The 57145-nt window shown below is 67.0% G+C and carries 51 protein-coding genes and 1 tRNA gene (2 of these 52 only partly in view); 21 read left to right on the top strand and 31 right to left on the bottom strand.

The annotated features are described in order from the left end of the window. On the bottom strand, positions 1–923 hold the 5' portion of the coding sequence (locus EYZ64_RS10175) for a PucR family transcriptional regulator (RefSeq protein WP_135453327.1). The gene continues 571 nt to the left of window position 1, outside the view; the window shows 923 of its 1494 coding nt (coding positions 1–923); it begins with the start codon at positions 921–923; the stop codon falls past the left edge of the window. Between the two features lie 237 nt (positions 924–1160). On the opposite strand from EYZ64_RS10175, the gene EYZ64_RS10170 reads away from it, so the two are divergent. Further along, complete coding sequence (locus tag EYZ64_RS10170; protein ID WP_019348586.1) at positions 1161–1310, top strand: hypothetical protein; 150 nt, start codon at positions 1161–1163, stop codon at positions 1308–1310. Between the two features lie 71 nt (positions 1311–1381). Here the strand turns inward: EYZ64_RS10170 and EYZ64_RS10165 are convergent, their stop codons facing one another. From EYZ64_RS10165 to EYZ64_RS10155, 3 genes are all read right to left on the bottom strand, one after another. Further along, entirely contained in the window at positions 1382–2128 is a 747-nt protein-coding gene (locus EYZ64_RS10165; RefSeq protein ID WP_135453326.1) for an SDR family oxidoreductase, read from the bottom strand. 58 nt (positions 2129–2186) lie between these two features. After that, positions 2187–2480 carry a hypothetical protein gene (locus tag EYZ64_RS10160; RefSeq protein WP_135453325.1) on the bottom strand — a complete coding sequence of 98 codons (294 nt, stop codon included), beginning with the start codon at positions 2478–2480 and terminating at the stop codon, positions 2187–2189. Between the two features lie 215 nt (positions 2481–2695). Next, positions 2696–4141 (bottom strand): DHA2 family efflux MFS transporter permease subunit, encoded by a 1446-nt coding sequence (locus tag EYZ64_RS10155; protein ID WP_135453324.1) that lies wholly within the window; start codon positions 4139–4141, stop codon positions 2696–2698. A gap of 274 nt (positions 4142–4415) precedes the next feature. On the opposite strand from EYZ64_RS10155, the gene EYZ64_RS10150 reads away from it, so the two are divergent. After that, positions 4416–5033 carry a TetR/AcrR family transcriptional regulator gene (locus EYZ64_RS10150; protein ID WP_135453323.1) on the top strand — a complete coding sequence of 206 codons (618 nt, stop codon included), beginning with the start codon at positions 4416–4418 and terminating at the stop codon, positions 5031–5033. A gap of 320 nt (positions 5034–5353) precedes the next feature. After that, complete coding sequence (locus EYZ64_RS10145; protein WP_135453322.1) at positions 5354–6574, top strand: cytochrome P450; 1221 nt, start codon at positions 5354–5356, stop codon at positions 6572–6574. Between the two features lie 15 nt (positions 6575–6589). On the opposite strand, the gene EYZ64_RS10140 is transcribed toward EYZ64_RS10145, so the two are convergent. From EYZ64_RS10140 to EYZ64_RS10130, 3 genes are all read right to left on the bottom strand, one after another. After that, a complete protein-coding gene (locus tag EYZ64_RS10140; RefSeq protein WP_135453321.1) occupies positions 6590–6979 on the bottom strand; it encodes an SMP-30/gluconolactonase/LRE family protein in 390 nt (129 codons plus the stop codon). Positions 6980–7140: 161 nt separating this feature from the next. Further along, a complete protein-coding gene (locus EYZ64_RS10135) occupies positions 7141–7956 on the bottom strand; it encodes an enoyl-CoA hydratase/isomerase family protein (RefSeq protein WP_135453320.1) in 816 nt (271 codons plus the stop codon). Beyond that, positions 7953–8975, bottom strand: a complete 1023-nt coding sequence (locus EYZ64_RS10130) for a TIGR03617 family F420-dependent LLM class oxidoreductase (protein ID WP_135453319.1) — start codon at positions 8973–8975, stop codon at positions 7953–7955. Before EYZ64_RS10130 ends, EYZ64_RS10135 begins: the two co-directional genes overlap by 4 nt. A gap of 187 nt (positions 8976–9162) precedes the next feature. Between EYZ64_RS10130 and EYZ64_RS10125 the strand changes: the two genes are divergently transcribed. Beyond that, a complete protein-coding gene (locus tag EYZ64_RS10125) occupies positions 9163–9780 on the top strand; it encodes a TetR/AcrR family transcriptional regulator (protein ID WP_135453318.1) in 618 nt (205 codons plus the stop codon). Between the two features lie 155 nt (positions 9781–9935). After that, positions 9936–12062 carry an acyl-CoA dehydrogenase family protein gene (locus EYZ64_RS10120; RefSeq protein WP_135453317.1) on the top strand — a complete coding sequence of 709 codons (2127 nt, stop codon included), beginning with the start codon at positions 9936–9938 and terminating at the stop codon, positions 12060–12062. A gap of 664 nt (positions 12063–12726) precedes the next feature. On the opposite strand, the gene EYZ64_RS10105 is transcribed toward EYZ64_RS10120, so the two are convergent. The 6 genes from EYZ64_RS10105 to EYZ64_RS10080 all read right to left on the bottom strand — a co-directional run bounded on the left by EYZ64_RS10105 (position 12727) and on the right by EYZ64_RS10080 (position 22590). After that, positions 12727–12800 (bottom strand) — tRNA-Met (locus tag EYZ64_RS10105). Between the two features lie 96 nt (positions 12801–12896). Next, entirely contained in the window at positions 12897–14291 is a 1395-nt protein-coding gene (locus EYZ64_RS10100) for an FAD-binding oxidoreductase (protein WP_135453316.1), read from the bottom strand. Positions 14292–14394: 103 nt separating this feature from the next. After that, positions 14395–17808, bottom strand: coding sequence for an ATP-binding protein (locus EYZ64_RS10095; protein WP_286174726.1), 3414 nt, complete (start codon positions 17806–17808; stop codon positions 14395–14397). Positions 17809–17853: 45 nt separating this feature from the next. Beyond that, the gene (locus tag EYZ64_RS10090; RefSeq protein WP_286174725.1) at positions 17854–18366 is read right to left on the bottom strand and encodes a hypothetical protein; all 513 of its coding nucleotides are present in this window, start codon (positions 18364–18366) and stop codon (positions 17854–17856) included. A gap of 93 nt (positions 18367–18459) precedes the next feature. Continuing rightward, on the bottom strand, positions 18460–21465 hold the full coding sequence (locus EYZ64_RS10085; protein WP_135453314.1) for a UPF0182 family protein: 3006 nt from the start codon (positions 21463–21465) through the stop codon (positions 18460–18462). Positions 21466–21561: 96 nt separating this feature from the next. Then, complete coding sequence (locus tag EYZ64_RS10080; RefSeq protein WP_167857774.1) at positions 21562–22590, bottom strand: YlbL family protein; 1029 nt, start codon at positions 22588–22590, stop codon at positions 21562–21564. 91 nt (positions 22591–22681) lie between these two features. Here EYZ64_RS10080 and EYZ64_RS10075 point away from each other — a divergent pair, with 91 nt between their 5' ends. The 3 genes from EYZ64_RS10075 to EYZ64_RS10065 all read left to right on the top strand — a co-directional run bounded on the left by EYZ64_RS10075 (position 22682) and on the right by EYZ64_RS10065 (position 26375). Further along, complete coding sequence (locus tag EYZ64_RS10075) at positions 22682–24088, top strand: zinc-dependent metalloprotease (RefSeq protein WP_135453313.1); 1407 nt, start codon at positions 22682–22684, stop codon at positions 24086–24088. 61 nt (positions 24089–24149) lie between these two features. Continuing rightward, positions 24150–24998, top strand: coding sequence for a cyclodehydratase (locus tag EYZ64_RS10070; RefSeq protein ID WP_135453312.1), 849 nt, complete (start codon positions 24150–24152; stop codon positions 24996–24998). A 42-nt stretch (positions 24999–25040) separates the two neighbouring features. Next, the gene (locus EYZ64_RS10065; RefSeq protein ID WP_167857773.1) at positions 25041–26375 is read left to right on the top strand and encodes a macrolide-binding ATPase MABP-1; all 1335 of its coding nucleotides are present in this window, start codon (positions 25041–25043) and stop codon (positions 26373–26375) included. 79 nt (positions 26376–26454) lie between these two features. Here the strand turns inward: EYZ64_RS10065 and EYZ64_RS10060 are convergent, their stop codons facing one another. From EYZ64_RS10060 to EYZ64_RS10045, 3 genes are all read right to left on the bottom strand, one after another. Further along, complete coding sequence (locus EYZ64_RS10060) at positions 26455–26766, bottom strand: WhiB family transcriptional regulator (RefSeq protein ID WP_135453310.1); 312 nt, start codon at positions 26764–26766, stop codon at positions 26455–26457. 483 nt (positions 26767–27249) lie between these two features. Next, complete coding sequence (locus tag EYZ64_RS10050) at positions 27250–29364, bottom strand: ATP-dependent DNA helicase UvrD2 (protein WP_167857772.1); 2115 nt, start codon at positions 29362–29364, stop codon at positions 27250–27252. Between the two features lie 54 nt (positions 29365–29418). After that, complete coding sequence (locus EYZ64_RS10045; protein WP_135453307.1) at positions 29419–30174, bottom strand: SDR family oxidoreductase; 756 nt, start codon at positions 30172–30174, stop codon at positions 29419–29421. A gap of 72 nt (positions 30175–30246) precedes the next feature. On the opposite strand from EYZ64_RS10045, the gene EYZ64_RS10040 reads away from it, so the two are divergent. Further along, the gene (locus EYZ64_RS10040) at positions 30247–30714 is read left to right on the top strand and encodes an RrF2 family transcriptional regulator (RefSeq protein WP_135453306.1); all 468 of its coding nucleotides are present in this window, start codon (positions 30247–30249) and stop codon (positions 30712–30714) included. A 30-nt stretch (positions 30715–30744) separates the two neighbouring features. Here the strand turns inward: EYZ64_RS10040 and EYZ64_RS10035 are convergent, their stop codons facing one another. From EYZ64_RS10035 to EYZ64_RS10025, 3 genes are read right to left on the bottom strand one after another with little or no spacing between them, the layout of a single operon-like run. After that, positions 30745–31185, bottom strand: a complete 441-nt coding sequence (locus tag EYZ64_RS10035; protein WP_135453305.1) for a hypothetical protein — start codon at positions 31183–31185, stop codon at positions 30745–30747. A gap of 10 nt (positions 31186–31195) precedes the next feature. Beyond that, positions 31196–32080, bottom strand: a complete 885-nt coding sequence (locus EYZ64_RS10030) for a dihydrodipicolinate synthase family protein (RefSeq protein WP_135453304.1) — start codon at positions 32078–32080, stop codon at positions 31196–31198. A 47-nt stretch (positions 32081–32127) separates the two neighbouring features. Beyond that, complete coding sequence (locus tag EYZ64_RS10025; protein ID WP_135453303.1) at positions 32128–32913, bottom strand: aldolase; 786 nt, start codon at positions 32911–32913, stop codon at positions 32128–32130. 172 nt (positions 32914–33085) lie between these two features. Between EYZ64_RS10025 and EYZ64_RS10020 the strand changes: the two genes are divergently transcribed. Then, the gene (locus EYZ64_RS10020) at positions 33086–34024 is read left to right on the top strand and encodes a carbon-nitrogen hydrolase family protein (RefSeq protein ID WP_135459926.1); all 939 of its coding nucleotides are present in this window, start codon (positions 33086–33088) and stop codon (positions 34022–34024) included. A gap of 100 nt (positions 34025–34124) precedes the next feature. Then, positions 34125–34424, top strand: a complete 300-nt coding sequence (locus EYZ64_RS10015; RefSeq protein ID WP_135453302.1) for a hypothetical protein — start codon at positions 34125–34127, stop codon at positions 34422–34424. A gap of 26 nt (positions 34425–34450) precedes the next feature. Here EYZ64_RS10015 and EYZ64_RS10010 read toward each other — a convergent pair whose 3' ends face one another. From EYZ64_RS10010 to EYZ64_RS10000, 3 genes are all read right to left on the bottom strand, one after another. Then, positions 34451–34978, bottom strand: coding sequence for a helix-turn-helix domain-containing protein (locus EYZ64_RS10010; protein WP_135453301.1), 528 nt, complete (start codon positions 34976–34978; stop codon positions 34451–34453). A 96-nt stretch (positions 34979–35074) separates the two neighbouring features. Continuing rightward, a complete protein-coding gene (locus EYZ64_RS10005) occupies positions 35075–36061 on the bottom strand; it encodes an acyl-CoA dehydrogenase family protein (RefSeq protein ID WP_135459925.1) in 987 nt (328 codons plus the stop codon). 29 nt (positions 36062–36090) lie between these two features. Then, positions 36091–37233, bottom strand: a complete 1143-nt coding sequence (locus EYZ64_RS10000) for an acyl-CoA dehydrogenase family protein (RefSeq protein WP_135453300.1) — start codon at positions 37231–37233, stop codon at positions 36091–36093. A gap of 94 nt (positions 37234–37327) precedes the next feature. On the opposite strand from EYZ64_RS10000, the gene EYZ64_RS09995 reads away from it, so the two are divergent. Beyond that, complete coding sequence (locus EYZ64_RS09995; protein ID WP_135453299.1) at positions 37328–37573, top strand: mycoredoxin; 246 nt, start codon at positions 37328–37330, stop codon at positions 37571–37573. Between the two features lie 30 nt (positions 37574–37603). On the opposite strand, the gene nudC is transcribed toward EYZ64_RS09995, so the two are convergent. Together nudC and EYZ64_RS09985 are read right to left on the bottom strand one after the other, a co-directional pair. Continuing rightward, a complete protein-coding gene (gene nudC, locus EYZ64_RS09990) occupies positions 37604–38551 on the bottom strand; it encodes an NAD(+) diphosphatase (RefSeq protein WP_135453298.1) in 948 nt (315 codons plus the stop codon). After that, positions 38548–39642, bottom strand: a complete 1095-nt coding sequence (locus EYZ64_RS09985) for a potassium channel family protein (RefSeq protein ID WP_135453297.1) — start codon at positions 39640–39642, stop codon at positions 38548–38550. The genes nudC and EYZ64_RS09985 overlap by 4 nt, the downstream gene beginning before the upstream one ends. A gap of 75 nt (positions 39643–39717) precedes the next feature. Between EYZ64_RS09985 and EYZ64_RS09980 the strand changes: the two genes are divergently transcribed. The 3 genes from EYZ64_RS09980 to EYZ64_RS09970 all read left to right on the top strand — a co-directional run bounded on the left by EYZ64_RS09980 (position 39718) and on the right by EYZ64_RS09970 (position 41495). After that, positions 39718–40107: a DoxX family protein gene (locus EYZ64_RS09980; protein ID WP_135453296.1), complete on the top strand. Its 390-nt coding sequence runs from the start codon at positions 39718–39720 to the stop codon at positions 40105–40107. 147 nt (positions 40108–40254) lie between these two features. Next, positions 40255–40968 carry a VIT1/CCC1 transporter family protein gene (locus EYZ64_RS09975; RefSeq protein WP_135453295.1) on the top strand — a complete coding sequence of 238 codons (714 nt, stop codon included), beginning with the start codon at positions 40255–40257 and terminating at the stop codon, positions 40966–40968. 35 nt (positions 40969–41003) lie between these two features. After that, a complete protein-coding gene (locus tag EYZ64_RS09970) occupies positions 41004–41495 on the top strand; it encodes a DUF2231 domain-containing protein (RefSeq protein ID WP_135453294.1) in 492 nt (163 codons plus the stop codon). Here the strand turns inward: EYZ64_RS09970 and EYZ64_RS09965 are convergent. Next, the gene (locus EYZ64_RS09965) at positions 41492–44818 is read right to left on the bottom strand and encodes an ATP-dependent helicase (protein WP_135453293.1); all 3327 of its coding nucleotides are present in this window, start codon (positions 44816–44818) and stop codon (positions 41492–41494) included. The genes EYZ64_RS09970 and EYZ64_RS09965 overlap by 4 nt on opposite strands. Then, positions 44815–47961, bottom strand: a complete 3147-nt coding sequence (locus EYZ64_RS09960) for an ATP-dependent helicase (protein ID WP_135453292.1) — start codon at positions 47959–47961, stop codon at positions 44815–44817. The genes EYZ64_RS09965 and EYZ64_RS09960 overlap by 4 nt, the downstream gene beginning before the upstream one ends. Before the next feature lie 122 nt (positions 47962–48083). On the opposite strand from EYZ64_RS09960, the gene EYZ64_RS09955 reads away from it, so the two are divergent. Both EYZ64_RS09955 and EYZ64_RS09950 read left to right on the top strand, forming a co-directional pair. Next, on the top strand, positions 48084–48857 hold the full coding sequence (locus EYZ64_RS09955) for an alpha/beta hydrolase (RefSeq protein WP_135453291.1): 774 nt from the start codon (positions 48084–48086) through the stop codon (positions 48855–48857). Between the two features lies 1 nt (position 48858). Continuing rightward, positions 48859–49155, top strand: coding sequence for an MGMT family protein (locus EYZ64_RS09950; protein WP_135453290.1), 297 nt, complete (start codon positions 48859–48861; stop codon positions 49153–49155). 15 nt (positions 49156–49170) lie between these two features. Here EYZ64_RS09950 and EYZ64_RS09945 read toward each other — a convergent pair whose 3' ends face one another. The 3 genes from EYZ64_RS09945 to EYZ64_RS09935 form a co-directional block, all read right to left on the bottom strand. Continuing rightward, positions 49171–50025 carry a TIGR02569 family protein gene (locus tag EYZ64_RS09945; RefSeq protein ID WP_135453289.1) on the bottom strand — a complete coding sequence of 285 codons (855 nt, stop codon included), beginning with the start codon at positions 50023–50025 and terminating at the stop codon, positions 49171–49173. Between the two features lie 36 nt (positions 50026–50061). Further along, positions 50062–51240, bottom strand: coding sequence for an adenylyltransferase/sulfurtransferase MoeZ (gene moeZ, locus EYZ64_RS09940; RefSeq protein WP_135459924.1), 1179 nt, complete (start codon positions 51238–51240; stop codon positions 50062–50064). A gap of 185 nt (positions 51241–51425) precedes the next feature. Continuing rightward, complete coding sequence (locus tag EYZ64_RS09935) at positions 51426–52463, bottom strand: DUF3152 domain-containing protein (protein WP_135453288.1); 1038 nt, start codon at positions 52461–52463, stop codon at positions 51426–51428. 200 nt (positions 52464–52663) lie between these two features. On the opposite strand from EYZ64_RS09935, the gene fasR reads away from it, so the two are divergent. Then, positions 52664–53320 (top strand): HTH-type transcriptional activator FasR, encoded by a 657-nt coding sequence (gene fasR, locus EYZ64_RS09930; RefSeq protein ID WP_135453287.1) that lies wholly within the window; start codon positions 52664–52666, stop codon positions 53318–53320. 2 nt (positions 53321–53322) lie between these two features. On the opposite strand, the gene EYZ64_RS09925 is transcribed toward fasR, so the two are convergent. Further along, positions 53323–53562, bottom strand: a complete 240-nt coding sequence (locus EYZ64_RS09925) for a DUF3107 domain-containing protein (RefSeq protein WP_135453286.1) — start codon at positions 53560–53562, stop codon at positions 53323–53325. Between the two features lie 230 nt (positions 53563–53792). Here EYZ64_RS09925 and EYZ64_RS09920 point away from each other — a divergent pair, with 230 nt between their 5' ends. Beyond that, on the top strand, positions 53793–54545 hold the full coding sequence (locus tag EYZ64_RS09920; protein WP_135453285.1) for a hypothetical protein: 753 nt from the start codon (positions 53793–53795) through the stop codon (positions 54543–54545). Positions 54546–54584: 39 nt separating this feature from the next. Here EYZ64_RS09920 and EYZ64_RS09910 read toward each other — a convergent pair whose 3' ends face one another. Next, on the bottom strand, positions 54585–55283 hold the full coding sequence (locus EYZ64_RS09910; protein WP_135453284.1) for a ferritin-like fold-containing protein: 699 nt from the start codon (positions 55281–55283) through the stop codon (positions 54585–54587). Positions 55284–55577: 294 nt separating this feature from the next. On the opposite strand from EYZ64_RS09910, the gene EYZ64_RS09905 reads away from it, so the two are divergent. Continuing rightward, positions 55578–57080 carry a DEAD/DEAH box helicase gene (locus EYZ64_RS09905; protein WP_135453283.1) on the top strand — a complete coding sequence of 501 codons (1503 nt, stop codon included), beginning with the start codon at positions 55578–55580 and terminating at the stop codon, positions 57078–57080. Between the two features lie 27 nt (positions 57081–57107). Beyond that, positions 57108–57145: the 5' end (the start) of an Rv3212 family protein gene (locus tag EYZ64_RS09900; protein ID WP_135453282.1), read on the top strand. It continues 1201 nt past the right edge of the window; 38 of the gene's 1239 nt are visible here — the first part of the coding sequence; its start codon is at positions 57108–57110; the stop codon falls past the right edge of the window.

Here is a 57145-nt window from a genome sequence, read left to right as displayed (position 1 = left end):
CCCGCCCCGGTGAACGACGCCACGACGACCTCGCCATCGGGATCAAAACCGAAGTAGCGCAACACCGCATCGTCGACAGCACCTGATCCGGTGAGCATCTCGCGGGTTACCGCGATCCGCAGCAGTTGCTCGGCGTCGACCACCCGGGCCGGCTTCTCGATCGCAATCGAGATGAGCGACAACGCATGTGCGACCAGGAGACGGTCGGCATTGGACATCGGTCCGGGCGTGCGCACCGCGAGCCGTCCGCGCACCGGCTGGGCGGCCCGCAGGTTCTGAATCGTGACATAGGCGTCCCCGTCGACGGTGACGTACGCACCGTGCCGGCGAGTTGTGTCGACCTGCTCGCTCAGTACGGCGATCAGGCGCGCCTGCGCGCTGCCCGCGGCAGCCAACACCGTGCCGTCGGGGTCGACCACCACAACCGTGGCCGACAGACACTCCGCCAGCGCGCCGACCACCCCTGGGATCCCGCCCCGCAGCGTGGCCCGGGCCAACACCTCCTGAGCGTCGACCACGCCCTGCACCGAGCGCAGTTCGTCAGCCTTGAGCGCATCGATCACCACCCGTGCGATCGCGATGAACGGCGTCGACGCCGGCACCTCGAGCACCGGAATCCCGAATTCGTCGCCGGCAGCGCGCACGGCAGGTGGCACATCGGCAATCGTGGTGCCGGTGTCGACGGCCAGCGCTGCCGTCCCGGCTGCGGCCAGGCGCGCAACGTAGGCGGATTGCGCAGCGGCGTCGGCACCGATGTTGATGCCCGTCGTCATCACCAGCTCGCCGCCGGCCAGGTACGGGGTCGGATCCGTCAGCTCGATCGCATGCGCCCAGGAGATCTCACGGTCGGCGCCCCGCGCTCCTGCCACCACGACAAGGCCGAGGCTGTCGACCTCAGCCAGGTCCCGCACAGTGAGCGCCACAGAAGCAGTCTTACTCCTTTTCGGCGGTCACCGGCGTCACCTCGATACGCAATTGTGACGACGAGCACTTGTCAGCAGTGAAAATGGTTGAGCTGTAGCGAAACTCACACTCTAAGAATTGGTTTTAATCATCGCTGACCGGGAGCATGGAAGTGTCCTTATCTTCGGGCGATCCCCGATGTGGATGTCGAATAAACGAGTACCCGTGATCCGGGGCACTTTTGAGGAGTGAGAAGTATGTCGTTCGCACAATTCCGTGCAAACCAGAAGCGGGCCAACATGCGGCGCCGCCTCTACGCGCGGATCAACGAACTGCCCAACTCATCGGTTCGCGAGGAGTTGATCGCAGTGGTCCAGCGGTACGAGCTTCAGGATGCACAGCACTGAAACAACGATTCCGTTTTACAGAGCCGGAGGCCCGAAGGCCCCGGCTCTGTTGCTTTCGAAGGGTGGAACCGTCAGCCGCGGCCGAAGTACGGCATGGCCCGGGCCATCACGGTCAACGACGGAACCGACACCTCCAGCGGCAGATCGACGAGATGCGCGACGGCGCGGGCCACGTGCTCGACGTCAAAAGTCGGCTCAGCCGCGAGACTTCCGTCGGCCTGCAAGGTCTGGTGACTGAATCCGGCCGTCATGTCCGTTGCGGCATTGCCGATGTCGATCTGCGTCACACAGATATCGAGATCGCGTAGGTCCAACAACATTGATGCGGTCAACCCACTCATCGCGTGTTTGGTGACGGTGTAGGCCAGGCTGTTGGGGCGAGGCCGGTGCGCGGAGATCGATCCGTTGTTGATGATCCGCCCGCCCCTGGGTAACTGGGCGGCCATGACGCGTGCGGCTTCCCTGGCGCAGAACACGGCGCCGTCGACGTTGGTGCGCCACGTGGAGTGCCACTGCGCATCGTCGATGTCGGCGATCGAAGCCGACGGACCGAACACCCCGGCGTTGTTGAACAGCACATCGACGCGTCCGAGGGCGGAGACCACATCGGCGAACAGCGCCTGCACCGAGGCGGAATCCGTGACGTCTGTCGGGACAACGCGGGCATTGGGGTTCCCGTCGGCAACGACCGCCAGCGGTTCAGGCCGGCGACCCGCGAGCACCACCTGATGGCCGGCGTCCAACAGAACCCGGGCCGTCGCGCGGCCGATGCCGCTGCCCGCGCCCGTGATGATCACGACTTTCCGCACGGGTTCGATTGTGCCCGACCTCGCCTCAGCGCATCCAGGATCGCCGGTTGCGCTGAGGCGAGGGAGTTCAGCGGAGCAGGTAAAGACCTACCGTGCCACCGTCATTCACCGCGTAGACGGCCTCACCGGGGCCGGCGCCGGCCGCATTGGCGGCGGCCACCGCCGACGGTGCATCCGCGTGATTGCCTGTCCAGTTCCAAGACCGGCCACCGGTGCCCGTGTGGTTGTCGAAGATATAGAGGCCGACCGTCCCGCCGTCATTGACCTCGAAGATCGCCTCGCCTGGACCTGCTCCCGATGCGGTGGCCGCGGCCGCCGCCGACGGGGCGTCCCCGTGATTGCCAGTCCATCTCCAGCTCATGTTGAACTCCTGTGCCGAGTGCCGATGCGATGCGCCCCCTGGTCGATGGGCATTTCCACTGTCGGCCGCGGTCGCGGACCACGCACGCGTAGTGCACTACTCGTCTACCGGCGGGCTTGGCAGAAATGCCGCAGTCACGGCAGGTGAGGCCCCCTACAAGAACCCCCGGATTGGGACTGACGTGACCAAAGTGGCCAAAGTTTTTTAGGCGACGCTCAATGCGTCGGCGTACCACCCGCGGGACTCGGGCGCGCCGCGGTGAAGAACGCCGTGGCCACGGCAATCACGCTGATCACTGCCGCGGCCACGAATGCCGCGTGCACGCCGGGCAGATCCGGGGCCCCGCCCGAGTGGGACGCCTTCGTCATGACCGTGACGAACAGGGCCGTACCAGCCGCGCCCCCGACCTGTTGCAGTGTCGTGAGAATGGCGCTGCCATGTGAGTAGAGCCGGTCGGGCAGAACGCTGAGCGCGTCAGTCATCAACGGGGTGAACATCATCGACAACCCGACCATCATGATCGTCTGCAGGACAACCAGTTCCCAGACCGGCGACGCCGCCGACAGCGTGGTGAATCCCCACAGCGCCACGCACAGCATCAACGCCCCAGGCACAACCAGCACCCTGGCGCCGTGACGGTCGTAGGCCCGGCCGACCAGTGGACCCGCCACGCCCATCAGAAGTCCGCCCGGCAGGCTCGTCAATCCGGCGACCAACGCGCTCTGCCCCAGTACGTTCTGCACATACAGCGGCACCATGATGATGGCGCCGAACAGCCCCATGAAGCCGAGAACCACCAGGCTCAGCGACACCGAGAACCGCCGATAGGTGAACGGCCGCAGGTCGAGGAACGCGCGGTCGCGTCGCTGCAGATGTATCTGCCGCGCGCCGAAGAGCACCATCGCCACCGCACCGATCGCCATCGGCACCCACGCCGGTATCGCCTGCCGTCCGTGTGCGGACTCGCCCATCAGCGAGAGCCCGAACACCAGGCCCGCGAACGCGATCGCCGACAGCGGTACCGAGACGGGATCGATCGGCGTCGGGTCCTGCTGTTCATCGTCGACCCGCAGCCAGGCGAGGCCGGCGCTGAGCGCCACCAGTGCGATGGGCAGCACGATCCAGAACATCCACCGCCAGTCGAGCGAGCCGAGGATGAACCCCGACAGCGTGGGACCGATCGCCGGCGCGACGGCGATGACGATCGAGATGGTGCCCATCATCTGCCCGCGCCGATCGGCCGGGATCAACGTCATGACCGTCGTCATCAGCAAGGGCATCATCACGGCGGTACCGCACGCCTGCACGATCCGTCCGGCCAGAAGGACCGCGAACCCCGGCGCCAACGCGGCCACCAACGTGCCGGTGCAGAACAACGTCATCGATGCCAGGTAGATGCTCCGCACCGGGAAGCGCTGCAACAGTGAACCGGACATCGGGATGACCACGGCCATCGTCAGCAGGAACCCACTGGTCAGCCATTGCGCCGTGCTGGCGGAAATGTCCAGATCGACGATCAGGGCCGGCAGTGCGACGCTCATGATCGTCTCGTTGAGGATCATCACGAACGCCGAGCTGACCAACAGCCCGATGATGACGTTGGCGCTCGACTGGACACGCGGTTGTGCCGCGATCTCCCCCGTGCTCGGGCCCGTCGTCATTACCACTCCCCTGTCTCCCCGAGCTTCGTCTGCGCAGCCACCCAGGGTAGGTGGGACACCCGGGGTCAGGGAAACGAGTTTTTGCCGAGCCCATCGACCGTGGTGGCCGACCCCCATCACATCGTTGCCGCACTTCTTGGCAATGAGCGACCTACGAGCCGGCGGAACAGCGCGCCAGAGCAAACGACCACATAGTTTTCCCAAACGCCGGCGATCGACCTGAGCCGCCGTGCGTCGTTGCCGGACGACATGACGCCGCGGGTACGATGCTGCGATGGCCCGGCCTCTGATACCCGTTGACGCCATATACTCTCGCGCGCTGGAACTGCTCGATGCCGAGGGGCCCAAGGCACTGCAGGCCAGGCGTCTCGCTGCCGATTTGAAGATCTCCACGCGCACGCTTTATCAGCAGGTCGGCAATCAGGAACAGCTCACTCGAGCCCTGGTGGCCCGCCACTTCTCTGCGCTGAAGCTGGAGTTCCACGAACGCAAGACGTGGGAGAGCACCGCGCTGCACTGGTGCCTGTCGTTGCACGACACGTTGGCTGCGCATCCCCACCTCACCGAACTCATGGCAATCGGCGACCGTAACGCCATCGAGGGCTACGTGAATGAGCTGTTGAAAGCTGCCTTACGAGAAGGTATTCCACGGCGCTTGGCGATCGAATGCTGCCGCGGTTTGGTGAACGTCACGATCAACCACACCGTCGTGGAGGTGCGCGCGCGCCGCAAACCCGAACACTCGGCGGGAAATGAGGCGGAAATCGCCAACATCGCCAAGAACTTTCCCATGGTCATCCGGTGGATTATCGCCGGCGTGCGCCAGCAGGCTGAGAACGCGCCGTCGCGCGCGAGGACATCGACGCGCGCGAAGGCCGCTGCGCCACGTTGACGCTTTGGGGCACCGACGCGGAGCCACCGCCCCCGACAAATCTGATCCTGACCCCTGAATCAAAAGACAGTGTTACCTTAAGCCGAATGGCCGAGCCAGCCATCCGGCCGGTCTCGGCGACGCCGCGCGTCGATGGGTTTGTGCCGCGTCAACGACCAGACATCTCAGTTCGGCCGAGGAAGAGCGAGGATGACGACCAAGGGTTCCATTCTTTCTGAGCGGCAAGAACATCGGCGGGATCATCGCCACACCGACGCTGATCGCTGAATTACTCGTAGCTCAGCGGCCAACCCATCGACGGATACGGATTCACGACGGAAATGACGCTCCACCTCCCAACCGAAATCAGCACCAGGCCCGACATCGACTTCCTCGACGGGACGTTCTATGCCAACCGGCCAGATGCTCGCGAGGCATACCGCTGGATGCGGGCCAATGAACCGGTATTCCGTGACCGTAACGGTCTGGTCGGGATCGCCGGTCATGCCGCCGTGATCGAGGCCGAACGCCGACCGGAGGTGTTCTCCAATGCGGGCGGTATGCGACCGGATCAGGACCCGAATCCGAACATGGTCAACATGGACGATCCTGGCCATCTCCTGCGCCGCAAGCTGATCAATTCCGGGTTCACCAGAAAGAGAGTCCAGGACAGAGCCGGCGCGATCGACGATCTGTGCGATGCGCTGATCGATGCGGTCTGCGAGCGCGGCGAATGCGATTTCGTCCGCGACCTGGCGGCTCCCCTTCCGATGGCCGTCATCGGAGACATGCTGGGGGTACTACCCGAGGATCGCAGTCAGCTCCTCAAGTGGTCCGACGACATGGTCTCTGGGCTGAGCTCCACCGTCACCGATGACCTTATCCAGACGTTGATGGAGTCGTTCACCGCCTACTGGTCCTTCATTCACGAGATGATGGCCGATCGCCGCGCCCACCCTCAGGACGACGTGGTGAGTGTGTTGGTGCACGCCGAGATCGACGGACAGCGGTTCACCGACGAGGAATTGGCACACGAGATACTCCTCATCCTGATCGGCGGCGACGAGACCACCCGCCACACGCTCTCCGGTGGCACGGAGCAGCTTCTGCGCAACCGCGAGCAATGGGACGAACTCGCCAAGAATCCGACGCTGTACAACGGCGCCGTCGAGGAGATGCTGCGCTGGACATCGCCGGTGAAGAACATGAACAGGACGGTCACCTCAGACGTCGACTTCCACGGGGTCGAACTGAGTGCCGGCCAGAAGTGCCTGCTCCTGTTCGAATCGGCGAATTTCGACGAAGCCGTCTTCGCGGAGCCAGACGTCTTCGACATTCGGCGCACCCCAAACAACCACGTCGCCTTCGGCTTTGGCACTCACTTCTGTCTCGGCAATCAGTTAGCCCGCCTCGAGCTGAGCGCGATGACACGCAGACTCACCGAGCGGCTGCCTGATCTGCGCCTCTCCGATGAAGGCGAGCTGCCGCTACGACCCGCGAATTTCGTCAGTGGCTTCGAGGAGATGCCTGTGGTGTTCACGCCCACTCGGCCGCTCGGTTGAGTGGGCCAGCCGAAATCAGATAGGCACACTCGTCGGATGGTGCGGATCGTCGTCGTCGAATCGCACGTGCAGCAGCGATTGACCGTGGGCGGCAGTGACGTAGAGCTCGTCGAGGCCCGGACCACCGATGCATACATCGGTCGGCAGCGACCCAGGGGGCAGATCGATGCTGGCGCATCGGTTGCCGGCGGCGTCGATGGCGTCATTGTCGAATGTGTGCACCGGCTGCGCCCGTGCCCACGAAGGCGCGGCATAGCTCAGCAACTGGGACGTCAACGTCGAGGTGACGAGCAGCGATCGTTCGTCACCAGTGAAGGCAAGCCCATTGATGAACACAGGATCGTCCTCGACGATCCGCTCAGGTGCGGAACCGTCGACCGCACACGCCCAGACCCACCCAGGCACTCCGAATTCTCCTGCGGCGAAGTCGGGTTCGGTGCGGGTGTCAGTGACCCACCGAGGTGGGGGCGATCCGACCGTCAGGCAACCAGGCCGGGCCCTCGGTGAATCCGAGTTCGGTCGCCAGCACGTCGATGTGCATGGATGTCCCTTTCCCGGGCCACCGGTCAGAGTTCGGGCAGCGGTTGCCAGTCCCGGGATACCGACCGGGTCCACTGCGGAGGACGGCGCTGCAGGAAGGCCTCCACGCCCTCGCGTGCATCGGCGTTGCCCATCACCCGGTGATGCAGTGTCGTTTCCAGGTCAGCGACTTGGCGCGGCGTGTAGCCCTTGGCCATCGTGTCCCAGAGCAGTCGCTTGCTCAGCGCTGCCGACATCGGCGCCACGTTCTCGGCGATGTCGCGGGCCACCGTCATCGCTTCACTGAACACGCTGTCCGCGGGAACCGTCCGACTGGCGATACCCATCGACATCGCCTCCGCGCCATCGAAGGTACGGCCCGTCAGGAGGATGTCGGCAGCCACCGCGCCACCTACCAGGTGGGGCAGCGTCCAATGCGCCATGCAGTCGGGGATGACGCCCCGCCGGACTTGCGCGACAGCATATTTGGCGTTCGCGGCCATGATCCTGATGTCGGCCTGCAGCGCGATGGTCAAGCCGATTCCGATGGCGTGGCCGTTGACCCCCGCGATCACCGGTGTGCGCAGCTCGAATGCGGCGGGATCGGTCGGTGAGGCGCTGAAGTTGCCCTCGGTAGATGGAGCATCGAACGGCTTTGTCTCGGTGGAGAAGTCGGCGCCGGCGCAGAAGGCGTCGCCCGCCCCGGTGAGCACGATCGCGCGGACGTCGTCGTCATCGTCGAACTCCCGGTAGGCGCGGTTGAGCAGCGCACCCATTTCCGTGGTGTAGGCGTTACGCCATTCGGGCCGGTTGAGAGTCAGTAGCGCTACACCATCCGAGACGGTGACGGTGAGGTCGGTCATGCCGTCGCCGGGATGGTGTGCAGCGCGCCGACGAGGTCGGTGAGCGTAGCGGCGTCGGGATCGTAGCCGGGGAAGTAACAGCAGACGTCGGAGGCGTGTGCTCCGAAACGGTGCCCGATCTCAGCGGCACATTGCTCCGGCGTCCCGACCACTCCGAGGCGCGCGACCATGTCGTCGCTGATCAGTGCTCTCATCTCGGCGAACTTACCCACCTTGGACAGCGCATTGAGTTCGGGGTGGATGTCGGCCCACCCCTCGACCTCGAGAACGGGGAGGTACGCCGGAGTCGACGCGTAGAAGGCGATCAACCTGGCGACCGCGTCGGTGGCCGTGCGCAGTTCAGCGTCCGTCCGTCCGACGGCAACGATGACCTGGGCCACGACCTGAAAGTCCTTGGGAGTTCGCTCCGATCGGCGCAAGCCCTCGGCCATCGCGGGCAGGGTGCGCTCGGTGAAGTGTCGGGCACTGTTGAAGGGCATCACCAGCAGTCCGTCAGCGACCTCCGCCGCCTTGCGGGTCATGATCGGGCCGAGCGCACCCATCAGTACCGGCGGCGGCCCGAACGGGTTGGGGCCGGGGTTGAAGTTCGGCGGCATCAGCGTATGGGTGTGGTACTCGCCGCGAAAGTTCAACGGCACCTGCCCTTCCCACGCGGCGAAAATCGCTTTGATCGCGGTCACGGTTTCAGCCATCTTGGCCGCCGGCTTCTCCCACCGGGAGCCGTAGCGCTTCTCGATGTGCACCTTGACCTGAGACCCCAGCCCCAGCCGGAACCGCCCGCCGCTATAGACCTGCAAATCGTAGGCGGCGTGCGCCAAATGCAGCGGGCTGCGTGGCCCCGCAATGGCGACGTTCGTCATCAGCTCCAGCGAGGTTTCGCCCGCGGCGACCACGAGAGGCAGGAAGACGTCGTGCTGACCCTCGAACGTGAATGCGCCGTCGACACCCAATTCCGCGAGTTGGCGGGCATGATCGCGTACCCGCTGCGGTGACCCCTCAACCTGAAAATGAACTTTCATATCAAAACCCTCTGCCGGTCAACGACTTCGTCCACGATCTTCGGCCCTGACTTGTCGCTTGTTGACCCGAGTTGGTACAAAACCACTGTAGTTTTATCCTACTCGTTAGGCGCTTGGCAACCAGCGGGTGACGCCGTATGAGTCCGACTTCCGGTCTCACCTAACCACCCAACTGAACGGAGCGACCATGCCCTCGACACAGGCCTCCAGAGAACAGCTTGCCGACGACGGCGACGGGAGCTCCAGGCATCAGACGCTCCTTAGCGCTGTCGGGTATGCGACGGTAGAACTTTCGCGGGAACACGACCACCGCGAGCTGAGCCGTCAATTGGTCGCCGACCGGGCCGGCTTGTCCTATCGGGAGGTGTGCGCTCAATTCGCATCCATCGAGGCGTTGATCGCCGAAACCTGCCTTGACAGGCTTCGCGAATCGCCGCTGAACGTCGAGTTGGACGAGTCGGCTCGCGAACGCATGGTCGGCCAGTTCCACCAGCTCATCACGCTGCTGGCGCACGAGCCGCGCTACGGCGTTGCCTGCGTGTGGGCGCTGATGTCGGACGCCGAATCGGTGCGGCCGATCAGGACCGAGATCGATGCCGAGATCCGTCGCCACGTGTCGGGTGCGCTGGGGCCGGGAGCCTGGCCCGAACTGGTGTCCGCCCTGCAACTGGCGCTACTCGGCGCGGTCGTGCAGGCGTCGACCAACACCACCTCCCTGACGGTCCTGAGCCAACAACTGGGCGACCTCGTCGAGATGCTGATGCCCGGCGGTGACGCCGACGACAGCCCTGGGCGGTTGGCGTAACCCATCTTGACACTCTTCCAAAAACGTAGTTGTTTTACATCGGAGGCCGTCGCTTGTTCGGCGACTGCCCCGGCCCCCGCGGCAGCCATGGCCGCTGTCATAGCGGTGGCTGGATTCCGGCATCCCGCCGCATTTGCTCACCAAGGGAGATCGACATGACCGTCGCGCGCACCATCGAGCAAGCGGCAGCCCAGGACGCGGTGCGCGCCTTCGCCCGCAGCCACCATGTCATCGACGCCGCACGCGATGAGGACGGACTCAGCTGGCGCCGATTGTGGCCGGCACTGGGTGAGCTCGACCTGTTCGGCGTCGCGCTTCCCGAAAAGCTTGGCGGCGCCGGCGGGACGCTGAGCGATCTGGCCGCCATGCTCGAACAATGTGGCGCCGAACTGATCCCGGGCCCCGTGATCGCCACCGTGGTCGCCGCGCTTGTCTGCGGCACTGACTCCGCGGTGCCACAGTCGATCTGCGCGGACATCGTTGCCGGCAACATGCCGGTCGCGCTCGCCGTCGGAAGCTCTGATGCGGAGATACGTCGGACCGAAGACGGGCGCGAGGTTCTGACTGGAACTTTCCCCGCAGTCGACGGCGCTTCGGTGGACAGCCTGCTGTTGGTGTCAGCCCGCCAAGGTGATCGTCCAGTCTGGGCCTTGGTGGAGGCGGGGAACGCTGGGACGAAGCTGAACGCACTACCCGGCATCGACTTCGCTGCACCGCTGTCTCGAGTGACGTTTCGCGACGTCCCCGCCACCGCGGTGCTGACGCAGCCGCATTCCGAGATCGAGGATCTGTACCTCATCGCCACGGCGGCGATCTGTACCGGGATCGCGCGGCGCTGTGTGCAGATCGCCGCCGATTACGCCAAGACCCGCGAGCAGTTCGGCCAGCCGATCGGGCGGTTCCAAGCAATCAAACACCTCTGCGCCGAAATGCTTTGTCGTGGTGAACAATCGGATGCCCTCGTATGGGATGCCGCCGCTGCGGACAGCACAGATCGTCCTCTGGCCGCCGCCGCGGCAGGGGCTATCTGCCTGGACGCCGCGGTCACCAACGCCAAGAACTGCATTCAGGTTCTCGGCGCCATCGGCTTCACGTGGGAGCACGACGCGCACCTCTACCTGCGAAAAGCACTGGCCCTGCGCCACCACTGCGGCGGCAGCACCCGCTGGCGCAAGCTCACCGCGCAGCGCGCCCGCTCGGACACACCTCGCACGTTGCGTGTCGATCTCGGCGCGGACGAGGCACAACGACCTCGGGTCCGCAAGGACCTCGCGGAGATCGCAGCCCTTCCCGAGGACGAGCGCCAGCGGGCGCTGGCCGACTCGGGCTACCTGGCGCCCCACTGGCCCAACCCGTATGGCAGAAACGCCTCCACCGCGCAGCAACTTCTGATCAGCGAAGAAATGCAGATGGCCCGCATCGAGCGGCCCAACCTGATCATCGGATGGTGGGCTGCGCCGACCATCCTCGAGGCGGGCACCCCGGAGCAGTTGGACCGCTACATCATTCCCACCCTCCGCGGCGACCTCATCTGGTGCCAGTTGTTCAGTGAACCCGGCGCGGGCTCGGACCTGGCGTCGCTGAGCACCCTAGCTACCCGCGAAACCGGCGGTTGGCGACTCAACGGTCAGAAGGTGTGGCCCACGCAGGCACGCGACGCGCACTGGGCCATCTGCCTGGCACGCACCGACCGCACCGCGCCCAAACACCGGGGCATCACGTACTTCCTGCTGGACATGTCGACGCCCGGGATCGACGTCCGCCCTCTGCGGGCCATGACCGGAGAACCGATGCTCAACGAGGTCTTCCTCGACGATGTCTTCGTGCCCGACGACTGCGTCTTGGGTGAGGTCAACGACGGGTGGCGGCTGGCGCGAAGCACCCTGGCCAACGAACGCGTCGAGATGAATACCGGCACCCTCGGCGGTCCCACCCTCGGCCTGCTCGAGCTCACGAAGGACTGCAACGACGACGGGGTACTCGATGAGGTCGGCCAGCTGGTGGCGGAGGCCACGGCCAACAGCCTGCTGGCACATCGCAGCATTCTCGACCGGATGAGCGGCGTTCAACCCGGCGACGAGGCGTCATTGCACAAGCTCGTCGGCGTGCGGCAGCGCCAACGAGTCACCGAGTTGGCGATGACCCTCAAGGGCGCCGACGGCATCTGCACCGGCCCCGAGACCTTCGAGTTCCTCCTGACCCGGTCACTCTCCATCGCCGGGGGCTCCGCACAAGTCTTGCTGTCGCTGGTGGGCGAGCGAATGCTCGGGCTGCCGCGCTGAAGGCCGGGGCGCGGGGATTGCACAAAGCCCGCCAGACCCAGTTTCGATGCAGCGTAACTGCTTTGGAACGAGACGCACACTTCAGTGATTCAGCATTCCGATGAAGATGATTGCGCCCCATGATTCAGCTCGCACCGTGGGGAGGTATGCGAGTTTCAGTTCCAATGGTCCGAATACATTGACCTCAAATAGCTCTCCGACGGCATCGAGCGGCAAGTCTTCCACTGCGCCGGCCCGGCCGGCGCCCCGGCCGACGACGAAGAGGCGCGCAAGCGCATCGTCGACACAGCGCTGCGAATATTGGACAGGCTAGGTGCGGCACAAACAACGGCGTCCGATGTCACCGACACGCTCGGCATCTCCCGCCGCACCGTCTACAACTGCGGTGATGGCATACATCATCGAGCACCTCCCTCGTGAACCACAGTTGGTACTACTGCTGGCGAACGACCGCAGCAACACCTTCAGCCGCGCCATGCTCGCATCTAGCGAGATCGCGCGGTGTCGGGAGTTCCCTCCAGCTCGCCCACATCGAACGGGCGGCTCTCAGTTAGACCGACGATACGACGCACCACGAGACGCATCCGCCTGATGTTCCCCATCGTGTCGACGAGCCATAGAAAATGGCCCCCGGAGGTAATCTCCGAGGGCCATTTCCTCTTAGTAGCGGGGACAGGATTCGAACCTGCGACCTCTGGGTTATGAGCCCAGCGAGCTACCGAGCTGCTCCACCCCGCGTTGCAAATACAAGATTACCGGGGTCTCACGAAGACCTCCAAATCGTCTGCTCAGAGGCGGTTTTTGGCCGAATTCGGTCGATATTCCGGCCCAGGGTCAGGCCATGAAACGCACCACCTGACCACATCGGAACACGCCCGCCGGGTCGTGACGCTCGGCCAGCGCGGCCAGCCAGTGCCGGGTCTCCTCGTCGTAGACCCGCACGGCCCGCCCCGCGTCCTCGGAAGGCGCGAAGTTGGGGAGCTGGCCGCCGCTGGACCATTCCGACAGCGCCACGATCAGCGCGCCGGCCTGCGGCACCACCAGTTCGGCGACCGGAGGCGCCAGGACCCCGATGACGGTCACGGCGAACGCGGCGTCACGATGGCAGAACGCGCTGCGGTGTTGTGCCTCACGTGCCAAAGCCCCACCGAGCATCCGAACTTCGACGATCGTCTGCACCGAGCCCGAATCCGGCCCGGCCGCCCCCAGCAGCACCTCAACCGTCTCCGCGGTCAGTTCGCGCAACAATGTGTGGTGTTCGTAGGTCGGCATCGGATCGACCGGATCGGCATGTACGGCACCGATTGCGGCGTACGGCATCACCGCGACGGTGTCGAGCACCGGGGTGGCGACCGCACGCATCGGCGCCAGGAGTCGTTCAGCCTCGACGAAGTCGCCGAGGGCGGTGTAGCGCACCGCGACGGTGAACCGGCCGGCGAGTGGCTCGGGAATGCCGGGCAGCGGTGGCAGCTGTAGCAGCGCAAGGGAAGTCGAGACGGACTCGGGCAGGTCAGCACACCAGCGGGCCCACTCACGCAGCACCGCCGCGGCATCCGCGCCGTCGAAATACACCGCGCCGCCGTAGAACTCGGAGATCGGCAGCAATTCGATCTCGACGGCGGTGACGATGCCCAACGTCGACTTCCCGCCGCGCAGACCCCAGAACAGTTCGGCGTTCTCCTCCGGGGTCGCGCGCAGCAACTCCCCTGCGCCGGTGACCAACTCGAAGGACCGCACATAGTCCGACGACAACCCGACGGTGCGCACCAACGGCCCGATCCCCGCGCCGGTCAGGAATCCCACGACGCCGACCCCCGGCGAGGAACCACACAGCCCGGCCAAGCCGTGCGGAGCCGCTGCGTCGAGCACCTGCTGCCATGTGGCCCCGGCCGCCACCCGTGCGGTGCGGGCCACCGGATCCACGGTGACGTCGGTCATGCCGGAGGTCACCACCAGGATCGTGTCGGACGCGACCGACAGCGCACCGTGGCCGGTGGCCTGCACGCCCACCCGGTATCCCCGGGCAGCGGCGAAACCCACGGTGTTGGCGATGTCGAAGGCGGAGGTCGCCAACACCACCGCGGCGGGCTCCACGGTGGCCGCCACGTTCCACGGGGTGGCCCGCTCATAGCCGGCCTCCCCCGGCAGCGCGACAGGGGCGGTGACGTGGGCGCGTAGCCCCTCCAGTGCGTCGTCCAGGCCCTCGTGCGCGAGATCGGTCAGGGTCATCGGGATCCTCTCGAAAAATCCGTGCAAATTCTCGGCGCACAGCATCACCGGGACCACTTGGCATCTACTTGGCGACCGGTTCAAGAAGGGGACAAGCCGCAGTTCAGACCAGCTGTTGCGCGAGGGTCGCCAGGCCGCGCATTCCCAGCGCCCCGGCCTCGGCGGCCAGCGTGCGCGCCGCCGCGCGCGGTGCCGGGCCGTCTGCGTCGATCTCGAGGTCGAGCCGGCACCGCAACAGCGCACACCACAGTTTCGTTGGCTTGGCCCCGGTGCGATCGGCGATGTCCTCGGCCCGGACCAGATCCGCCAGGGCCCGCTCCCGATCGCCCCGGAGCGCGTGCAGCCGGGCGGTGGCCAACGCCACCGGCCCGGCATGCCCGACCTGGCCGAGCACGGCGACGCGGTCGGCGAACGGCTCCAGTACCGCCAACAGGTCGCCCACGTAGTCGGCCAACCCGTAGTCGGCGGCAAGATGCGCCATCCACGCGGCCTGCCCCAACCCGGTCCACACCTGTCCCCGGCCGAGTTCCGCACGCCACTCGTCCAGGCGCTCGACGGCCTCGCGCCTGGAGCCCTCGACGGCCGTGAGCAGAACGGTGCGCACCAACGCCTCCATCCCCTGCCCCCCGCTGTCGATGCCGGCCTGCGTGGCAGTCAGCCCCTCGACCGGCCCACCTGTCTCGTGCAGCAAGGTCGCCTCGGCCAGCAGACCGCTTCCGGCGCCGTAGAGTTCAGTCTGCTCGTGCACGCGCGCCGCGATGGCGTGGTGGGCTCGCGCCTCGGCGAAGTCGCCCAGCCAGATCGCCAATACCGACTGCATCCAACGCAATTGGGCCCGGAGCACCGGAAGCTGCAGCTCCTCACTACCCGCGATACCCGCACGCAGATGCCGCTCGGTCAGGTCGATGTCGCCCAGGTTCAGTGCCGCCATCGTCGCCACCGAGTGGGCGATGACGGCATCCTCACGGGACCTGCTGTGCTGCAGAGAATTCAGCCGGTCGATCCAGTCGAAGGTCGCGGTACTGAACTCGGCCACCCCGGAATAGGTGATGAGCCGGCCCATCAGAGTGTCAGCGATGACATCGGGATCGCCTGTGCTGTCGGCCAACTGATCGGCCCGCTGCAGATATCCGGCCGCCAGCGCAGGGTCCGGGTGATAGCAGCAACCTACGGCCAGCGCCGCCAGCACCCGCGCGCCGGCGGCCGGGTGGGCGGACGCCATCTTCGCGGCCTGCTCCAACAAGGACAGCAGCGGACCCGGATCCTCCCCCGGCGCCAGCCAAGGCCATCCCCCACTGGCCCGCAGTAGCGCGCTGGCCACCCTCCCGGCGGTATCGGCCCGCTCGCTGCGCAACGCATCAGCCAGGTTTCGCTCGACGGCACCGAGCACCAATCGTCCCCGGCCCGCACGCGAATACGCGTCGAGCATGGCCACCGTCAACACGTCTCGCTCGGCATCGTGGCGCGCGGAACCCGGCAACCGGTTATAGGCATCGAGCGCCGCCTGCCACCACCGCGCCGCGATATCCGAACTCCACCGTTGGGTGGCCTGCTCTGCGGCCAACCGGCACGCCGCCACCACCTCCTGCGGATCGGCCAGCGGTTGGGCCGCCACCAGATGCTGGGCGCGCCGGGTCACCGCCTCCTCGGATGCACTGTCGGCCAACGCGTCCGCCACCTGCAGATGCAGACGCTGACGGCGCATCGCCGGCAGGCCGGCGATCAGGTGGTCACGCAGCAGCCCGTGGGCGAACGCATAACCATCACCGGCATGCGCGCTGACCACGATCCGCTCGTCGGCCGCAACGTCGAGATGGTCGGCGAGGCTGTCGAAGTCGAGCCCGGCCACCCGGGCCAGCACGGGCACCGCGTCGGCGTCGATGGTGTCACCGATCACCGCGGCCACTCGCATCAACCCCAGCACCTCGGGCCCCAACCCGGCCAGCCGGCGTTCCAGCACCGACTTCACCGCAACCGGGATCTCACCGCGTTCGGACCGAGGCAGCCGGGCGTACTCGGAGACGAAGAAGGGGTTGCCGCCGGTTCGTTCGGCCAGCACTCCCGCCTCGGCGTCGTCGACGAAATCATCGGCGATCTGATTGGCCAGTACCGCAACATCTTCGGACGACAGCGCGGCCAGCTCCAATTGCCGGTTGCCGGAGCCGCGGGCCACCGTCGCGAGCAGGCGCGCGACGTCGGTGATGTGTTCACCATCGCGGACCGTGAGCACCACGGCGACCGGATGGCCCCACAATGCACCGGCGATGTAGGCCAAACAGGCGGCCGATGTCGAATCAGCCCACTGCACATCGTCTATCACGACCATGAGCGGCCCGCGCGCCGACTCCAGCAGAGTCTGCACCCGTTCGTAGACCCGGAACCGCGCCGTGTCGGGGTCGGCGTCCGCAGGCACCTCGAGCACCTCGTCCGCGTCACCACCCAACCCCCGAACGAGTTGCCGCATGGGCCACCACGGTGGGGTCGCCTGCTCGTCGGGGCAACTCACCCAGACGGCTTCGCCGTAGAACCGACGGTCGATCTCCTCGGCCAGACGGGTCTTGCCGATCCCCGGCGGGCCGGAAAGCACGAGCCACCGCGTCTCCCCCGCCCGCACTTCGGCGAGAAGCTCTGCCGCGACATTCAATTCACGGTCACGCCCGATCAGCGTGGCCCCGCCGGGATCCGGTACCGGGGCCTGGGCCACAAACGCCGCCGGGGTGGGCACCTCGCCGGCACCCGACCACTCCGGGGAGCGGGGCCAGGCCGCGAGTTCCGGTGCCTGACGCAGTATGGCTGTCTGTAGCTCCCGAAGCTCGGCCCCCGGCGTCAGACCCAGGTCCTCATCGAGCAGGCGGGCATAGCGGGCATAGATCTCCAACGCCTCCGAAGCCCGGCCCGACCGGTACTGCGCCAACATCTGAAGCCACACACCGCGATCGGAAAACGGTTCAGCCGAACGCAGTTCGGCAACCGCAGATACCGCCGCCGGTACCTGCCCCAATGCCAGCAGGGCCGTGATCCGATGGTCGAGACATTCGGAGCGCAGCTCCCGTACACGTGCCGCATCCTGGGTGACCCAATGCTGATCCCCCAGATCGCTCAGCAGATCTCCCCGCCACAGCGCCAACGTCTCATCGGCAACTGTCAGTGCTTCTGTCCAGCTTGCCTGGCCTGCGGCCGCCGCGGCCCGCGCGCATCCGGCGGTGAACACCGTGACATCGACGGCATCGGCAGGCACATCAAGGTAGTAGCCCGGCGGTTGACGCACGATCGGCGAAGCAACCGGGGAACCGTCCCGCAGGGCCCTGCGCAAGTTGGAGATGTACACCTGAAGGCTCGCATTAGCGCTGGCCGGCGGATCATCACCCCACACCGCGTCGATCAGCCGGTCGACCGAGACGACCCGGCCGTGCGCCAGCAACAGCAGCGCCAAGACCGTGCGCTGTTTGGGTCCGCCGACATCCACGGTCGCACCGGCGTGCACTACCTGCAGCGGTCCGAGCAAACGAAAGTGCACCGACGCAGCTTAATTGTCGGCACCGCAACCCGGCGAGCACCCGCTTCATTTCTCTTGCGGCGTGCACACCCCTGCGAACTCCTTGCCTTCTTTCTCGGCGACGCCCGCGGGATCTAGCCAACCGACGCCGTCGAAGAAGAAGGTGTCGGCCGGGTAACTGTTCGATCCGGCAACGACCTCGGCCGTCCGAGCGGTCGCGGGGTACCCCCCGGGCGTGGACTGCACATTGAGAAACAAATATTCCTCTGTGCGCCAATCGAAGCCAGGCGGCGGCGCTTCCGTCACGGTCAGACCCGGATAGGGTCCACCGACGGTGAACCGGTCGAGAGTCGCCGTACCGGAGGTATCGGTCAACACGAGCTTCGGGCCAAATCCAAACCCGATCTCCACCGACCGCACCCCGACGCAGCCCGGCGGCACCCAGATCTCCAGCTTGCCATCGGTGACCCGCGCGCCGAACGCCGGCCTCATCGGGGCGGCGAACGGCGCATCCGACCACCGGCGGTCCCCGGTCCGGCAAGCGGTGAGCCCCGCCGCCACCAGCAGGGTCAACAACACGGCCAGACACGACCTCACGAGTCCCCCCGTCCGCCGAACTACTGGCCCATTGTCACCCTCCGGACCGGCCCGGCGACGCGCCAATCCGCTCCGCTACTTCGACGAGTTGAACTTGTTCATCGCATCGTTCAAGCGCTGCAACGCCTGCCCGTACTTGCCGAAGTCACCACTGCGCTGCGCATCCTGCGCCTCCGACAGCGCCGACTCGACGTCCTTGAGCGCGGCGGCCTTGGCCGGCGACAGCTGCATGGGCTGACCGGGCGGGATCGCCGCCGGCGGCGCAACGACCTGTGGCGCCTGACCATCCGGACTGACCGGCGGCTGAGCGGCCGGCGGCGCTTCCGGAGTACCGGCAGCCTGCGGCTTGCCGTCGGTAGGAGCCACATTGGTGGCGGTGGCACCCGCCCCCGGGCCGAACAGTTCGGTCAGCGCGTCACTGACGGTCGGACCGTAACCGACCTTGTCGCCGTAGAGCATGGCCACCCGGATCAGGCGTGGGTAGGTCGACGCCGCGTCACTGGTTCCCGGCGATGCATAAACCGGTGCCACGTACAGCAACCCGCCATCGGCCACCGGCAGGGTCAACAGGTTGCCCCACCGGATTCGGTTCAGGTTGTCGCGTCCGATCACACCGAGGTCCTGCGTGACGGCGGTGTCGGTACTTATCGCGTTGAATGCCTGTTTCGGACCCTTGACCTCACCCGGAATGGTGAGCACGGTGATCTTGCCGTAGGTCGACGGATCCGAGCTGGCACTGACATAGGCGGCCAGGAATTCCCGCTGCAGCCAGTTCAGCGCGCTGGTCAACTGGAACGACGCTGAACCATCGTTGTTCACGAGGTCTTTGGCGACGATGTAGAACGGCGGCTGATAGCTGCTTGCCGTCGGGTTGGGATCCAGCGGCACGTTCCAGAAATCGGCGTTGGTGAAGAACTTCACCGGATCGTCGACGTGGTACTTGGTCAGCAGGGAACGCTGCACCTTGAACAGATCCTCGGGATAACGCAGGTGCGCCTGCAACTCCGGGGAGATGTCCGCCTTCGGTTTGACGGTGCCGGGGAACACGCTCATCCAGGCCTTGAGCACCGGATCCTGCTCGTCCTGGGCGTACAGCGTCACGGTGCCGTCGTAGGCGTCGACGGTGGCCTTGACCGAGTTGCGGATGTAGGACACCTGCTTGTCGGGAGCCAGCCGGTTGACCGCCACCTCGTTGGAATCCGCCGTCGCACTCGACAGCGTGGTCAGCTCCGAATACGGGTAGTTGTCCAGCGTGGTGTAGCCGTCGACGATCCAGACCATGCGCTTGTTGACGATCGCCGGGTACACACTGGTGTCGGTGGTCAGCCACGGCGCCACCGCTTCCACCCGATGGGCCGGATCACGGTTGAACAGAATCTTGCTGTTCTCACCGATCACGTTGGATAGCAGGAAGTTCCGCTCGGCGAACTTGGCGGCGAACACCGTCCGGGCCAGCCAGTTGCCGATCGACACACCGCCGGTGCCCGAGTACGTGTAGTTCTTGGTGTCGGTGTTGGTTTCGTAGTCGTACTCGCGGTCGACATCACCGTTCTTGCCGACGATCGCGTAGTCGGCCGCGGTATCGGCGATCACCGGCCCGAAGTAGACCCGGGGCTGGTCGAGCGGCGCCGGTCCGGGTGAGACCACCTTGCCGTTGGCGCCGACGACGCTGGCGAGGAACTCCGGGTAACCGCCGTTCTGGTTGGGGTCGTTGGCGATACCGCGCACCGTGTTGGCCGGTGACGCGATGAATCCGTTGCCGTGGGTGTAGACGGTGTGCCGGTTGATCCAGTCGCGCTGGTTCTCGATCAACCGGTCCGGGTTGAGTTCGCGTGCGGCGACCACGAAGTCGCGCAGACCGCCGTCAGGACCGGCATAGCGGTCGATGGCCAGCTGATCCGGGAAGAAGTAGAAGTTCTTGCCCTGCTGGAACTGGGTGAATGCGGGGCTGACGATCGTCGGATCCAGCAGCCGGATGTTCGACGTGGTCGCCCGGTCCGCAGCCACCTGCGCGGCCGTCGTCTGACCGTTGCTCTCGTAATTGCGGTACGTCACCGTGTCGTTGGTGAGCCCGTAGGCCTGCCTGGTCGCGGTGATACTGCGGCTGATGTACTCGCTTTCCTTCTGCGCGGCGTTCGGCTTGACGCTGAACTGCTCGACGATCAGCGGCCACCCCGCACCCACCACCATCGAGCTCAGCAGCAACAGCACCACACCGATGGCCGGAATCCGCAAGTCGCGCAGCACGATCGCCGAGAACACCGCCACCGCGCAGATCAGCGCGATGGCCAACAGGATCAGCTTGGCGGGCAGCACCGCGTTGATGTCGGTGTAGCCGGCACCGGTGAACGGCTTGCCGGTGCGGGTGTTGCTCAACAGCTCGTAGCGGTCCAGCCAGTACGCGAGAGCCTTGAGCAGGATCAGGAAGCCGACCAGGCTGATCAGTTGGATGCGCGCGGCGCGGCTCAGCGCTCCGCTGCGACCGGTCAGCCGGATCCCGCCGAACACGTAGTGCCCCAGCAGATTCGCGACGAACGCCAGGAAGGTCGCGACGAACAGGTACGTCAGCACCAGCCGGTAGAACGGCAGGTCGAACGCGTAGAAGCCCAGATCCCGGCCGAACTGCGGATCGGTGATCCCGAAATCGCTGCCGTGCAGGAACAACTGCACCCGGACCCAGTAGCTCTGCGCGATCACGCCGGCCAGCAGGCCGATGAAGACCGGCACCCCGATCCCGAACAGCCGCAACCGGGCCAGCACCGTGGTGCGGTAACGCGCCACCGGATCATTCGGGCCGGCGGCCGGGACGAACACCGGACGGCTGCGATACGCCAACGCCAGCCCGGCGAACACCACCGCACCGATGAGCAGCCCCACCACGAGGAACACGATGAGCCGGGTCGCCAGCACGGTGGTGAACACCGACCGGTACCCCAACTCGCCGAACCACAACCAGTCGACGTAGCCGTCGACCACCCGAGGTCCGATCAACAACGCCAGCACCGCCACCAGTGCCAGGCCGATCAGCACCCGACTTCGTCGTGTCAGCTTCGGCATCCTCGCCGCGGGCCGCATCCCCACTCGTGAACTCCCGTTTCAGCCTCGGTGGACTCGTGACATGCCCGATGGGGCCGCCCGATTTTCTATAACTCTAGCCATCCACGGGCTGCGTGCGGTCTAGCAGCGAGGTGGTTCGCCACCGGCAGAAATCGTGTGCAACGCGTCGACCGCCTGGGTCAGCGTGTCCACCTTCACCAAATCCATGCCGTCCTGGGGCGCCGAGCGCGCCTCGGTGCAGTTGTCGGCGGGCACCAGGAACACGCTTGCCCCGGCCTCCTTGGCGGCCTGCATCTTGTGCGTGATGCCGCCGATGGACCCGACCTTTCCGTCGCCGGTGATGGTTCCGGTGCCGGCGATGAACTTGCCATCGTTGAGGTCACCGGTGGTCAGCTTGTCGACGACCGCCAGGCTGAACATCAGCCCCGCCGACGGGCCGCCGATGTTGGCCAGGTTGAAGTCGATGTCGAACGGCGCCCACGGGGCGTCGAGCACGCCGACGCCGAGGAATCCGTAGTCCCGGTCGGGGTTGTCGCCGAGCGTGATGGTCGCGACCCCGGGCGGCGCATTCTTGCGGCGGAAGTCGATCACCAGCTGGTCACCCGGCTTGGTCTTCTTCAAGATGGCCTGGAACTCGTCGAGGTTGGCCACCGGAATGCCGTTCACCCCGTCGATCGCGTCGCCGTCGCGCAGCTTGCCCGCCGAAGGACCGGGGTCGGTAACGCTCTGCACGGTCACCGCCACCGGGTACTTCAGGAAGGACAGCGCCGCGTACTCGGCGCTGTCCTCGGACTTCTTGAAGTCGGAGTTGTTGGCCTCGTCGATCTCGTTCTTGGACTTGTCCGGCGGGTACACCAGGTCGCGCGGGACCAGCTGTTCACGGCCCGACATCCACAACGCCATCGCCTGTCCCAGAGTCAGGCCGTCGCGCTGGGACACCGTGGTCATGTTCAGATGCCCCGAGGTGGGGTGCACGTCAGCGTCGGGTCCGTGGATGTCGACCACCTGCTTGCCCTCGACCTCCCCGAGGGTGTTGAAGGTCGGACCGGGACCCAATGAGACGAAGGGCACCGTCACCACCGACAGCAGCACGCCGAACGCCACGATCGGCACCAGCGCAACCAGCAGCGTCAAAATCCGCCTGTTCACGCCGCCCACAGTAAAGCCTTTGCCGCCATGTTCACCCACAGCGTGACCCACAGCCACACCCGGGCACCCGGGCATGAGTACCGTTATGGGTATGGCTGACCTGCCCTTCGGCTTCTCCGCCGGGAATGACCCCGACCGAGACAAAGACAAGAAGGACCCCGATTCGGGGTCCGGTTCCGGCAACTCCGGACCAGGTCCGGGCTCGGATCCGTTCGGTTTCGGCATGGGCGGAGCCAACTTCGACATGGGCGACCTCGGGCAGATCTTCACCAAGCTCGGCGAGATGTTCAGCGGCGCAGGCAACGCGATGGCCGGCGGCAAACAATCCGGTCCGGTGAACTACGACCTGGCCCGGCAGCTGGCATCCAATTCGATCGGGTTCGTCGCCCCCGTGTCGGAAAAGACCACCGGCGCAGTCGCCGACGCGGTGCGGTTGGCCGAGACCTGGCTCGACGGGGTCACCCCGCTGCCCGCGGGCACCACCCGATCGGTGGCGTGGACTCCCAGCGACTGGCTGGACAACACGCTGGACACCTGGAAGCGGTTGTGTGACCCGGTGGCCGAGCAGATCTCCTCGGTGTGGGCCTCGGCGCTCCCCGAGGAGGCCAAGAGCATGGCCGGTCCGCTGCTGGCGATGATGTCGCAGATGGGCGGCATGGCGTTCGGCTCCCAGCTGGGCCAGGCGCTGGGCAAGCTGTCCCGCGAGGTGTTGACCTCCACCGATATCGGCCTGCCGCTGGGCCCCAAGGGCGTCGCGGCCCTCATGCCCGAGGCGATCGAATCGCTGACAGAGGGGCTGGAGCGTCCGCGCAGCGAGATCCTGACCTTCCTGGCCGCCCGTGAGGCCGCGCATCATCGGCTGTTCAGCCACGTGCCGTGGCTGTCCAGCCAGCTGCTCGGTGCGGTCGAGGCCTTCGCCAAGGGCATGAAGGTCGACATGACCGGCATCGAAGACTTCGCCCGCGGCTTCAACCCCACCTCCCTCGGCGACCCGTCGGAGATGGAGCAACTGCTCAACCAAGGCATCTTCGAACCGAAAGCCACCCCGGAGCAGGAAGCCGCCCTGGAGCGGCTGGAAACCCTGCTCGCGCTGGTCGAGGGCTGGGTGCAGACCGTCGTCACCGCAGCACTGGGCGAACGCATCCCCGGCACCTCGGCACTGGCCGAGACGCTGCGCAGGCGGCGCGCCACCGGCGGGCCGGCCGAACAGACCTTCGCGACGCTCGTCGGCCTGGAACTGCGCCCCCGCAAGATGCGTGAGGCCGCGGTGCTGTGGGAGCGGCTGACCGAAGCGGTCGGCACCGACGCCCGAGACGGTGTGTGGCAGCACCCCGACCTGCTGCCGAGCGCGGCCGATCTCGACGAGCCGGCCGGCTTCATCGACCGGATGATCGGCGGCGACACCAGCGGCCTCGACAGTGCCTTCGAACAGGCCATCGCCGACCTGGAGAAGGAGCAGGGCGAGGGCCGCGACAAAGGTGGCGACGGCGGCAATTGACCCCCGCACGGCCTGTGGATAACTGAAACGGCGGTCAGCGCCGCCGTGGCAGAGTCATCGCATGTCGCGCTATGTGCTCGCCGCAGGCAGGCCGATCCTGCTGCGTCCCGACGAGGCGGTTCAGCTGGGCTGGGACCCGCGGCGCGCGATGCTGGTCCGTCCCCCGGACGGGATGACCCAGCCACAACTGGCCGAACTGCTGCGCACACTGCAGGCAGGGGCCACCCGGGACGAATTGCTCACGGCCACAGAATCATTCGGTGACACCGCGGCCATCGATGAGCTGCTCGATGCGCTGACCGAGACGGGAATGCTCACAACGACGGCGGGCGCGGGCTCTCGGCGGCCCCGCTCGGCCTCCATCCGCGTCCACGGCCGTGGACCCCTGTCAGATCTACTGGCCAACGGCCTGCGCTGTTCGGGCGCGAAGGTGAGGCGGAGCACGAACCCGCACAGCAGGAACGTGGCAGCCTCCACTGACCTGGTGGTGCTGGCCGACGATCAGATCACCGACCCACGGCTTCTGCAGGACCTGCATCATGACGGCATCGCCCACCTGTCGGTGTGTGTCCGCGATGGCGCCGGATTGGTGGGGCCGCTGGTGATCCCAGGGCTGACGAGTTGCCTGCATTGCGCCGACCTGCACCGCACCGATCGCGATGCGGCGTGGCCGGCCGTGGCCACCCAACTCCGGGGCGCAGTCGGCAGTGCCGGCCGGGCGACCATCCTCGCCACCGCGGCGTTGGCGATGCACCAGGTGGACCTGGTGATCCGGGCTGTCGGGCACACCGGTGACGACCAGCCGGCGCCCGAGGCACCGCCGACGCTGAACACCACCCTCGAACTCGATATCGAGGGCTACTCGATCGTCGCGCGGCGCTGGTCCCGGCACCCCGACTGCCCATGTTGAAAACGATTGTTGCCAGTTGGGTGTGGGCGGTGCGGCCGAGTCATGGATGATGGTCTGGTGACCGACATCAAACGGGGAAGCGTCGCACGGAATGCGAAGCTCGCCGGCCTGGCCGGCGGCATGGCGGGACGGGCAGCGCTGGGCTTCGGCAAGCGTCTGACCGGCAAGTCCAAGGACGAAGTCACTGCCGAATTGATGGACAAAGCCGCTCAACAATTGTTCGCCGTGCTCGGGGAGCTCAAGGGCGGGGCGATGAAGGTCGGCCAGGCGCTGTCCGTGCTGGAGGCGGCCATCCCCGAGCAGTACGGCAAGCCGTATCGCGAGGCGTTGACCAAATTGCAGCGAGAAGCTCCGCCGCTGCCGGCCCCCAAGGTGCACCGAGTGCTCGATGCGCAGCTCGGCACCAAATGGCGCGACCGGTTCACCTCGTTCGACGACACCCCGGTGGCCTCGGCCAGCATCGGTCAGGTGCACAAGGCGGTCTGGTCCGACGGGCGTGAGGTGGCCGTCAAGATCCAGTACCCCGGCGCCGACGAAGCACTGCGCGCCGACCTCAAGACGATCCAGCGTCTGGTCGGCGTGTTCAAGCAGCTGGCCCCCGGCATCGACATCCAGGGCATCGTCGACGAGTTGATCGAACGCACCGACATGGAGCTGGACTACCGGCTTGAGGCCGAGAATCAGCGTGCGTTCGCCAAGGCTTACCGCGACGATCCGCACTTCTGCGTCCCAGCGATCGTCGCCAGCGCACCGAAGGTCGTCATCGCCGAATGGATGGATGGCATCCCGATGTCGGTGATCATCCGCGAGGGCACCCCCGAACAGCGCGACCTGATGGGCACCCGGTTGTCCGAACTCACCTTCGACGCGCCCAAGCGGCTGCAGATGATGCACGGCGATGCCCACCCCGGGAATTTCATGCTGCTGCCCGACGGGCGGATGGGCGTCATCGACTTCGGCGCGGTCGCACCGCTGCCCGACGGCTTCCCGACCTCCTTGGGCGAATGCATCCGGCTGGCCCGGGACAAGAACTACGACGACCTGCTGCCCACCATGGAGGAAGCCGGTTTCATCCAGAAGGGACAACAGGTTTCGATCGAGGAAGTCGACGACATGTTGCGCCAGTACGTCGAGCCGATCGAGGTCGACGTCTTCCATTACAACCGCCGGTGGATCCAGAAGATGGCGGCCGGCCAGATGGACAACTGGGTGGCCCAGATCAAGACGGCCCGACAGCTCGACCTGCCGCCGAACCTGGCCATCCCGCTGCGTGTGATCGCCTCGACGATCGCGATGTGCTGCCAGCTCGATGCCCATGTGCCGGTGAAAGCCATTGCCACCGAACTGGTTCCGGGTTTCGCCGAGGAAGCGGCCTAGCGCAACGGATTTCGCTGCACGCCGAAGGACCGAACGGCGCCGAGTGTCTCGCACTCGGCGCCGTCGGTGTCTTCAGGTATCACGCGGCGGCCGGGTTACCCGCGGCGTTCTTACGCGGACGCCCACGCGGCCGCTTACGGGCCACGATGCTTCCGCGGTCGAGGATCTCGCCGCCCCAAACGCCCCACGGCTCCTGTCGTTCCAGCGCGGCGGCCAGGCACGCGTTGCGGATCGGGCAATCCGCGCACAGTGCCTTGGCCTGCTCCAGATCGACTGGGCTCTCGGCGAACCACAGGTCGGGATTCCCGATGTGGCACGGCACCGCCGGCAGCCGCTCCTCGCATGTCAACGGCGCGACGCTCACCTCCGGAGCGGTCATCGCAATGGACATGTGCTTATCCCCCTACTTCCTGGTCGTAGTTTGTTGCGATCTGTCTTTCGATGGATCTGCGACCAGGTTTCTGGGGGTGGAGAACGACTCCCAAAAAAATTGGCCACGGATCCGATTGACTGCGGGTCCGTGGCCATTTGGCTGTGATGGGAGCTCTACCTAGTAGGGGCTCCGATCCACGGACGCGCCAGTCGCGGCGGCGGGGCGGCGCTTATGCTGCGGTGCAATAGCAGCAGCGGCGGCCAGCCATCCGGCGGCGGGGGCAGCGGGTGCGGCGTACCGGCGAGCTGCCGGGGAAACCGCGGCAGCGGCGACGGCGAACACGGACGACGGCATGCCAGCAACCGCTACACCGCTGAATTCGATGTTGTTATCCATTGCGGGCACCCTCCTTCCGTCTCGTCACCAGAGCTGTGTTACGAGGCTAAAGCCTAACAGCCAATTCGCACAACCTATTTTCTACCTGCGGTTTTGGCGCGATCTTTACGAATTTTGGCGGCCGCGGACCAACTCGAGAACGTCCGGGCCGTACTGCTCGAGCTTGCGCGCACCGATTCCTGGGAGCGCCACCAGCGCGGCCTCGTCTGCCGGCATCGACTCAGCGATCGCGATCAGCGTGTTGTCGGTGAACACCACATAGGCCGGCACTTTCATCTCCTTGGAGACGCGCAGCCGCCAGTCCTTGAGCTCGGCGAGCAGCTCCTCATCCAGGTCCGACGGACAGGTTTCGCAGCGGCGCAACATGATCGCAGGCGGCGTCGACAAGGCGGCATTGCACACCCGGCAGCGCGGCGCCGGGCCGCGTTGACGACGCGTCCGATCCGGCCCCGAACCGGCCGAATTCTGCAGTTGCGGTGCGATGCCGTTGAGGAACCGCGACGGCCGACGGCCTTGGCGCCCGCCTGGAGTGCGGGCCAGCGCCCAGCTCAGGCCCAGGTGCACCCGGGCCCGGGTCACCCCGACATAGAGCAGGCGGCGCTCCTCCTCCACCGGCTCGCTGTCGGGCCCGTGTGCGAGCGCATGCGAGATCGGCAGCGTGTTGTCAGCCAGGCCGACCAGGAACACCGCGTCCCACTCCAGGCCCTTCGCCGCATGCAGCGATGCCAACGTCACGCCCTGCACCACCGGTGGATGTCGCGAGTCGGCCCGCTGACGCAGCTCGGCGACCAGTGCCCGCAGATCCAGCTCCGGGCGCAGCGCAACCTCCTCGTCGACCAACTCGGCCAACGCCGTCAACGCCTCCCAGCGCTCGCGAGCCTTGGTGCCGGCCGGCGGTTCGGCGGTCAAGCCGAGCGGCTCCAGCAGCTCACGCACCAGTGCGGGCAGGTTGTCTTCGGGAATGTCACGCTCGGCGAAGCGCTGCATGGCCACCAGCGCCTGACGGATCTCCTGACGGCTGAAGAAGCCCTCACCGCCGCGCACCTGGAAGGCGATCCCAGCCTCGGTGAGCGCCTCCTCGTACACCTCCGACTGCGCGTTGATCCGGTAGAGCACCGCGATTTCGGCCGGCTCCGTTCCGTTTTCGATCAGCTTCTTGATCGACCTGGCCACGGCTTTGGCCTCGGCCACCTCGTCGGGATACTCGGAGAACGACGGCTCGGGACCAGCGTCACGCTGGCCCACCAGATGCAGCTTGCTGCCGGCCATCCGGCCGCGTGCGGCCGCGATCACCCGGTTGGCCAACGACACCACCTGCGGCGTGGAGCGATAGTCACGTTCCAGCCGCACCACCGCGGCGTCGGGGAAGCGCCGCGAGAAGTCCAACAGGAAACGGGGGGTGGCCCCGGTGAACGAATAGATCGTCTGGTTCGCATCACCGACCACGGTGAGGTCGTCGCGCTCCCCCAGCCAGGCGTCGAGCACCCGCTGCTGCAGGGGCGTGACGTCCTGATACTCGTCGACGACGAAGCAGCGGTAGCGGTCGCGGAACTCCTGGGCGACCGCCGCGTCGTTCTCGATGGCCGCAGCGGTGTGCAGCAGCAGATCATCGAAATCCAACAGCGCCGAGCCGTCCCGGCGGGCCTTGAGTGCCTCGTACCCCGAGTAGACGGCCGCGACCTTCGCGGCATCGAACGGGATGTCCCGCCCGACCTTGGCCACCGCGGTGCCGTAGGCCTCCGGGGTGATCAAAGACGCCTTGGCCCACTCGATTTCACCGGCCAGGTCACGGACGTCGTCGGTACTGGTCTGCATCCCGGCCCGGTTCGCGGCCTGCGCGACCACGGCGAACTTGCTGTCGAGCAGCTCCCACCCGGTGTCGCCGACCAGACGCGGCCAGAAGTACTGCAATTGCCTGCGCGCCGCGGCGTGGAACGTCACCGCCTGCACCGCAGCGGTGTTCACCCCGGACTCCTGGCCCAGTAGCCGCAACCGGCCCCGCATCTCGCCGGCGGCCCGCGCGGTGAACGTCACCGCGAGCACCTGGCTGGGCGCGACGTGACCGCCGGCCACCAGGTGCGCGATCCGGCGGGTGATGGTACGGGTCTTGCCGGTACCCGCGCCGGCCAGCACACAGACCGGGCCGCGGGCGGCCAGGACGGCCTCCCGCTGCTCATCATCCAGATCGCCCAGCGCGGGCGAGGGAGCCTCCAACGGCATGCGGTCCATGATGTCAGGGACCGGTGACAGTCCCGGGCCCGGCGTGGCCCCGGCCTACCGCTGCCGGCTCAACCACTGCTCGAAGGTGGTGGGCGCGATGCGCGCCCCGTCGCCGGGCAGCAGTGCATTGCCCGACATCGACACGCCGAAGATCGACGACCAGGTCGGCACCAGCATCACCTCCTTGCCGCGCACCGCCAGGGTCCGCCGGGCCATGTCGACCAGATCCTGTGTCTGCGGGCCGGCCACGTCGACATGGCGGCCCTGCGGGTTGCCGACGACGACCTCGGCGAGCACGGCGGCCACGTCGTCGGGATCGATGGGCTGCACCAGAAGCGGGGCGATATCGGCGGAGACCCCGTCGGGGCCATCGTGCGCCGTCCAGCTCACCACCATCTCGGCGAAATCGTGGAACTGGGTGGCCGGCACGATCGTCCACGGCACGGGCCCACCTTCGATCAGCTTCTCCTGCTCACGTTTTCCGGCGTAGTGAGCATTGCCCTCGATGTCGTGGATCCCCACGATCGAGAGCAACACATGGTGTCCCACGCCGGCCCGTTCCTCGGCGGCCAACAGATTGCGGGTGGCGGTGCCCAGGTAATCCACCGTGCGGTCCCGATCGGCGGGCGGGGCGCTGATCGCGTCGACCACCGCCTGTACCCCGGCCAGAGCCGCGTCGAGCCCCTCCCCGGTGGACAGATCCACCCCGGCCGAGCGGCTGATCGGCATCACCTCGTGTCCCGCACCCTGCAGGGCGGCGACCACGCGCGCCCCGATGTTTCCCGTAGCTCCGGCAACTGCGATTCGCATGGGGTCTCCCGTCCCGGCCGATAGATATCTCGGACTATATAGGTCCGTAATATCTGCAATAAACTACGGGCCGTGAAACTCCCCGTGGCCACCGAGTGGGCCCTGCACTGCGCGACGTCGCTGGCGCAGCTCGAACCCGGGGCCACCGCATCGGCCGCCGACCTCGCGGAGCATTTCGGCCTGCCCGCCCCTTATCTGGCCAAGCAGTTGCAGGCGCTCACCCGCGCGGGTGTGCTGGCCGCCACGACCGGCCCGCGCGGCGGCTTCCGACTCGGACGGGCACCCGCCGATATCACACTGCTGCAGATCGTCGAGGCCGTCGACGGTGCGTCCCCGCCGTACGAATGCCGCGAGATCCGCCGGCAGGGCCGTGGCGCACTACCTGACAGCTGGTGCCGGCACGAGTGCATCCTGGCCGTGAAAATGGCTGACGCACACCAGGCCTGGCGAGCCAGCCTCGACGGCGTCACCCTCGCCGGCATCCTCGCCGATCTGCCCGTCGCGGCGCCGGCGCGCACCCGGAAGTTGTTGGGTAGGTGAGGGCCTCGAACGGATCAGCCGCACCGCGGCTCAGCCCCACTGCCCGACCGCGAAGCCGACGAGCAGAACCGCGAATCCGCCGATTTCCGCCGCGATGAGCAGCGCCATCGAGATGTGCAGCCCCGGACTCGGGAATTCGAATTGATTGGCGGTATCCCGCCGGGCGCCGTGGACTATGTAGCTCAGGATCGCCGCCAGGAAGAAGAACACCAGGACCAACGCCGCGGTCAGATTGACCCAGCTCGGCCAGGCACTGAGCTCGACGAACACGGCCGTCAGCAACGTGGCGAACGCGTAGAGCAACGATGCGCGGTGAGCGATGTCGACATAAGGATGCGCGACATGGTGTTCGGAGGTGACCATCTGCCGGTATTTCCACACTCCGAGCGCCAGAGCCAGCAGGAAGATCAACCCGGCCGCGAGCAACGTCGTCGCGGTGGCGGTTTCCAGAACCTGCGTGTTGCAATCCATCTCGTCTCCCTCAGGACACGGCGAGGAGCCGGCGCAGCTCCTCGCGGCCGCTATCGTCGAGGGGAAGCAACGGGAGCCGCGGCACCCCGACACCCTGGCCGAGCAGCTCAAGTCCACCCTTGATCGTCGTGGGCAGGCCGCCGGCCACGATGAACTCCAGGAAGGGCTTGACTTCGGTGTAGATGGCCTCGGCCTTCGTCCAGTCTCCGACCTGTGCCGCTGCGTACAGATCCAGGCACGGCCGCGGCAACAGGTTCGGCGCCGCGGTGCACCAGCCCTTGGCCCCTGCCTTGAAGGCCTTGAGAATCATGGGGTTACTGCCGTTGTAGAACGGCAGCCGGCCGTCGGTGAGCGCGGACAGGCGCTCCATGCGGGTGATGTCGCCGGTGGATTCCTTGACCATGGTGACGTTGTCGATGTCCTCGAACATCTGAACCAGCAGTTCGGGCCGCATGTCGATGCCACTGGTAGCCGGATTGTTGTACACCATGATCGGAATGCCGATCGCGGCGCCGATCGCCGCGTAGTGCTGGACGATCTCCCGTTCGGAAAGTTTCCAGTAGGAGATGGGCAGCACCATCACCGCATCCGCGCCGGACCGCTCGGCGTACTGCGCCCGGCGAATGGTGTTGGCAGTGGTCAGGTCTGACGCGCCGATGATGACGGGCACCCGACGGTCGACCACGCCGATCGTGGTGTCGATGACGGCGTCGAACTCGGCCTCGGTGAGATAGGCCGACTCACCGGTACTGCCGAGCGGGACGATCCCGTGCGCACCGCCGCTCACCAACCGGTCGACCAGGGCGGCAAGCTTGCCCGTGTCGATCTGGTGGTCTTCGGTGAAGGGTGTCACCGGATAGGCGAGAATTCCGTGGATCTCAGTGTTGGACGGCATGTTTCGTTGTCCTTCTTTCGGTGCGGATTGGGGGCCGGTTCGAGAGGTCAGCTGGTCAGGGCATCGGGATGGTTACGAAGCGCACGCCGGGCGTAGTAGGCGAAGTTGGCCTGGCTGCGTTTGGGCCGCAACGTCCAGTCATGGGCCTCGCGCGCCAGTCGCGGAGGCAGTTCGGCGATCGTTCCCGCCGCCATGGCGGCCAGTTGCAGTTCGGCGCCGCGTTCGATCAGCATCGCCAACGAGCACGACTCCTCGATGCTGGCTCCGGCGATCACGTGGCCATGGTGGGCCAGCAGGATGGCCTTCTTGTCCCCCAGCGCGGCACTGATGATCTCGCCCTCCTCGTTGCCGACCGGAACGCCCGGCCAGTCGGCCAGGAAGGCGCAGTCGTCATACAACGGCGCGATGTCCATCTGCGACACCTGCAACGGAACTTCCAGCATCGAAAGCGCCGCTACGTGGAAGGGGTGAGTGTGCACGATGCACTGCACGTCGGGGCGCGCTCGATAGATCCAACTATGGAATCGATTGGCGGGGTTTGCCATTCCCCCGCCTTCGAGGACATTGAGGTCCTCGTCGACGAGCAGCAGATTGCCTTCGGTGATCTCGTCAAAGCCCAACCCGAGCCGTTGGGTGTAGTACGTACCCGGCTTCTCGGCCCGCGCGGTGATCTGGCCCGCCAGACCCGAGTCGTGGCCCGCATCGAACAGCGCCCGGCACGTCAGGGCCAACTTCTGCCGCGTCGTCAGCGTGGACTCCTCGATGTGGACAGACAGCCCATCCAGGGCACGCTGCATCAGAACCTGCTTCGAATCACCAAGCGTGGTGGTCATCTCGGCCCACCTTTCCGTGTTGAGGGGTCGGCGACACAACTCGAACTATAGGACACATTGTGTCCTTTCGTCAACATAGGTGAGCCGATCGTGTGAGAACCGGCGTCTTGCGGTGCGCGCTACGCTCTCTACCGAATGACACTCGGTGTCCACCATCAGGAAGGGCTCGATCATGGTTCTGGCAGCTGCCATCCAACTGGACGCGGCATTCGCCGATGTTCCAACCAACCTCGCGGCCTGCGAACGGCTCGGCGATGAGGCAGGACATGCGGGTGCGCGCATCATCGCGTTGCCGGAGTTCTTCTCCACCGGAATCGGATTCGCGGACTCGCTGGCCGCGGCGGCGCTGCCTCCCGACGGTCCCGCGACAGAACTCCTCACAACACTCGCCCGTCGACACGCCGCCCTTGTCGGCGGTTCGTTCCTGTGCCGCGATCCCGACGGACACGTGCGCAACGCCTACCTGCTCGCCGACCCGAACGGAGTGATCGGACGGCACGACAAGGATCTCCCCACCATGTGGGAGAACGCTTTCTACGTGGGAGGCGGCGACGACGGAGTCATCGCCGCCGGCGACTACCAGGTCGGAGCCGCGGTGTGCTGGGAACTGATGCGCACGCAGACCGTCCGACGACTACGAGGTCGCGTCGATTTGGTGATGGCCGGATCGGGGTGGTGGTCGATTCCCCGGTGGCGGCCGCACGCCCTGTTCGACCGCCTCGAACACAACAACCGGATTAACGCGCACACCGCGGCAGCCTCGTTCTCCAGGTACGTGGGCGCCCCGTGCGTCCACGCCGGCCACGCAGGCGATCTCCGTTGCGCGATGCCCTGGCTGCCGATGGAATATCGCGGCCGGTTTGAAGGCGCAACCATGATCACCACCGCATCCGGCGAGATCGTCGCCGAGCGGCGTGCAGACGAAGGAGAGGGCGTGGTGCTCGGCGAAATCACCACCGGCCGGCAGGACGCCGAGCTCCACGCCCCCGCCGGCTACTGGCTGCACAAGCGGGGCCTCCTACCCGGCGCAGTCTGGCACTACCAGCGCTGGCACGGCCAACCCTGGTACCGACGCAACGTCGCCGGCGCGCAGTCGAGGACGTCGACCTAGGGAAGGCTCGAGCCCGCGCTAATTAGGTTTCCATTAGGACACTTTGTGTCATAGGATTGGAGGTGCACTGATCGAATCATCGAAGAAGGAGTGAGAAGCCATGAAGCACATCGCAATGTCCACGGCGTTTTCTATTGGCGCCGTCATCAGCTGGCTCACCGCGGGAGCCGCAGTTGCCGCGGCGGCCCCCACCGGCCCGTCGGCAGCAGAAACCATCGCGCGCCTACAAGCCGACGGCAAACGGGTGATCATCAACAAAGTCGGCAGCGGTCCGCTCAGTCAGTGCACGGTGACCAATGTCCACACGGTCGTCGTGCGCCCGCAAGCGAAGACCGTCACCATTCACGGCCTACCGGATTTCGAACCCATCCCCACAGTGCACGTGAACCTGAAATGCTGACGGCCCGTGGGGCACAGGAGCGCAAGTCAACGATTGCGGCCGTACTCGGTGTGGGTGATCACCAGAACCTCACTGGGCGTACTCCCCCGCTGCCGCAGCTGGTGCGGCAACGAGGCGTCGAAATACGCGCAATCTCCGGTCTCCAGGGTGACCAGATCATCCTGGTAGCGCAGCTCCACCACGCCCGCATGGACGAACACCAACTCCTGCCCGGCGTGCTCCGGATGCGGATGCTCGGCGAACTTGAGGGTCGGCCGAACGATGAACGGCGACATCGACTTCCCGAGCATCCCCGCCGCCACGGCTTGATAGCGGTTGTTGCCGCGCTCGCCCGCGCGGTCAATCGACAACGTCGTGACCGCTGGATCCTCGGAAAACAATTGTGCGACATCGACCTCGAGCGCACGCGCCAGCTTCATCGCCACCGCGATCGACGGCGTGGAACGCTGACGTTCGACCTTGGACAGGTAACTCTTGGTCAATCCGGTCGCTTCGGCGAGCTCCTCAAGGGTCATGCCCCGCTGTTGACGCACAGCACGCAACAGAGCACTCATGACACCTCCTGATCACAACGCACGCTCCGCATACATGGTCCCATAGGACAGCAAGTGTCATATCGTCGACATTCCGAATCCTCGACGGCGAGCCGCTCAGACATCGGCGGCAGTGACCAGGTCCCACAGTCCGTCCGAGCCGGCAGCGATGGCGTATTCGGTGAGGACCTGATCCCAGTGCGCAACCGAGCCGTACTCCGAACGCCAGGACAACGCGGGCATGGTGAACTCGTGCAACCGGTGCTCAAGGGTGGTGCCGATCGCACCATGCACCTGGTGGGCGTTGCGCACCACCACCGAGGTGGCGTGCCCGACGCACGAACGTGCCACGGCGACAAAGAAATCGAGGTGCGCCGAGGACCAGTCCGATCGCAGAGCCTCGGCCAGTGCACCGTCGGTGGCCGCCCTGGCCAGCGCAGACTCGGCGGCGATGTCGGCCACCAGATTCTGCACGGCCTGAAACTTGGCCAGCGGCCGGCCGAACTGGGTGCGTTCGCCGGTGTGTGCCACCGACAGCGCCAGGATCCGGTCCAGCGCGGCGCACACCTGAACGGCGCGCACCAGGGCGGCCCGCCGCCTGAACTGTTCGACCACGTTGTCGGGCACCGGGTTTCCGGTCAAAGACGCGAGGTCCGCGCGGACAACGTCGCGCGGCTCCCCCGCATTGTTGCGCCCTGCGGTGATCGACAGCGACGCGGTGTCCACATCGGCCACGAGGTAACCGGTGCCGTCGCGCCAGAGCAGGACCACCCGCTCCGAGCCGGCCGCCCATGGCACGCCACGCGCGACACCGTCGTCGTCGAGCAGACAAGCGGTGCGTCGCGCGTCATCGACCCCCAACCCCGCCGTCTCCAACAACCAGCAGGCCAGCAGATCATGTTCGGCCAGAGGGATTCTCACTCCGTGCCAGGCGGCGGCGCGCAGCAGCTCCCCGGCCTCGGCCCAGCCGGCGCCACTGCCACCGGATTCCTCGGACCCGGTCAGCCGGACCAGGCCGAGTTCGACCAGCCGGCCCCACAACTCGGTGGTGACCTCACCTGTTGGGTGCTGCTCGCGGTGTGCGGCGAAGACCGCCGACATCATCTCGACCAGTTCGGCGTCGACAGCGTCCACTAGCGCATCCCCAATCCCCGCGCAATGACACCACGCAAAACCTCGTTGGTACCGCCACGCAGCGTGAACCCCGGGCGCTGGACCACCGCGTCAGCCAGCATCGAGCGGTAATCCTCGTCATCGGTCTCACCGAGGACATCGGCGAAATCGGCGATGTCACCTTCAGTGGCGGTGCCCACCACCTTGACCACGGCGGCCGCGGTATCGGCCGGTTCGTGCCGCTCCAGCGCACCGGCGACCGCCATCGACATCTGGTGCAGGCCGGTGATGCGGCCCAGGTAGCGCCCCAGATCGGTGTGACGGGGCAGAGATCCGTCACCCATGTGCGTAGCCATGTCGGCGAGCAGCGGGAACGTCGACAGGAAGCGCTCGGGCCCACTGCGTTCGAAGCTCAGCTCGGAGGTCACCTGTTGCCAGCCGTTGCCGATGGTGCCGAACACCATGGCGTCCGGCACGAACACCTCATCCAGGATCACTTCGTTGAAATGATGTTTGCCGTTCATCGAGATGATCGGCCGGATGTCGACGCCGGGTGCGCGCAGATCGACGATGAACTGGCTCAGGCCGTCGTGACGGTGCGCCGGATCCGCGGGCGCGCTGCGGGCCAGGCAGATGAACGCGTGCGCCAGGTGCGCCCCTGACGTCCACACCTTGGCGCCGGTGATCGCCCAGCCCCCATCGACCTGCACGGCCTTGGTGCGCACGCTGGCCAGATCGGATCCGGAATCCGGCTCGCTCATGCCGATTCCGAAATAGCATTCGCCTTTGGCTATGGCGGGCAAGAACTTTCGCCGCTGCTCCTCGGTGCCGTACTTGAGCAACGACGGAACGATCTGGCGGTCGGCGATCCAGTGCGCCCCCACCGGAGCCCCGGCGGCCAGCAGTTCCTCGGTGACCACGAATCGCTCCTGGTGACTGCGCCCGTGCCCGCCGTAGGAGACGGGCACCGTCATACCCAGCCACCCGCGGGCGGCCAGCGCCCGGCTGAAGTCCTCGTCCCAACCGGTCAGCCAGCTGTCGGCGTACCGGCCGATCGTGCCGGCCTCCTGTTGCTCGCTGACAAACTGCCGCACCTGCAACCGCAACTCGTCGAGCGCATGCGGGTCGCCGGCCACCGGCGGCACCAACCTGGTCATGTTCAGCTCCGTCCACTGCGGATTAGCAACTTACCGGTGCAGGCCGGAGACCTGCGTCACTGCGGGCATGAGGCGGCGGTTCAGCTACGTTATGTGCACTATGACTGCTACACCGACTGTGACGATGTACACCACCACGTGGTGCGGCTACTGCTCGCGGCTCAAGATGGCGCTCAAGTCAGAGGGCATCTCGTGGACTGAGGTCGACATCGAGCAGGATCCGGCCGCAGCCGAGTTCGTCGGTTCCGTCAACGGCGGAAACCACGTGGTCCCGACCCTGAAGTTCGCCGACGGGTCGACGCTGACCAACCCCACCATCAAGCAGGTCAAGGCCAAGCTCAACTGAGCGCTCCACAGCCAGATCAGGCGCGGACCGTCAGTCCAGGGCCGCCCAGGACTCGATGATCTCGCGGGCAATCGAGATCGAACCGGGCAGCAGCAGCCTCGACCGCGAATCGCCGTCGGCCGCACTCCAGTCACCCTGATCCAGTGCCTCGCGGACCTCCGCCCGGGTGAACCAGTCTGCCTCGGCGATCTCGCCGTCGTTGAACGAGAACGGCTGCTCCGGGTCGCCGATGGCATGGAATCCGACCATGAGCGACCGAGGGAACGGCCACGGCTGGCTGCCCAGGTACTGCACGTCGGTGACCGTGAGGCCAACCTCCTCGGCGATCTCCCGCACCACACAGGTCTCGAAGGATTCACCGGCCTCGACGAATCCGGCCAGGATCGAGAACAACCGCTCAGGCCACGCGGTCTGCCGGGCCAGCACCGCGCGGTCATGGCCGTCATGGACCAGACAGATCACCGCCGGATCGATGCGCGGGAACTCCTCATGACCGCTGACCGGATCGACCCGCGACCAACCGCCTTTCGCCGACCGCGTTGCCGCGCCGTCCACCGCATTGAACCGGGCTCTGTCATGCCAGTTCAGCAACGCGGTGGCCGTCGCCACCAGCTGGGCGCTGACGTCGTCGAAGACCTCGCCGGCCCGGCGTAGATCGAGCACCTCGGCGGGTGCCTCGGGATCCTCGGGCGCCTCCAGCGCGCTGCGGACGCCCCACACGTGCCTACCGTCGCCCAGCCGGCCCAGGAACACCGCGTGCTCCGGTGGCTTGTCGGTGCCCAGGCTCGAGGCCTTGCCGAGCACCACCTGGCCACCCGAGATCAACACCTGGTTGCGTCGGTCGACCCGCAGCAACAGCGCGTCCTGCCAGCCCTCGGTCGCGGCGTCGATATCGGTACGCAGCGCATCGGCACGATCGGCACCGACCCGCGAGAGCAGCGGGACGTTGCGCAGTCCGAAGGTGAGGCGTTCGGTCATCGCTCAGTGTCCGCACTGCGGATGTAGAGCAGCCGGTCCCCGGCCTCCAGAGCATCCACCTCCGGCGCGTCGACCCGCACCAACCGGCCTTCACGCACCACGCCCAGCACGATGTCGTGCAGATGCCTGGGTGAGCCGCCCTCCTCCTTGGGAGTCACCTCACGCTCGGCGATGGCGAAGCCGGCATCGGGGGTCAGCAGATCCTCCATCATCTCCACGACGCTGGGGGTCTGCGTCGCAATGCCGAGCAGCCGGCCGGCAGTCTCCGAAGACACCACGGTGGAGTCCGCACCGGACTGTTTGAGCAGATGCAGGTTGTCGGATTCCCGCACCGCCGCGATGATCTTGGCCTTGGGCGCCAGCTCCCGGGCCGTCAGCGTCACCAGCACCGCGCTGGCGTCGTTGTCGGCTGCGACGACAATCGACTTGGCGTGCTGGGCACCGGCCAGTCGCAGGACACCGGAATTGGTGGCGTCGCCGTGCACAGTCACCAAGCCGGCGGCCTTGGCGCGTTCCAGTGCGGCCGCGTTCTCGTCGACGACGACGATGTCGGCCGGGGAGACTTCATCGCCGACCATCGCGGCGACCGCCGTCCGCCCCTTGGTGCCGTATCCGACGACGACGGTGTGGTTACGCACTTTGTTCCTCCATCGCTGAATCTTCAGCGCCTGCCGGGATTGGGTGGTCAGGGTCTCCACGGTGGTACCGATGAGAACGATCAGGAAGGCCACCCGCAGCGGCGTGATGACCACGACGTTGACCAGACGCGCCGAATCCGTGTACGGCGTGATGTCGCCGTACCCGGTCGTCGACAGTGACACCGTCGCGTAGTACAGGCAGTCCAGGAACGACAGCGGGTTGTTGGCATCCGGGGCGCTGTCGTTGTCCCGATAGCCGTAGCGATCCGCGTAGACGATGAGCACCGCGGCGAACAGCGCCCCCAGCGCGTACAGCACCCGCATGAAGATCTTGCGCGCCGGACTGACGAACGGTTCGGGGATGCGCAACACATCGACGAGCGCGGCATCCGGGCGGGAAGTCAGGTTCGAGTCGATCGCGGCGAGGCTGCGCCGCAGCCTGCCTTTAGCCACGCGACCCCATCATCGAGCAAAGCTCCCCGGGACGCGCCGGGATCAATCTGATCAGACGCACGCCACAATGTAACCATGACCGCACCCCAGCCTCAGCGGATCTCCGCCGCACCCGCCGCCCAACGCATGGCGGCCCTGCTTCTGGGCATGGGCACGCTGCACTTCGTCGCACCCAAGCCCTTCGACTCGATCATCCCCACCGAGCTGCCCGGCAGCGCCCGCTTCTACACCTACGCCTCGGGGGTGGGCGAGCTGGCCACCGGCACCTTGCTGGCCGTGCCCCGCACCCGGCGGCTCGGCGCGCTGGCCGCCGTGGCGTTGTTCATCGCCGTGTTCCCCGGGAACCTGAACATGGTCCGGCTGTGGTGGGACAAGCCATGGCCCATGCGGATCGTCGCCATCGCCCGGCTGCCACTGCAGATCCCGATGATCACCTGGGCCCTGCGGGTGTATCGCAACTCGTAGTCGCATACTCCTGGTCTCACCGGCTGACCAGAACTCCTGGGCGGCAGCCTGTTTCGTTGCCCGACTCGGCCTGAACCCCGCACAGAGCCAAGTTTGGCAAGGCTATCGTTGCTGGTGGCATGTGGTTTTGGCCGATATCGTCGGACCGTGACGAATCCCAGCCATCCGTCCGAGCCGCACGTGGGTTCACTGTCGTCGAGACTGAACTGGCTTCGTGCGGGGGTTTTGGGCGCGAACGACGGCATCGTCTCCACGGCCGGCATCGTCGTGGGCGTGGCAGCCGCCACCGTGGAGACGGCGCCGATTCTGACCGCCGGTATCGCCGGCCTTGCCGCAGGAGCGGTGTCGATGGCGTTGGGTGAGTACGTCTCGGTGAGCACGCAACGTGACACCGAACGCGCATTGCTACGCAAGGAACGCCGCGAGTTGCGTGACGACCCGGCCGCCGAACTTGACGAGTTGTCCGCGCTCTACGAAGCGAAGGGCCTGTCGACAGCGACCGCGCGCACCGTGGCCAAGGAACTCACCGACCACGATGCGTTCGCCGCGCACGCCGAGGTCGAATTGGGCATCGATCCCAAGGACCTGACGAACCCGTGGCAGGCCGCCGCGTCTTCTGCGCTGTCGTTCACCATCGGTGCGCTGTTGCCGTTGATCGCGATCCTGGTCCCGCCGACGACATGGCGGATCCCGGTGACCGTGGTGGCGGTTCTGCTGTCGCTGATGCTCACCGGGGCGGTGTCGGCCGGGCTGGGCGGGGCACCGCAGGGCCGCGCGGTGCTGCGCAACGTGATCGGTGGCGGCCTGGCCCTGGCAATCACCTATCTGATCGGCCTTTTGGTGGGGACCACCATCACCTGACCGCCTCGCATCATCCCGACCAGCCAAGGAGTCCCGTGACCGTCGTCAACGGCCTGCCGGCCCACGTTCTGCTCGTCCACGCTCTGGTGGTATTCGTGCCGCTGACCGCGGCACTGGAGATGCTCTGCGCGCTGTGGCCCTCCGCCCGCCGAGGCCATCTGTTGTGGCTGACACTCATCCTGGCCGTCGTGACAACGGTTTTGACGCCGCTCACGACGTACGCCGGCGAATGGCTCTACGACCTGCGACCCGCTCACGATGCCGTGCTGGAAGAGCACGCCGAGCGCGGCGACACCATGATCTACTTCTCGCTCGCCCTACTGGTCGTCGCACTGGCCTTGGTGGCACTGCATTTCGCCGAACGGCGCGACAGCAGCCGGCGGCTGATCTACAACGGCGTTGTCGCGGTGGTCGCCGTCCTGGTGGGCGCGGCCTCGATCATTCAGATCTACCGCGTCGGTGATCTCGGAGCACGGGCCGTCTGGGGATCCGAAATCGCGAACCTGACGTCTGCCGGCGACGGCTAGGACTCCTGCGCCAGGTCCGCGGAGGCGGTCGTGGGGTCGGTCAGCAATGCGACGAGTTCATCCTCCCCGGGCAACGATTCGGGGCTGACGGTCTGCCCCGACCGCACGTAGTGGAACGCGGCACGCACCGACTCCGGTGGACACCCCCGAAGAGACGCCCAGGCCAGCCGGTACACCGCGAGCTGAACCGCCGCCTGCGCCAGCGCTTCCGGCGTAGCCGGAGGCTCGCCGGTCTTCCAGTCCACCACGGTCGTGGTGCCGTCCTCCTGCGCGAACACCGCATCGATGCGGCCACGCACGACGGTGGTCCGCGTCCGTCCGATCGCCATGTCGAACGGCACCTCCACCTCGATCGGGGTGCGCGCGGCCCATGGCGACATGACGAACGCATCCTGCAGCTCGGACAGTTCGGCGGCATTGGCACGGCCGCTGTCACTGTCCACCGCGCCGGGCAGATCGTCGAGGTCGAACAACCGCTCGGAGTGGAAGAACCGCTGCACCCACTCGTGGAATGCGGTGCCCAACAGGGCATGCGGATCCGGACGCTGCGGCAGCCTCCGGTGCAGACGCTGCAGCGCGGCCTGCCGATCACGGCTGAGTTCGACCAGTGTGCTGACCGACAATTGGCCGGGCAGTTCGACCGGGGTGACCCGCGGTGCACGATCGCGTTCGGCCAGTAGGGCATCGACGTCGGCGGCCCAGCCCTCCTCGTCGGCGGCGTCGCCTTCTTGCGCGCTGTCTTCTTGCGCGCTGCCTTCTCGGGCACCGTCGCCCGCCAGCGCCTGTGCCACCAGCTGCGCGCCCCGGTCGACATCAGAAGCCCTGGCCGGAACCGCCGGCCAGATCGCCTCGACAGCCTTGTCCCGCAATGGGTTTACCTCACCGGCCGGCGGATCGGGCGCCCATTGCTCGATCTCCCCACAGGGATGGCCCTGTGCGGCGGCATCCTCGACGATCTCCTTGATCTCACACAGGAATTCCGACGGCCCGCGGGGCTTGCTCTCGGTGGCACCCCAATGATGCCCGGAGATGAGCAAGGTGTCCTCGGACCGGGTGATCGCGACGTAGAGCAGCCGGCGCTCCTCGTCGACGCGACGCTGCTCCAGGCTGCGCTTGTGATCGGAGATCTTGTCCGACAAGATCTTCCGGTCGTTGATGTCGGAGGTATCCAACACCGGAACACCCAGCTCCGATTCGGTCGCGCGGTCGCCGCGCAGCAACGGAGGTAGATCCGACGGATCCGTGAGCCAGGTGCGCGCCGAGGCAGTCGACGGGAACACCCGGCCACTCAGGTGCGGAACCGCCACCACCTGCCATTCCAACCCCTTGGCGGCGTGCACGGTGAGGATCTGCACCCGGTCGTGCGAGACCGTCAATTCGGCAGGGGCCAGCCCGTTCTCCACGTCGGCCGCCACGTCCAGGTAGGCCAGCAGTGCGAGCACCGATCCGCCCGGACGCCCGGCGAAGTCGGCCACGATATCGCAGAACGTGTCGAGATTCTCGGTCCCCGTCCAGCCCGCGGCAACCGGGCGGGCGGCACGCGCCTCGGCATCCAGGCCGGCGACGCGCCGCACCTCGGCCACCAGCTCGGGCAGCGGGTGGCTCAAATGCGCACGCAGCATGGTCAGCTCGCGCCCGAGGGCCTCGATCCGCTGATAGCCGGCCGGCGAATAGTGTTCGGCGGCACCAGGATCGCAGATCGCGTCGGCCAGGCAAGCCGCATCGGCATCCGGGGCGGCCTGTGCCACGATCTCGGCGGGGCTGGGCTCCCCCACTGACCGGTCGTCCAGTTCCCTGGCACGCCGCCACAACGCGGCGATGTCCCGGGCGCCGAACCGCCATCGCGGTCCGGTCAGCACCCGCATCACCGCCGACCCCGCGGCGGGATCGGCCACCAGCCGCAGCATCGCGACCAGATCGGCCACCTCGGGCACGGCCAGTAGTCCGGCCACCCCGACCACCTCGACCGGCACACCGCGCGTGCTCAGCGCCTCGGCCATCGGCGCGGCATCGGCGTTGCGCCGCACCAGCACCGCGGCGGTCGGCGTGGCCGCCCCCTGGGCCACCGCGCCGTGATACATCCGGGCCAGATGGTCTGCCACCCAATCACGTTCGGTCTCGACATCGGACAGCAGCGCACACCGGATGGTGCCCGGCTCGGCGTCAGGCCGGGGCCGCAGCTCGTGCACCGTCACCGAGCGGCGGCGCGCCTCGGCCGACACCGCGTTGGCCAGATGCAGGGCGCTCGGCGGGTTGCGCCAGCTGGTCCGCAGTTCCAGCGTGGGGGCCGGCGTGCCGTCGGCGAGCGGAAAGTCCGTGGTGAACCGGGGCAGGTTCGTCGCCGAGGCGCCCCGCCAACCGTAGATCGACTGGATTGGATCACCCACCGCGGTGAGTGCCAGGCCCTCGTCGACGCCGCCGCCGAACAGCGAGGACAACGCCACCCGTTGCGCATGCCCGGTGTCCTGGTACTCGTCGAGGAGTACCACCCGGAAACGTTGGCGCAGTTGCTCACCGACCTGAGGGAATCTCGACGCGAGCCGCGCCGCCGCAGACATCTGCATCCCGAAGTCCATCACCTTGTCGGCACGCATCCGCTGGTGCAGCGCATCGATCAACGGCACCAGTTCGGTGCGCTCGGACTGGGTGGCCAGCATTTTCAGCAGCCACTGGCTGGGTCCACGGTCACGTTGATACGGACCGGCCGGCAAGGTGAGCACCAGTCGCTCCAACTCCACATGGGTGTCGCGCAGCTGGTCGGTATCCACCAGATGCTCGGCGAGCGCACCGGCCAGGCGCAGCACCATGTCCGTGACGGCGGCCGGAGTCTTCTCGATCGCCAGCTCCCCCGGGTGTGCACAGACCACGTCGAAAGCCAACTGCCACAGCTCCGTTTCGCTGAGCAGCCGGGTGTCCGGTTCCACCGGGAGCAGCAGCCCGTGCTCACGCAGCAGCGTGCCGGCGAACGCGTGATAGGTACTGACCGTGGCGACCTCGTCGGCGCCACCGGCGACCGGAGCCAGACCGGCACCGGCGAGCCTGGCCAGCCGGGTGCGGACCCGGCGCAGCAACTGGCCGGCGGCCTTACGGGTGAAGGTCAGCCCCAGCACCTGCGATGGCGTGGCATAGCCGTTGGCCACCAGCCAGACCACCCGGGCCGCCATGGTCTCGGTCTTACCGGCGCCCGCCCCGGCGATCACCACAACAGGCCCGGGCGGCGCGGCGATCACCGCGGCCTGCTCCTCGGTCGGCGGGAACAGGCCCAGCGCGGTGGACAACTCGGCCGGGCTGTACCGCACGCCGGCCGGGGCGGTTTCCGTCATGACCGGTCCCCGACGGCCTGGGCCGGGCACGATGTACGCACCGGGCAGTTCGCGCAACCATCGTTGACCCGGGCCGCGAACTGCGGCCCGGCCGTGGCAGCAGCGGCGTTGCTGACAGTGCCCAACCAGTCGGCACGAGTGTCGGGTGTCATCGGATCCTGTTCGCGTTCGGTGGCGCCGGCCGCCCCCGCCTTGCCCAGGTATACCAACCGTCCCCCGCCCGGCTCATCACCGTGGGGCAACAACCCCGCGGCCACCGCGAGCTGATAGGTGGCCAACTGGGCGTGCTTCTGCGCGTCGTCCTTGGTGACCGGGCTCTTGCCCGTCTTGAGGTCGACCACGACGAGCCGATCCGCCTGGTCGCGCTCGAGGCGGTCCAGCCGGCCCCGTACCTGAACGCCCGGCCCATCAGGTCCCGGTTCGATGATCACGCCATCGACGTCGATCTCGGTGGCTACCTCGGTCAACTGGCCCCGGGAGTCCGCGCGCCAGCGGGTGAAGGTCTCCAGCATCTCCCGGTGCCGCGACAGCTCATTGTCCGAATACCACTTCGCCTCGAAAGGCAGGTCTTCCCAGACCTTCTCCAGGTCGTTGATCAGCTGGCTCTCGGTCTTGCCGGAGTCGGAGACGAGCGCATGCAACAGCGACCCGACCGTCGAGCGCACATCGCGCCCGTCGCTGCCGCCGTGCCGCTCCAGCAGCCACCGCAGCGGGCAGTCGGTGAGCATCTGCAGCGTCGACGGCGACAGCTTCACCACGTGTTCGGGATCCGACCACAGCGGATCCTCGGTGGACAGTGCGGTCATGGTGTGCCACTGCGACGGGTCGGCCCCGGGCACCCCTGCGGCGGCCAGCCTGGCCAATTGAGTTGCCGCACAAGACCGAGACTCGTCATCGACGGCACCTTCGGGCGCGCACACGACGGCCCGCAGCCGACCGACCACCGCCGAGGGCAGCAGCACCCGCGGTGCGGCCAATGGCGGCAACGGCACGGATTCAGTTGCCACCTCGGCCAGTTCGGCACAGAACGGCGAGGGCAGCAGCGATTCGTCGCCACCATCGCTGTCGACCGCGGTCACCAGCAGCCGCGTCCGGGCCCGGCCCATGGCGGCCATCAACAACCGACGCTCCTCGGCCAGCAGCGGTGCCCGGGTCGATACCGCACGGTCGTCCGGAGCGGCCACCCCGTCGAGCACGTCCACCAGATTCTGCGTACCCAGGATGCCGCCACGCGGAACGGTGTTGGGCCACAACCCTTCCTGCACCCCGGCGATCACCACGAAATCCCATTCGCGGCCGAGCGCGGCGTGCGCGCTGAGCACCGCTACCGCCTCGGTCTGCGAGCTCGCATCCGATGCCGACATCGACGTGCCCAGGGTCGTCACGTGGTCCACGAGCCCCCGCAGCGACGCCCCCGCCGTGCGGCTCACATACTGGTCGGCCACATCGAACACCGCCGTCACAGCGTCCAGGTCCCGATCGGCCTGTGCCCCGATGGTGCCGCCCCGCTCACTGGCCGCCAGCCAGCGCGGCTGCAACCGGCAGGCGTTCCAGGCCTGCCACAGGGTGTAGCGCGGATCGGAACCGTCACGCTCGCTGCGGCGGGCGGCGGCCAGCACCGACCGAAGCCGACGCAGCGGCTTGGCGTGTTCGGCCGACAGCCCAGCCGGCTCTGCATCGATCGCTGCGACCAGAAGGTCGGTGAAATCCCGTGGCGGCGTGGAGCCGTCGGCACGGCGCAGCGCCCGGCGCAACTGCCGCAAGGTCACCGGGTCGACCCGGCCGATCGGGCCGGTGAGCAGGCTGATCGCGCTGTCACCGTCCAGGTGCCTGGTCGCCGTCACCTCCAACACGGTGAGCAGGGCGGCGACCGCGGGCTGCTGCGCGAGCCCCAGATCAGGGCCCGCGGCCTGCACAGGCACGCCGGCGCCGCTCAGTGCCCGCGCCAGCGCCGCCCCCACCCGCGGAATCGAGCGCACGACCACAGCCATCTCGGACCACGGCACCCCGTCCACCAGATGGGCGCGCCGCAGGGCATCGGCGATGAACGCGTTCTCGGCGTGCGGCGTGGCCGCCATCCGCAGGGTCACTTCCCCCTGTCCGTGCTCCGGGTTGCCCTCCAGCACGCGGCCGGGCCCGACTCCGGGCAGCCGGCGCGCGATACCCGAGATCGCCGATGCCACGGCGGGGGCGCAGCGGTGCGACCGGGCGAGGGTGAGGGCCGGGGCGTCCTCGTCGCCGTGATCGCGCAACAACGCCGGATCGGCGCCGCGGTAACCGAACACCGCCTGATCGGGATCGCCGGCGATGACCGTCAGCCCCGCCCGGGCAGCCAACACCCGGACCAACAGGGCGGCCTGCGGGTCGAGGTGCTGTGCATCGTCGACCAGCAGCAGGCTGATCCGCGCGCGCTCGCCGGCCAGCAGGTCGGCGTCGGTCCCGAGCGCGTCCAACGACGCCCCGACGAGTTCGGCCGCCCCGAGTGCCGGCACCGTGGCCTGCGGTGCGGCCATACCGACCGCCGACCGCAACAGCATGATCTGCTCATAGGCCTGCGCAAACCGGCCCGCCGCCAACCATTCCGGGCGTCCCGCCGAGCGGCCCAGCCGCTGCAGGGCACGCGGATCCACACCGCGCTCGGTGCAGCGGGCCAGCAGATCACGCAGCTCGGTGGCGAAACCCGCGGTGCTCAGCGCGGGCCACAGCTGCTCGGGCCAGCCCACGGGTGAATCGGCACCGTCCTCCAGGTCGCCGGCCAGCAACTCGCGGATGATGCCGTCCTGCTCGGCGGTGGTGATCAGCCGCGGCGGCGGATCACCGTTGCGCTGGGCCGCCAGCCGCAGCAGCGCGAAGGCATAGGAGTGCACGGTGCGTACCAGCGGTTCGCGAACCACGCCATGGGTGCCCGCCCCGAGCAGTCGCGCGGTGATGGCGGCCCTGGCCTCCGAGCGCAACCGGGCCGAACCGGTCAACAACAACACCGACTCGGGATCGGTGCCCGAGGCGATGTGCTCGACCGCAGTGCCGATCAACAGCGAGCTCTTGCCGGTGCCCGCACCGCCAAGCACCCGCACCACACCGCTGCGCCCCGGTGCCAGCAGCTCGGTGCCGGTCAGGGCGGGCTGGACGTGTTGTGCGGTCATGAGGGGAATGACACCAGAAGGGACCGACAAGTAGCGGAGCGGATTGGAGCGAATAGCCCGCAAGTAGCGGAGCGGATTGGAGCGAATAGCCCGACAAGTAGCTGCTCTGGCAGCATGAACGGATGTCAGCCGAGAAGTTGCACGTCTACCGCTACGGCCCCGACCAGCCCCCGAAGCTGTTGCTCATCCACGGGTTGACCGGGCACGGCCAACGTTGGAAGACGCTGGCCGAGCAGCACCTCCCCGAGCTGGCGGTGCTCGCCCCCGATCTGCTCGGGCATGGCCGCACATCGTGGGCCGCCCCGTGGACGCTCGATGCCAACGTCGAGGCCCTGGCCTCGCTGCTGGATGGCCCGACTCTGGTCGCCGGGCATTCGTTCGGCGGTGCGGTGGCCCTCAATCTCGCTGCCGCACATCCGGATCTGGTCAGTGGGCTGGTTCTGTTGGACCCCGCGGTGGAGCTCGACGGCGAATGGATGCGTGAGATCGCCGACAGCATGATGGCCTCGCCCGACTATCCCGACCGCGCCGAGGCGCGCGCCGAGAAAGCGAACGGTTCGTGGGGCGAGGTGGCACCGGAGGAGTTGGACCGTGACCTCGACGAGCACCTCGTCGAACTGCCCGGCGGCCGCTTCGGGTGGCGGATCAGCATCCCGGCGATGATGTCCTACTGGAGCGAGCTGGCCCGCCCGGTTGCCCTGCCGGGCAAGGGCACTCCCACGGTTCTGGTCCGCGCCACCCGCACCAGCCCGCCGTATGCCCGTGACGGTCTCATCAGCGCGCTGAGTGCGCATCTCGGCCCGGATTTCACGCTGCTGGATTGGGATTGCGACCACATGGTGGCCCAGGCCAAACCCGCCGAGACCGCGAAGTTGATCCTCGAGCAACTGGGCTGACATGGCTGCCGTCACCGAGGAACAGGTGGAGACCGTGCGGGCGCTGGTCTCCGCGATCCCGTCCGGCAAGGTGTCGACCTATGGCGACATCGCCGATGCCGCAGACCTTTCCAGCCCACGGATCGTCGCCTGGATCATGCGTACCGATTCTTCGGACCTGCCCTGGCACCGGGTGATCACGGCATCGGGTCGGCCCGCCCCGCACCTGGCCACCCGCCAGCTGGAACGGCTCCGCGCCGAGGGGGTGCTGGCCGTCGACGGGCGGGTGCGGCTGGCCGAGTACCGGCACCAGTTCTGACCGCGAGCAGGTGAGCTAGAGGATCAGCCGAACGAGCGAGGCGGTGCGCGCCAGGCCCGGGAACGCGGCCGCGGTGGATCGCGGGTGCAGCGCGTGCACGGCCAGCCGGAACATCAACGCCCGCAACAACATCTGCGGCCATTCCGGCAGGGAGCCCCACCGCTCGATCAAGCCGTCATCGGCGTCGCCCCAGGACAGCGCGTCGACCACCACCACACCGGCGGCCCATGGTGCCGGGCGCCAGTACGGGGTGATGTCGGTGATCCCCGGCGCCGCCGTTCCGGCGAAAAGCACTGTGCCGTAAAGGTCGCCGTGAACCAGTTGACTCGCGCTCCTGGTGGGTCTGCGAAGGCCGGCCAACTGATTGATCAGTTCCACGGAACGTTGGCCGTCCGACGAGCCGGGCGACACCCTGGCGCCGGGCGGCAACGAGTGCAGCGGCCGGTCCTCCCAGGCCGCCCGGTCAGCGGCGATGAACACGTCGACATCGGCCCACGGCGCAACCGGCGGCTGGGTGAGGAAGCGTGGCCGTTCCAGCTTCGCGGTGGCCTCGTGTAATCGCACTGCCGCCGAGACCACCTCGTCGTGACGGGGTTCGGGCGTGCCGGCGACGAAGGTGTCAGCCCGCCACCCGGCCACCACATAACGGCCGTCCGTCGAACGGACCGGGCGGGCAAGCCGCACCCCGTCGATGAACAGCGATTCACGCACCTTGGCCGACCACGCCGCACGGGCGTGCTCGGGCACCATCGACATCACCACTTCGCCGCAGCGCCAGCCACCCTCCCAGCCTTCGCCGAGCGGTACCGGGCGCTCCCCGGACAGGCCGAACGCCGCCAGCACATGTTCCGGCGGCCGTTCCACACTCACAACCTCAGCCTAAGGTGTTGACCGGCAAACCAGCGGTCAGTACATCACCATGTCGGGCTCGAGTTGCTTGGCCCAGGCCACAATTCCGCCCTGCAGATGCAGCGCGTCGGAAAAACCGGCCTTCTTGACGATGGCGAGCACCTCGGCCGAGCGGATCCCGGTCTTGCAGTACAGCACCGGTGTCCGGTCCACCGGGAGTTTGGCCAGCGCATCGCCCGACTCGAACGACGGCTTCGGGATGAGCTCGGCACCCTCGATGTGATTGATATCCCACTCGACGGGTTCGCGGACATCGATCAACGCCAACGGTTTCCCGGAGTCGATGAGCTCCTTGAGCTCCAGCGGGGTGACCGTCGAGCCCGCGGCGGCGTCGGTAGCGGCTTCCGAAACGACACCGCAGAAGGCCTCGTAGTCGATGAGCTCGGTGATCTTCGGCGTGGTCGGATCCTTGCGGATCCGGATGGTCCGGTACGACATCTCCAAGGCGTCGTACACCATGAGCCGTCCGAGCAGCGGTTCGCCGATGCCGGTGATGAGCTTGATGGCCTCGGTACCCATGACCGACGCGATCGACGCGCACAGGATGCCCAGCACCCCGCCCTCGGCACACGAGGGCACCATGCCCGGTGGCGGCGGCTCGGGATAGAGGTCGCGGTAGTTGAGGCCCAGACCGTCGGGGGCGTCCTCCCAGAACACCGACACCTGGCCTTCGAACCGGTAGATCGAGCCCCACACGTAGGGCTTGCCGGCCAGCACCGCGGCATCGTTGACCAGGTAGCGGGTGGCGAAGTTGTCGGTGCCGTCCAGGATCAGGTCGTACTGGCTGAACAGCTCCACCGCATTGTCGGGTTCCAGGCGGAACTCATGCAGGTTCACCGTCACCAGCGGGTTGATCTCCAGAACCGAATCCTTGGCGCTCTGCGCCTTGGACCGGCCGATGTCGGACTGGCCGTGGATGATCTGCCGCTGCAGGTTGGACTCATCGACCACGTCGAACTCGACGATGCCGATGGTGCCCACCCCGGCGGCGGCCAGGTACAGCAAGGTCGGCGACCCCAGCCCGCCGGCCCCGATCACCAGCACCTTGGCGTTCTTCAGCCGTTTCTGCCCGATCACGCCGACGTCCGGAATGATCAGGTGCCGGCTGTAGCGCGTCACCTCGTCGCGCGTCAGCTCGGCGGCCGGTTCAACCAACGGCGGTAACGACACGTCCAAATTCGCGGACACCGCATGTCTCCTCAGTTTTTTGGGTCACTTCATCGTCCCAGCTGCTCGTACACACAACGGTAATCCGGTGCTGATGCTTCCCGCCGTCCGGCCACCACGACCGCATACATGACGATTCAGCTCCGGCTCCCGATGCCGGCACGGCGTCACGAATCCGACCACAGCTCCGGCGGTCAGGCGATCGGGTACGGCCAGGGGTTGAATTTGCAGGTCAGTCCGTCGGCCTTGACGGTTTCGGGGTCGAACTTGGCCGCGTCGTCATTCGAGGTGGAGAACGTCTGCTGCATCATGATCGGCGCCAGCTGTCCGTTGGCCTCACATGCCTCGTGCCGCTGATACCCGATGGCGTGACCAACCTCATGGTTGATCAGGTACTGCCGGTAGGAGCCGATGTCCCCTTGGAACGGCACCGCGCCGCGAACCCACCGGGCCTCGTTGACGAACACCCGGGGCTGATGCCCGTCGAAAGACGGGTTGTAGCAGGAGGCCTCCAGCTGGATGTCGTAGCCGCAGCCCTCGCGCACCGTCATCGGCGACGTCAGCGACACCCGGAAATCGGGTTCGATACCACTGGTCTCATCCACCCGGGTGAAGGCGAACAGCCCGTTGTGCGTCCAACTCTTCGGATTGGCCAGGGTCTCGCTGACCATCCGCGCGAAACCGTCGTCGCCGCCGAAGGAAGTGGTGTCCACACCGTCCTCGACCTCGACGGTGTAGTTGAAGGACTTGGTGGTGCCTTCACCGATCTTGGGCGCGGTGCCCGGCACGACCCGCCAGGTCCGTGTACCGGCCTCGGTGAACTGACCGCCTGCCGGCAGGATCCCGGTGGGCAGGTTCGCGTCGAACTGGGTCAGGCCTTTGGGCGGCGCGCCGATGATCGAGGTGCTGGCCACGTCGATGGTGGGCGGGCCCTGCACCGGGCCCTCCTCTTCCTGGGCGGTGTGCGGCGCGCTGGTGCCGGTGATGGTCTGGTACATCACCACGACGGTCAGCACGACGAGCACCGGCAGCGCATACGCGCGCCAGCCGTAGGTGGATACGAAATGGCCGATCCACGTCTGCTTGCGCCACTGCTGATGGTCGTCCCGATTGGATCTGGCTCGTCCTGAATCAGCGGCAATCGGATCCCGCTGAGCGCGTAGCGGCTCCCGCCACTCGTTGCGCAGCGCCGGGACACGGCCACCCCCGCGACGTCCCGGGTCGTAGGTCACCGGACCAGGATTGCACAGACTCCTGTGGATCGGTTCTCAGCGCAGCTATGCCGTGACCGCGCTGGTGTCATTTCGAAACCCGCGCCCGTTTCGCGACGACCGCGCGACGGAAGTGGCGTCCCACGGTAGTAGTGTCGGTGCGATCAGCGGCTTCGATGAACATGTCCAAGTGCGCCAGAGCAATACAGATTGAGGACCTGATGAGCGATCTCGCCAACACCGCCGAGAGGAGAGGCGACAAGCCTGCGACCACTGGTCGACGCGGCAACCGCCTGCCTCGTGATGAGCGGCGCGGACAGCTGTTGGCGGCCGCCAGCGAGGTATTCGTCGAACGCGGCTACCACGCGGCGGGCATGGATGAGATCGCCGAACGCGCAGGTGTGAGCAAGCCTGTTCTGTATCAACACTTTTCATCGAAGCTCGAGCTGTACCTGGCGGTGCTGCAACGCCACGTGGACAACCTCGTGTCCGGCGTGCGTCAGGCTCTGCGCACCACAACCGACAACCGGCAGCGGTTGCGCGCGGCAGTCGAGGCGTTCTTCGATTTCATCGAGCACGACAGCCAGGGCTACCGGCTGATCTTCGAGAATGACTATGTCAGCGAGCCGCAGGTGGCGGCGCAGGTGAAGGTTGCCACCGAGGCCTGCACCGATGCGGTGTTCGATCTGATCAGCCGCGATTCCGGACTCGAGGCGCACCGCGCAAGGATGATCGCGGTCGGATTGGTGGCCGTCAGCGTCGACTCGGCGCGGTACTGGCTGACCAATGACCGGCCGATCGACCGGAATACGGCCGTGGATGGCACGGTGCAGTTCGCCTGGGGCGGACTGTCACACGTGCCACTCACCCGGTCCTGATCTCAGGCGCTTTCCGCTCCCACACCGAAACCGACCCGGCGCACGTCGGCGGCGCCGATCTCGACATAGGCGATCCGGCTGTTCTGCACCAAAAATCGCCGACCCTTCTCATCGGTCAGCGCCAGCACACCCGAATCCTTGGCGATTGCCTCGGTGACCTGCTGCTCCACCTCGGAGGGTGTCTGCGCGCTGTTGAAGGTCAGCTCGCGCGGGCTGTCCGTGACACCGATTTTGACCTCCACGCTGGACCCTTCTTTCTTTCTCACGTCGTTTGTCGACTTCCCTGAGCAGGCTAGTGGACAGCCGGACCCCACCGCCGCCAGCGGGTGCCGACCGAGCTACGCCGTCCGCGAAACGCAGATACCGAACCGAGGCCGGACCGTGACCGACACGCCCCAAGCTCAACCTCATCTGTCACTTCTGCCTCGATAGCATCAGTGCCGACATTGGACGAGACGACTGGGGCAGCCGCATGACCAGGCACTATTCGCCGTATGACACCACCCCGACCGAGCGCTTCGGGGACCACTCGCATGAGCCGGGCGGGTACTCCGACTACACGACGGACTACTCGACCGACGCCGAGTCGGACTACGGCTACGACGCCGACTACGACGACGAGGTCACGTTCTACGAGGACCCCATCGACCGGCGCTGGATCTGGGTAGCCGCCGTGGCCGGCGCCATCCTGCTGATCGCGGTCATCTGCACCGTGGTGATCCTGGGCGGCGGCGACAGCGGGTCGGTGTCGGCCACCCTGACCTCCCCCTCTGCGCAGCCGACACAGACCACCCAGCCCGCGCAGGACGCCACGTCGAAGCCGGTTCCGCCCGCGGCGCCGACCGCTCCGCTGTCACCCGAGACCGTCACCACACTGACGCCGGCACCCAGCGCCACCGCGACACCCGCGCCCGCACCGCCCGCCGCAGCGGAACCGCCCGCGGGTATTGCGACCCCGACCGCCGTCACCTACCGGGTGACCGGCAACCGCCAGCTCATCGACCTGGTGACCATCGTCTACACCGACGAGCAGGGCGCACTGCAGACCGACATCAACGTCGCGTTGCCCTGGGCCAAGACCGTGGTGCTCAACCCGGGTGTCACGCTGAAGTCGGTGACCGCGACGAGCGTCGCCGGGCAGCTCAACTGCTCGATCACCGATGCGTCGGGCGCCGTGCTGGTCGCGCAGGCCAACAACACGATGATCACCACCTGCACGCAGTAGCGGACCGAACCGAGAAGTGCGGACTGGGTCTGGCGGGTACTACGCCAGGCCCAGTTCCTGCATCCGGGACTGGTGGGTGTTCTGCAGCCGGCCGAAGAACTCGGCCAACTGGGTCAGGCCCTCACCGCTGGACATCACCAAGTCGACGAGCTCGTCGTGATCGGCCAGCACGAACTGGGCCTGGGTGACGGCCTCTCCGAGCAGACGACGCGCCCACAGCGCCAGCCGGTGACGCTGGCGATCGCTGGCCGTCACCGCCGCGCGCACTTCGGCGACCACGAACTGTGAATGCCCGGTTTCGGACAGCACCGCTCGCACCACCGTGGCCACCGCCTCGGGCAGCGCGTCGGTGATCTCCAGGTAGAAGTCCGCGGCGAGCGCATCGCCGATGTAGGTCTTGACCAACGCCTCCAGCCACGTGCTGGGAGTGGTCATCCGGTGGTAGTTCTCCAAGGCGGACGCATATTTCGTCATCGCCGGAACAACGTCAACTCCCCTGTGCTCCAACGCATCCCGCAAGAGCTCGTAATGGCCCATCTCCGCAGCGGCCATACTCGCCATGTTGATCCGGCCGCGCAGGTTCGGCGCCATGCGCGCCTCTTCGGTGAGCCGGTAGAACGCCGCGACCTCACCGTAGGCCAGCACCGCGAACAATTCGTTGACGCCCGGATGGTCCGCCGTCACGCCCGAATCGACCGGTTCGGCGATCTGTTCCGCGGCAGGCTGAGGCGAATTCATGAGGCCAACTCTAGACGCCGCCAGGCCACCGTGATCGGCTGGCAAATCGGCCCAGATCCCGCGACCAGCTACAATGGCATGTGGTAACGGCTTCGAGCCGACAATTTCGGCGCCCGAACCGCTACCAGGAAATGTGCGTGCACGCAGTTGGCCCGCCCCGTGGAGCTGGGCCCAACGGATCGGCAGCGCCGAGGGATACGACCTGTATCCCGGCGAACCCGACCGTTTCACCGTCAAACTCGTGTGCGCTGGATGCCCATGAGGTTTGACAGTGAAAGGCCACCTCCTCCAACCATGACTCATCTGAATAAGACGTTTGCCGAGCTCGGCGTCCGCGACGAAATTGTGCGCGCACTGGCCGAGAACGGCATTCACCACCCGTTTGCCATCCAAGAACTGACCCTCCCGTTGGCGCTGGCCGGGGACGACCTGATCGGTCAGGCCCGCACCGGTATGGGCAAGACCTACGCCTTCGGTGTCCCGCTGTTGCACCGGGTCTCCAGCGACGAGACCCGCCCGCTCAACGGGACCCCCCGGGCCCTGATCGTGGTGCCCACCCGCGAGCTGTGTCTGCAGGTCTACGACGACCTCGCCGGAGCGGCCAAGTACCTCACCACCGCCGACCGCAAGTTCTCCGTGACCTCGATCTACGGCGGCCGTCCCTACGAGCCCCAGATCGAGGCGCTGCGCAAGGGCGTCGACGTCGTCGTCGGCACCCCGGGCCGGCTGCTCGACCTGGCCCAGCAGGGCCACCTGCAGCTGGGCGGACTGTCCGTGCTGGTGCTCGACGAGGCCGACGAGATGCTGGACCTGGGCTTCCTGCCCGATATCGAGCGCATCCTGCGGCTGACCCCCGACGACCGGCAGTCGATGCTGTTCTCGGCCACCATGCCCGACCCGATCATCACGCTGGCTCGCACGTTCATGAACCAGCCGACCCACATCCGGGCCGAGGCCCCGCACTCGGCGGCCACCCACGACACCACCGAACAGTTCGCCTATCGGGCCCACGCGCTGGACAAGTCCGAGCTCGTGAGCCGGATCCTGCAGGTCGAGGGCCGCGGCGCCACAATGATCTTCACCCGCACCAAGCGCACCGCGCAGAAGGTGTCCGACGAACTCGCCGAGCGCGGGTTCAAGGTCGACGCGGTGCACGGCGACCTGGGCCAGGGCGCGCGTGAGAAAGCCTTGAAGTCGTTCCGCACCGGCGCCGTCGACGTGCTGGTGGCCACCGATGTGGCGGCGCGCGGCATCGATATCGACGACGTCACGCACGTCATCAACTACCAGTGCCCCGAAGATGAGCAGGCCTACGTGCACCGCATCGGTCGCACCGGCCGCGCCGGCAAGACCGGTGTCGCGATCACCCTGGTCGACTGGGATGAACTCGCCCGCTGGGAGATGATCGACAAGGCGCTGGAGCTCGGGTGTCCCGATCCCGCCGAAACCTATTCCAGCTCACCACATATCTACGAGGAACTGGGCATCCCGACCGATGCCACCGGCCGGATCGGCGAACCGCGCAAGGCGAAGGCCAAGCGCAGCCCCGACGAGAAGCGCATCTCTTCGGCGGACGAGGATCGGCCGGCTAAGACCAGGACCCGCAGCCGTCGGCGTACCCGTGGCGGCGAGTCAGGCTCCGGTCATCCCGAGGGCGCCTCGACTCCGGCGCAGGACGGCCCCGATGCCGCACCGGTGATCGAGTCGGAGGACACCGCCGCGGGCGACGGGTCGAGCGCCGGACGTCGCCGCCGCCGGCGTCGTCCCCGGAAGACCGAGACCGCCACGGCCGGCTGACCGGCGAACGCCAGACAAGACCTGTCAGTGGTCAAACCCGAACGCCGCACCCGCGGCGACATCGC

Source organism: Mycobacterium sp. DL99 (genome assembly GCF_004762045.1).
Lineage (GTDB): Bacteria > Actinomycetota > Actinomycetes > Mycobacteriales > Mycobacteriaceae > Mycobacterium.
Note: the sequence above shows the minus strand (reverse complement) of the source record. Positions and strands in the feature narration are given on the sequence as shown.

What these genes read in the sequence shown, in the direction of transcription:
- EYZ64_RS10015 (WP_135453302.1), top strand. Translation starts at nt 34,125, where the DNA reads ATGAAGCACATCGCAATGTCCACGGCGTTTTCTATTGGCGCCGTCATC.
- EYZ64_RS10010 (WP_135453301.1), bottom strand. Translation starts at nt 34,978, where the DNA reads ATGAGTGCTCTGTTGCGTGCTGTGCGTCAACAGCGGGGCATGACCCTT.
- EYZ64_RS09995 (WP_135453299.1), top strand. Translation starts at nt 37,328, where the DNA reads ATGACTGCTACACCGACTGTGACGATGTACACCACCACGTGGTGCGGC.
- EYZ64_RS10150 (WP_135453323.1), top strand. Translation starts at nt 4,416, where the DNA reads ATGGCCCGGCCTCTGATACCCGTTGACGCCATATACTCTCGCGCGCTG.
- EYZ64_RS10130 (WP_135453319.1), bottom strand. Translation starts at nt 8,975, where the DNA reads ATGAAAGTTCATTTTCAGGTTGAGGGGTCACCGCAGCGGGTACGCGAT.
- EYZ64_RS10155 (WP_135453324.1), bottom strand. Translation starts at nt 4,141, where the DNA reads ATGACGACGGGCCCGAGCACGGGGGAGATCGCGGCACAACCGCGTGTC.
- EYZ64_RS09965 (WP_135453293.1), bottom strand. Translation starts at nt 44,818, where the DNA reads ATGACGGAAACCGCCCCGGCCGGCGTGCGGTACAGCCCGGCCGAGTTG.
- EYZ64_RS10170 (WP_019348586.1), top strand. Translation starts at nt 1,161, where the DNA reads ATGTCGTTCGCACAATTCCGTGCAAACCAGAAGCGGGCCAACATGCGG.
- EYZ64_RS10160 (WP_135453325.1), bottom strand. Translation starts at nt 2,480, where the DNA reads ATGAGCTGGAGATGGACTGGCAATCACGGGGACGCCCCGTCGGCGGCG.
- EYZ64_RS10045 (WP_135453307.1), bottom strand. Translation starts at nt 30,174, where the DNA reads ATGCGAATCGCAGTTGCCGGAGCTACGGGAAACATCGGGGCGCGCGTG.
- fasR (WP_135453287.1), top strand. Translation starts at nt 52,664, where the DNA reads ATGAGCGATCTCGCCAACACCGCCGAGAGGAGAGGCGACAAGCCTGCG.
- EYZ64_RS10145 (WP_135453322.1), top strand. Translation starts at nt 5,354, where the DNA reads ATGACGCTCCACCTCCCAACCGAAATCAGCACCAGGCCCGACATCGAC.
- EYZ64_RS10020 (WP_135459926.1), top strand. Translation starts at nt 33,086, where the DNA reads ATGGTTCTGGCAGCTGCCATCCAACTGGACGCGGCATTCGCCGATGTT.
- EYZ64_RS10065 (WP_167857773.1), top strand. Translation starts at nt 25,041, where the DNA reads ATGGATGATGGTCTGGTGACCGACATCAAACGGGGAAGCGTCGCACGG.
- EYZ64_RS10070 (WP_135453312.1), top strand. Translation starts at nt 24,150, where the DNA reads ATGTCGCGCTATGTGCTCGCCGCAGGCAGGCCGATCCTGCTGCGTCCC.
- EYZ64_RS09960 (WP_135453292.1), bottom strand. Translation starts at nt 47,961, where the DNA reads ATGACCGCACAACACGTCCAGCCCGCCCTGACCGGCACCGAGCTGCTG.
- EYZ64_RS10050 (WP_167857772.1), bottom strand. Translation starts at nt 29,364, where the DNA reads ATGCCGTTGGAGGCTCCCTCGCCCGCGCTGGGCGATCTGGATGATGAG.
- EYZ64_RS10060 (WP_135453310.1), bottom strand. Translation starts at nt 26,766, where the DNA reads ATGTCCATTGCGATGACCGCTCCGGAGGTGAGCGTCGCGCCGTTGACA.
- EYZ64_RS10030 (WP_135453304.1), bottom strand. Translation starts at nt 32,080, where the DNA reads ATGCCGTCCAACACTGAGATCCACGGAATTCTCGCCTATCCGGTGACA.
- EYZ64_RS09905 (WP_135453283.1), top strand. Translation starts at nt 55,578, where the DNA reads ATGACTCATCTGAATAAGACGTTTGCCGAGCTCGGCGTCCGCGACGAA.
- EYZ64_RS10075 (WP_135453313.1), top strand. Translation starts at nt 22,682, where the DNA reads ATGGCTGACCTGCCCTTCGGCTTCTCCGCCGGGAATGACCCCGACCGA.
- EYZ64_RS10005 (WP_135459925.1), bottom strand. Translation starts at nt 36,061, where the DNA reads ATGATGTCGGCGGTCTTCGCCGCACACCGCGAGCAGCACCCAACAGGT.
- EYZ64_RS09955 (WP_135453291.1), top strand. Translation starts at nt 48,084, where the DNA reads ATGTCAGCCGAGAAGTTGCACGTCTACCGCTACGGCCCCGACCAGCCC.
- EYZ64_RS10135 (WP_135453320.1), bottom strand. Translation starts at nt 7,956, where the DNA reads ATGACCGACCTCACCGTCACCGTCTCGGATGGTGTAGCGCTACTGACT.
- EYZ64_RS09910 (WP_135453284.1), bottom strand. Translation starts at nt 55,283, where the DNA reads ATGAATTCGCCTCAGCCTGCCGCGGAACAGATCGCCGAACCGGTCGAT.
- EYZ64_RS10120 (WP_135453317.1), top strand. Translation starts at nt 9,936, where the DNA reads ATGACCGTCGCGCGCACCATCGAGCAAGCGGCAGCCCAGGACGCGGTG.
- EYZ64_RS10125 (WP_135453318.1), top strand. Translation starts at nt 9,163, where the DNA reads ATGCCCTCGACACAGGCCTCCAGAGAACAGCTTGCCGACGACGGCGAC.
- EYZ64_RS10035 (WP_135453305.1), bottom strand. Translation starts at nt 31,185, where the DNA reads ATGGATTGCAACACGCAGGTTCTGGAAACCGCCACCGCGACGACGTTG.
- nudC (WP_135453298.1), bottom strand. Translation starts at nt 38,551, where the DNA reads ATGACCGAACGCCTCACCTTCGGACTGCGCAACGTCCCGCTGCTCTCG.
- EYZ64_RS09950 (WP_135453290.1), top strand. Translation starts at nt 48,859, where the DNA reads ATGGCTGCCGTCACCGAGGAACAGGTGGAGACCGTGCGGGCGCTGGTC.
- EYZ64_RS10100 (WP_135453316.1), bottom strand. Translation starts at nt 14,291, where the DNA reads ATGACCCTGACCGATCTCGCGCACGAGGGCCTGGACGACGCACTGGAG.
- EYZ64_RS10025 (WP_135453303.1), bottom strand. Translation starts at nt 32,913, where the DNA reads ATGACCACCACGCTTGGTGATTCGAAGCAGGTTCTGATGCAGCGTGCC.
- EYZ64_RS09980 (WP_135453296.1), top strand. Translation starts at nt 39,718, where the DNA reads ATGACCGCACCCCAGCCTCAGCGGATCTCCGCCGCACCCGCCGCCCAA.
- EYZ64_RS09920 (WP_135453285.1), top strand. Translation starts at nt 53,793, where the DNA reads ATGACCAGGCACTATTCGCCGTATGACACCACCCCGACCGAGCGCTTC.